The sequence below is a fragment of the Saccharothrix sp. S26 genome (genome assembly GCF_021390395.1).
In the GTDB taxonomy this organism is placed as follows: Bacteria; Actinomycetota; Actinomycetes; order Mycobacteriales; family Pseudonocardiaceae; genus Actinosynnema.
Genome location: NZ_JAJUWT010000038.1, coordinates 1 through 57,671, shown reverse-complemented (window position 1 = coordinate 57,671; position 57,671 = coordinate 1). Strand labels below are relative to the sequence as shown.

Genomic DNA, 57,671 nt, shown 5'->3' with positions numbered 1-57,671 from the left:
CGGCCTCACCAAGCGCTACGGGAAGACGGTGGCGGTGGACAACCTGTCCTTCACCGTCGAACCCGGTCGGGTGACCGGGTTCCTCGGCCCGAACGGCGCGGGCAAGTCCACCACCATGCGCATGATCCTCGGCCTCGACCGGCCGACCTCGGGTCAGGTGCTGATCGACGGCAAGCCGTACGCGCGGCTGGACCGACCGCTGCGGACGGTCGGGGCGCTGCTCGACGCCAAGTGGGTGCACCCGAACCGCTCGGCCCAGGCCCACCTGCAGTGGCTGGCCAAGTCCAACGGCCTGCCCGACCGCCGGGTGGACGAGGTGCTGGACATGGTCGGCCTGACCAAGGTCGCCAAGCGCCGCGCCGGTGGGTTCTCCCTGGGCATGTCCCAGCGCCTGGGCATCGCGGGCGCGCTGCTCGGCGACCCGAAGGTGTTGCTGTTCGACGAGCCGGTCAACGGCCTGGACCCCGAGGGCATCCTCTGGATCCGCCAGTTCATGCAGGGCCTGGCCGCCGAGGGCCGCACCGTGCTGGTGTCGAGCCACCTGCTGTCGGAGATGGCGCTCACCGCGCAGGACCTCGTGGTCATCGGCCGCGGCAAGCTCATCTCGCAGTCCAGCACCACCGAGTTCGTGGAGCGCTCCACCGAGAACACCGTGCGGGTGCGCAGCCCCCACGCGGACAAGCTGGGCGCGATGCTCGTCGACAAGGGCTTCACCGTCCGTGAGGACACCGACGGTTCGCTCACCGTGTCGGGTGCGCAAAGCGACGAGATCGGGGACATCGCGGCGGCCAGCGGCGTGGTGCTGCACGAGCTGAGCCCTCAACGCGGTTCGCTCGAACAGGCATTCATGCAGCTCACCGGCGATTCCGTCGAGTACCACGCCGAACTCGCCGAGACGGGGAAGTGACCACCGATGACTCTGCTCGCCGTTGAACGGATCAAGCTCTTCTCCACCCGCTCGCCCTGGTGGTGCATGCTGCTGGCGCTCGGGTTGACCGTCGGCATCACCGCGATCATCGCGGCGAACTGGACCGACTCGCCGATGCCCGTGCTGGGCGCGGTGTTCACCCACACGTTCGGGCTCTACGTGGTCATGGTGATGGCCGCGCTCGCGGTCACCACCGAGTACCGCTTCGGCACGATCAAGTCGACGTTCCAGGCCGTGCCGGACCGCATCTCGCCGATGGTCGCCAAGGCGGTCGTCGTGGTGCTGCTGTCCGGCCTGGTGGGCCTGGCCTCGGCGTTCGGGTCGTGGGGCCTGAGCTGGGTGCTCGCCGAGGACAACTCGGACCTGGCGCTGACCACCGCCAACGACTGGCGGCACGTCGCGGGCGTCGGCCTGGTGTACGCCGCGGGCGCGCTGCTGGCCCTGGGCGTCGGCGCGCTGGTGCGGCAGACCGCGGGCGCGGTGTCGATCATCCTGGTGTTCGCGCTGGTGGTGGAGAGCGTGGTCGGGTTCATCCCGAACATCGGCGACGACATCCAGAAGTGGATGCCGTTCACCGTGGCCAGCAAGTTCATCTTCGGCGACCCGGACCCGAGCGCCATCCCGAACGGCGCGGGGCCGCCCGCGATCGGCGAGCTGAGCCCGTGGGGCTCGTTCGGGTACTTCGCCGGGATCGCGCTGGTGATCTACATCGTCTCCCTCGTCGTGGTGAAGCGGCGGGACGCGTAACGGGGAGCCGCAGCGGATCGGCGTTCGGGCGCCGGCCCGCGGGCAGCCGGGGGAAAGGGGGAGCTCGGGTCACCTTCGGGGGGTGGCCCGAGCTCTTCTGCTCTAGGTTTCGCCACAAGCGTTAGATCGGACGGGAGATGTCATGATCGAAGCGACCGGCCTCACCAAGCACTACGGCAAGACCGTGGCCGTGGACGACCTGTCGTTCCGGGTGGAGCCGGGCCGGGTCACCGGCTTCCTCGGCCCCAACGGCGCGGGCAAGTCCACCACCATGCGGATGATCCTCGGCCTGGACAACCCCTCCGGCGGCCGGGTCACCGTGAAGGGCCGCGACTACCGGTCGCTGCGCGAGCCGCTGCGCGTGGTCGGGGCGCTGCTGGACGCCAAGTGGGTGCACCCGAACCGCTCGGCCCGCGCGCACCTGCTGTGGCTGGCCCGGTCGAACCGGATCCCGGCCGCGCGCGTGGACGAGGTGCTGGACATGGTGGGCCTCACCCAGGTCGCCAAGCGCCGCGCGGGCGGGTTCTCCCTGGGCATGTCGCAGCGCCTGGGCATCGCGGGCGCGTTGCTGGGCGACCCCGAGGTGCTGCTGTTCGACGAGCCGGTCAACGGCCTGGACCCCGAGGGCATCCTCTGGATCCGCCAGTTCATGCACCGGCTCGCCGCCGAGGGCCGCACCGTGTTCGTGTCGAGCCACCTGCTGTCGGAGATGGCCCAGACCGCGCAGGACCTGATCGTGATCGGGCGCGGCAAGCTCATCGCGCAGACCAGCACCGAGCAGTTCATCGCCGACGCCACCGAGGACACCGTGCGGGTCCGCTCGCCGCACCTGGACCGGCTGCGCGAGCTGCTGGACGGCCGCGCCCGGGTCGCCGAGGCCGCGACGCCCGACGGCGCGCTCGTGGTGCACGGGGTCCAACCCGCGTTCATCGGCGAGCTGGCCGCCTCGAACGGCATCACGTTGCACGAGTTGAGCCCGCAACTCGGTTCCCTGGAGGAAGCCTTCATGCAACTCACGAAGGAATCCGTGGAATACCACGCGGCCGACTGACCGGTGGTCCGCGCGATCGCCGGGAAAGGGATTCGGCGACCGCGCGGTGGTCAGCGCCGATCGCCCCGCCAGAAGTCGTCGGACGGCGGCGGGATTTCCGTGACGACCGGCACCGGGACGCGCCGGATTCGACTTCGCCGGGCCAGCAGCACGCTCACCACCGCCACCACGGCACCGACCGCGGTCAACCCGCCGAACGCCACCAGCAGCCTCGTGCCGCCGTCCGCGCCGGGCGCCGGCACGGCCAGGCCCTCGGTCGACGGCGAGGTCGGCGGCGGTTCGGTCGAGGACGTGCGCGGCGGCGGCGCGAGCGGGTTGCGCTCCACCCGCGGCACGTCCGCGGTCAGCGCCGCGACCGGGTCGACCTGGCCGAACCCGGTCACGTTGTCGCGGCCGGGCTCCAGCAGGTCGGTCGCGGTGGTGATGAGCCGGTTCACCACGTTGCCCGCGTCCAGGTCGGGGTAGCGGGCGCGCACCAGCGCCGCCACGCCGCTGACCAGCGCGGTCGCCGCGCTCGTGCCGTCCACCTCGGCGTAGCCGGTGTCCACCACCTTCAGCGGCACGGCGGTGACGATCCGCTTCGCGGGCGCGGCCAGCACGGTCTCCGGGCCGGTGTTGGACTCCGGCCACGGCCCGTTGCCCTCGACCGTGCCCGAGACCGCGATGACGCCCTTGATGTTGGCGGGCGCGCCCACGTGCTCGTCGCCGTCGTTGCCCGTGCCGGCGACCACCACGGCGTCGTGGTCGAACGCGTAGTTGACCGCCCGCAGCAAGTCCGGCGTGAGGGTGGCCAGCGAGGTCAGGGACAGGTTGACCACGTCCGCGCCGTGGTCGACGGCCCAGGTCACGCCCTCGGCGACGGACGCGGTGGTGAACTTGTCGCCGTCCGCGCCGACCGAGACCGGCAGGATCATCGCGCCCGGCGCCACGCCCAGCGCGCCGCCGTCCACCGCGCGGCCGGCGATCAGCGTCGCCATCGCGGTGCCGTGGCCGTCGTTGTCCTCCGTGCCGTCGGTGCCGGCGGCCGAGCCGAACCCGGCTCCCGGCAGGAGCGCACCGGTGAGGTCCGGCCGGGTGTCGTCCACGCCCGAGTCGACCACCGCGACGACCACCCCGTCACCGCGGGTCGTGGCGTGCGCGGCGTGGACCCCCAAGGCGGCCAGGTGCCACTGCTGCTCCTCGATCGTCTGCGCGCGGGCCACGCCCGGCGCCGCCAAAGCGATCAGGACGGCGGCGACCACCGCTCTCCCCGTCACCCAATTCCCCCTGTGCTCGGGATCACAGATATTCCATGTCAATCATGTTTCACAGTTCTGAATTCGGGCAACCGGAGTAAGCCATTCGTTAAGTCGTCGTGAACTCCGGCACAGCCCCATGACAAGCGCATCTGAACCGGGTCAGATGGAGAGTACGAATCGTGAGGCAGGCGCCTGCCCGCACGCGAATTCGGATACCCCCCGTCAAGGAACCCCCCGGAGGTGAACCCGTGACGGTGCTTGATCCGGACCTGAACGCCGACCACTCGGCTGCCGGGCCCCAGGAGCCGCCCGCCAGGGTGCTGCCCAGTCAACGCGACCACGCCCTTCGCGTCGAACCGACGTTGGCGTTGGAATGGTCGCACGCGATCGAGGCCGCGGGGGTGGTCGGTGTCGCCGACTCACCCGCGCAGACGCGTCGGGCCTGGATCCACAAGGCCGACGAACAGCAAGTGCTCGCCATGTTCCGCGCGGTAGGCCCGGACGCACCCGCACCGTGGTGGCTCAGGGCCTTGGACCGGGGCCGGATCGCCTCGCGCGCGGCGGCGTTCGACCTGGAGGACGAGGTGACCCGGTTGCTGGGCAGCCGACCGGGTTGGGTGTTCGTCCCCTGGACGACCGAGGGCGAGGTCGGCTACTGGGAGTTCGTGCCGTCCGAGAGCGGCGTGTACGGCCCCGCCGAGCCGACCACCGTGCAGTTCACCGACCGGCACCCCGGTTTCGTGGACCTGCTCCCCGCGCACCGGGGCCCCGGTCAGCGCCAACCCATCGAGTTCACCCCCGCCGAGCTGCGCGAGCAGATCGAGGACCTGGAGAACATCGCCTAGCGCACCACCTAGGCTGTACGCCCGTGACGTCCAGCCACCAGCGACCGCCGCACCACCGATCCGTCGTCAGCTACGTCCAACGCGGCGAACGGATGACCGTGGGGCAGCAGCGCGCATGGGACCGCCACTGGGAGCGCTTGGGCCACGAGGTCAAGGCGCTCCCGGCCGGTCCCGTGCGCTTCGACGAGTGGTTCGGGCGCGCCGCGCCGGTCGTGCTCGAGATCGGCTCCGGCATGGGCGAGACCACCTCCCAGCTCGTCGCCGCCGCGCCCGACGTCAACTACGTGGCCGTCGAGGTCTACAAGCCCGGCCTGGCGCAGCTGCTGCTGCGCGCCGAGGCGCTCGGCGTGACCAACCTGCGGGTCCTGCGCGGTGACGCGGTCGACCTGCTCACCGAGCACGTGGAACCCGGCGCGCTGGCCGAGGTCCGCATCTACTTCCCCGACCCGTGGCCGAAGAAGAAGCACCACAAGCGCAGGCTCGTGCAGCCGGAGTTCGTGCGCCTGGTCGCGACCCGCCTGCGGCCCGGCGGCGTGCTGCACCTCGCCACGGACTGGGAGGAGTACGCCGAGCAGATGCTCGAGGTGTGCTCGGCCGAGCCGCTGCTGCGCAACCGGCACGACGGCTGGGCGCCGCGCCCGCAGTGGCGGCCGGTGACGAAGTTCGAGCAGCGGGCCGTCGAGGAGGACCGGATCAGCCACGACCTGATGTTCGAGCGGGTGGAACTCACCTGACCGTGGCATAAAGTCGCCGGTCCGACGGGACGAGGCGGCGACTGCGCGTGGATTCGTCACCGGATCGGGTGCGATTTGTCGATCACCCGATGTGCCCCGTCTGGCAGTGACGTGTGACACCGTTCCGCAACTACGGTTACCGCCCGTGACCGCAGTAGACAACGAACCGATAACGTTCGACGTGGACGCGGCGGAGGGCTTCCTCCGCATGTTCCACATCGCCCACCCCGAAGCCGGGCCCGTCGGTCCCCGCCTGCACCAGGTGCGGGAGGAGATCGCGGAGACCGGCACCTACCGCCACACGACCCACGAGCTGGCCTACGGCGCGCGGATCGCGCTGCGCGACTCCGGCTGGTGCACCAGCGGCGTGCCGTGGCGCCGGCTCAAGGTCCGCGACCTGCGCGGGTTCCGCAACGCGGGCGCGGTGGCCGCCGAGTGCGTCGAGCACCTGCGCCTGGCCACCAACGGCGGCGAGATCCGCCCGCTGGTCACGGTGTTCGCGCCGGACACCCCGGGCGCGCCCGGGCCGTGCATCTGGAACGAGCAGCTCGTCCGGTACGCGGGCCACGGCGACGGCAGCGGCGACCTCCGCTACCGCGAGTTCACCGACGCCGTGCGGGGCATGGGGTGGCGGCCGCCGAACCCGACCGGCCGCTTCGACCCGCTGCCGCTGGTGGTCGAGACCGCGCACGAGGGCGTGCGGCTGTTCGACGTGCCGCCGGACGTGGTGCACGAGGTGATGCTCGAGCACCCCGACCTGCCCTGGTTCGGCCGGCTCGGCCTGCGCTGGCACGCCGTGCCCGTGATCACCAACATGCGGCTGACCATCGGCGGCGTCACCTACCCCGCCGCGCCGTTCAACTCCTGGTTCGTCGGCTCCGAGATCGGCGCCAGGAGCCTGGCCGACGAGAACGCCTACGGCGCGGCCAGGTCGGTCGCCGAGGCGCTGGGCCTGGACACCTCCACCGAGCGCTCCCTGTGGCGCGACCGCGCCGTGGTGGAGCTCAACCGGGCCGTGCTGCACTCGTTCGACCTCGCCGCGGTGACCATCACCGACCACCACGCCGAATCGCGCCACCGGCTGTCGTGGCTGCGCTCGCGGCAACGCCACTCCGGCAACCGGCCCGCGTTCCGGCTCGACCCCGCGGCGGCCCGCCGCGCCCGTGCCGGCGGACCCGCCCGCTTCACCCCCAGCCCCGTGGAGACGACCCAGCCGCAGTCGCCCGGACGCCTCGCCGAACTGCTCCGGCGGCGCGTCGAGGGCCTCGGCGGCTGAGGCCGCCCAGCCCCCGGATCAGCGCTGCGAGTCGATCAGCACGCCCGCCAACGCCATCAGCACCAGCACCAGCAGGCCGAGCACCGCGCCCGCCCACGTCGCGACCACTCCGAACATGGTGTCCCTCCCGTTCCCCGACTCACCACTCAAGAGTCACCCCGGGATTCGTCATCCGACATCGGCCACTGGTGTGTTTCGGCACGCGTTCGGGTCAGCCTGGCGGTTGACGGGCCACCCGACCGGGGTCGGACGCGCCGCGCGGCGTGACCACCTACGGTGAGATCCCGTGGAGAGCACTCACCTCGGGTGGCGGCCCCTGCTGCGCCGCCAGTGGCCGTTGGCGTGCGCCCTGCTCTTCTTCTTCGGCGGTGAAGCGCTCGGAGAGCCGGCCTGGTGGCAGCTGCCCGGCTCGGCGGTCGTGTGCGTGCTGTCGGTGCTCGCGCCGCGCCGACCGTTCGACGCCGCGCTGGCCGCCGCCACGGCGCTGGCCGCGAGCTCGGTCGTGCTGCGGGTGGCCGACGTCGCCCCGGTGGTGCCGGCGATCAGCGGTCTGGTGATCTCCGAGACCGCCGCGGTGATGGCGATCATCGCCGTGGTCGTGCGGCAGGAGCCGCTGGTGCGCGCCGCCGTGGCGGTGGTCGTGCTCGTCGCGGTGGCGGTGGGCACGGCGCCCCTGCGCCCGGACTACTGGTCGCGGTACTGGCCGGACGACTACAGCGGGCCCGGGCCGTGGCAGCAGGTCGTCGGCGGCACGGTGCTGCTGGCGCTGTCGCTGGGCACCGGGCTGTACTTCCGCGCCCGCGACCGGGAGCGCGCGACCGCCGTGCGGGCCGAGGTGGCGGCGGCGCAGCACGCCGAGCGGATGGCGCTGGCGCGCGAGCTGCACGACGTGATCGCGCACTACGTGACCGGGATGGTGGTGCACGCGCAGGCGGCGCAGGCCGTGCCGGCGGCGGCGCAGGAGGCGCTGCCGATCATCGTGCGCAGCGGCAACGAGGCGTTGACCGAGATGCGCCGCCTGGTCGGCACGTTGCGCGGCACCGAGGCCGACGCGCCGACCGCGTCCAGCGACCTGGCCGACGACGTGCGCGGGGTGGTGGAGCGGTCCGGCCAGCCCGTGCGGCTGCACGTAGACCTGCCGGTGTCCGTGCCGCCGTCGTTGGGCCGCTCGGTGCTGCGGTTGGTGCAGGAGTCGTTGACCAACGCGCGCAAGCACGCCGAGGGCGTGTCCGCTGTGGACGTCTCGGTGTCCGTTTCGGACGGTGTGGTGCACGTGCTGGTGGCCGACGACGGGCGCGCGCGCAAGGCCGCGCCCGTCGGCGGGTCCGGTGGTTACGGGTTGGTGGGCATGAGGGAGCGCGTCGAGCTGCTCGGCGGTCGGTTCAGCGCGGGCGCACGGGCCGGCGGCGGCTGGGAGGTGCGCGCCGCCCTGCCCGTGACGCGGTGACGCTCACCCCGCGGTGGGGCGTTTCGCGGGCAGTTCGACGGGCAGCGGGTAGGTGAAGGTCTGCGCCGGGTCCTCGACGGCCAGGTGCCGGTCGACGACGGGGCGGCGGCTGCGCGGGCCGCGGTCCTGGTCGGGGATCGCCGGGCGGTAGTCGCCCAGCCAGGTGGTGACGTCGCCGGAGAGCCGCGCGTTCTCCTCGTGCAGCAGGCGGACCTGGTGCTCCAGCTCGGCGATCCGCGCCTCGGCGTCGCGGTGCACCCGCACGACCGTCCACAGCATCTCGTACGCGCTCGACTCCCGGTCGCGCGGCGCGGGCACGTCGGCTGCCGGCTCCGGGTCGCCGAACGCCTGCTCCGGCACGGGCAGGCCGTGCTTCCGCGCCCAGGCCGGGCCGCCGATCATCGACGTGGTGATGTTGTCCACCGACGGGTCCAGCCAGCGCGGGCGCGGGTCGTCGGTCGCCTCACCGGTCACCAGGCCGTGCAGGTGGCGGGCGGTCGCCAGCACGGCAGGCGCTTCCGCCGGGTGCACGGCGGCGTGGACCAGGCTCGCGATCCGATCCCACGGCGGCACGCTGTCCGGCCGCGCCTGCACGCCGATCCAGCGCGTCACCTCGGCCCGGACCGCGCCCAGCGACCGGCCGTGCGCCCAGTGCCCCGGTGTTCGCGCCGCCCGCCGCAGCACCCGCCGGTAGGCGGTGCCCATCCGGCCGTTGTCGTCCACCAGGTGCACCAGCAGGAACAGCGCGAGCCAGCGGCGCTCCCGGGACAGGCCGGGCTCGGAGAAGTCAGCCTCCGATCGCAGGACCGCCGCCGCGGGCTCCCCCCTCCCGCGCCGCTCGCCGGGTTGACCACTTCCACCGTTACGAGCCACTGTCACTCCTTCGCCGGATCAGCGGGACCACCACCTCTCCCAACGTTTCGGAGATTACGTCCACCCGGCGGGTGAACACCGCCCAAGAAGGTCAAACCCACTGTTCGGGTTACGAGGCGACGCGTGCCCCGACACGTTGTGTGTCGCTCGATCGAGTGGGGCAGGATCGGGGCATGTCGCTGCGCCTGCACGCCCCAGTGGTCCTGCCCTGCGATCCCGCCTGCACCGTCCTGCGCGACGCCGTGGTCGACGTCGTGGACGGCCGGGTGGCGCACGTCGGCCCGGCCGCCGACGCGCCGGAGTTCACCGGCGAGGTCCGCCGGCTGAGCGGGATCCTGCTCCCCGGTCTGGTCAACGCGCACGCGCACAGCCCCATGGTGCTGCTGCGCGGCATGGGCGGCGACCTGCCGCTGCTGCGCTGGCTGCGCGAGGCGATGTGGCCCGCCGAGGCGAAGATGAAGCCCGCGGACATCCGGGTCGGCATGCTGCTCGGCGCGGTGGAGATGCTGCGCAACGGCGTGACCACGAGCGCGGAGATGTACTTCCACGGCGAGCAGCTCGCGGACGCGGTGCTGGCGGCCGGGTCGCGGGTGCTGTTCGGCGCGGCGATCATGGACCTGCCGGGCATGCCGTGGCGGCCGATGACCGACGAGATCACCCGGTGGATCGACGCCGACGGGCTGCGGTTCGGGCCGGACGAGCGGGTCGAGCTGAGCTACGGGCCGCACTCGGCGTACATCCTCTCGCCCGAGGCGTTGGGCGAGATCGCCGGCGAGGCGCGGGACCGGGGCGCGTTGGTGCAGGTGCACGTGGCGGAGTCGGCCGAGGAGGACGTGGCGCAGCGGCAGTCGCACGGCTCCGTGCCGCGGCTGCTGGAGCAGGCGGGCGTGCTGGGCGGGCGGGTGCTGTCGGCGCACTCCGTGCACCTCTCGCCGGAGGACGTCGCCATCTACGCCGAGCACGGCGTGGGTGTCGCGCACTGCCCCGGCTCGAACACCAAGCTGGCGTCCGGCATCGCGCCGCTGCGGTCCTACCTGGACGCCGGCATCGCGGTCGGGCTGGGCACCGACGGGCCCGCCTCCAACGACGACCTGGACCTGTTCGAGGAGGCCAGGCTGGCGGCGCTGCTGGCGCGCGTGACGTCCGGTGACGCGACGGCGATGCGTGCGGCGGACGCGTTGCTGCTGGCCACGCGGGGTGGTGCGGCGGCGTTGGGCCGTGACGACCTCGGCGCGTTGGAGCCCGGTCGGTGGGGCGACGTCGTGCACGTGGACGTGGACGACCCGGCGTTCGCCACCGGGTTGGACGCGCCGGACGAGCAGGTGCTGGCGAACCTGGTGTGGGCGTCGGGCACGCGTCGGGTCAAGGACGTGTGGGTGGCGGGCAAGCAGGTCGTGGCCGACGGCGAGACGACGGCCGTGGACCGGCGCGAGGCGCAGGCGGGCGTGCGCGAGGTGGCCGCCCGCCTGCGGTAGCGCTAGCGGGGGCGCGGGCGGACGACGATCTCGGTGAGGTGCGCGTCGTCGCCCGCGTGCACGGCGGTGGCGACCGCTCGGGCCACGGAGTCCGCGGTCAGGTAGAGGTGCGGCTGGTAGTCGCCGCTCTCCTGCTCGCGGACGCCGCGCTGCATGTCGGTGTCGACGCGTCCGGGGTGGACGGACGTGACGCGGAGGTCGTCCTCCTCGGCGCGCAGGGCGTCGGCGAAGGCCCGGAGGGCGAACTTGCTCGCCGCGTAGACGCCCCAGCCGGGGTTGGCGCGCAGGCCCGCGCCGGAGTTGATCAGCACGACGTGGCCGCGGGCGGCGCGCAGCAGGGGCAGCGCGAGCCGGGTGAGCTCGGCGACCGCGACCACGTTGACGTCGAGGGTGCGCCGCCAGGTGTCCGCGGTCGCGTCGGCGAGCGGGCCGAGCTCGGCGATGCCCGCGCTGTGCACGAGGACGTCCAGGCGGGTGAGGTCCGCGGTGGCGGCGGCCAACGCGTCGGGGTCGGTCAGTTCCACGGGCCAGGGCCGGGCGGACGGCAACGAACCGGCCAGCGCCTTGAGCGCCACCTCGTCACGACCGCCGAGCAGCAGGTCGTGCGTGGGCGCGAGCACACGTGCGACGGCCGCGCCGATCCCACGCGACGCACCGGTGACCAGGGCAACGGGTCGACTCATACCCGCACCCTAATCCGCGAGAGTCCTACGTTCGCGCCGCGAGAGTCCTACGTCCAGGACCCCCGAATTCAACACTCGCGCACCTGCCGCTCGTCGTGACCGTTCAACTCGGGGGTCGCGAACGTAGGACTCTCGGGTGCTGAACGTAGGACTCTCGAGGTGTGGAGGGCTCGGGGTGAGCGAGCCCCCCACCTCGGGTCAGCCGCAGATGCGGCCCTTGTCCTTCTTCCACACCGCGACCACGGACGGGCGGGGTTGGGAGGTGCCGCCGTCCGGCCAGTGCGACAGCGGGTTGGCGGCCGACGCGCCGTCGATCTCGCCGGGGTGCTGCACGGCCACGAGCACGAAGTCGTCCTCCACCACCGGGCCGCACGTCTCCGCGCCCCTCGGCACGGTGAGGAACTGCTTCACCCGACCGCGGTACGGGCCCTCGACCGGCACCGCGAACAGGCCGTCGTTGGACTTCAGGGCGTTGCCGTCGGTGGAGATCCACAGGTTGCCCTGGTCGTCGAACGCGAGGTTGTCCGGGCACGAGATCGGCGAGACCTGGGTCTTGTCGTACCCGCCGAAGTACGTGTCGGGCGAGGTCGGGTCGCCGCAGACCAGCAGCAGCTTCCAGGAGAACGACGTGGCGGTGTTGTCGCCGCGCCGCTCCTCCAGCTCCAGCACGTGCCCGTGCCGGTTGTTCAGCCGCGGGTTGGGCTCGGTCGCGCCTTCCTTGCCCGCCTTGCCGCGGTCGCTGTTGTTGGTCAGCGCCGCGTACACCCGGCGGTTGCGCGGGTTGGGCTCGACGTCCTCGGGGCGGTCCATCTTCGTCGGGCCGACGGCGTCCGCCGCGAGCCGGGTGAAGACGTAGACCTCCTCGGCGGTGAAGCCGGGCACGAACGAGCGGTCGCCCGCGGCCAGCGGGATCCACTCGCCGGAGCCGTCGAACTCGCCGTCGGCGGGCAGCTTGCCGGAGCCGTCGATCTCGGCGACCGGGCTGTCGCCGGTGAACTTGGCGACGTACAGCGTGCCCTTGTCGAGCAGCTTCTTGTTGTGCTCACGGGCGTGCTTGCTGTTGCCCGGCTTGTACTTCTCGTCGGAGACGAACTTGTACATGTAGTCGAAGCGCTCGTCGTCGCCCATGTACGCGACCACGCGGCCGTCGCGGGCGATGATCACGTTCGCGCCCTCGTGCTTGAAGCGGCCGAGCGCGGTGTGCTTGACCGGGGTCGAGTCCGGGTCGAGCGGGTCGATCTCGACGACCCAGCCGAACCGGTGCACCTCGTTGGGCTCCTGCGCCACGTCGAAGCGCTTGTCGAACCGCTCCCACTTGCGCGTGGACGCCGCGCCGGACAGGCCGTAGCGGGACAGCCGCGCCTTGGCGACGGGGTCGGTGACCGAGCCCGCGTTGGCGAAGTACTGGTTGAAGTTCTCCTCGCCGGACAGGATGGTGCCCCACGGCGTGACGCCGCCGGCGCAGTTGTTCAACGTCCCCAGCACCCGCGTGCCGGTCGGGTCGGCCGAGGTCTTGAGGAACTTCGAGCCCGCCGCCGGGCCGGTGACCTTGAACTCGGAGGTCGCCGTGATGCGGCGGTTGTAGCGCCGGTCCAGCTTCGGCACGAGCTTGCCGCTGCGCCGGTCGCGCTCGACCCGCACCACGGACAGGCCGTGCGCGGCCCACGCGATCTCGGTCTGCTCACGGGTGGGGTTGGCCGCGTCCCAGTTCTTGAACAGGAACTCCTCGGTGGTGTACTCGTGGTTGGCCACCAGCACCCACTCGTCGTGCCCGCCCAGCGGCACCAGGCCGAGGAAGTCGCAATTGTAGCCGAACTGCTTGGCCTGCGCCGCCGCGGTCTGCCGGTCGAAGTCGAACGCGGGCGCGCCGGGCACGACCGGGTCGCCCCAGCGCAGCACGACGCCCTGCTCGTAGCCCTCGGGCGTGACGACGCGGTCCTCGGTGTTGGGCGCGACGGCGGCGAAGTTCAGGCCGTCGCGGCGACGACCGCCGCCCAGGTCGGCGTCCCGCTCGACCTCGGGCTTCGCGGCGGCGGTACCGGCACCGACCAGCCCGACACCCGCGCCCGCGACCGCGAGCACCGCGCTGGCCTTCAGCAGGCCACGCCGACGCACGACCTCGCCGACGACGTCACCGAAGTAGGCGTTGTCGGACGTGTTGGGCGCCTCGTGCGCGCACGCGTCGCCGCAGCGGTACTTGCAGGTGATCGCCGAACGCCCGAGGGGGTGGTTGGGCAGGAGGGGCAGCAGACGCCGCCCCCGATCGGTGGATGAGGACACGCGGACCTCCGAGATCGCTCAGTGGGAACCGGGCGACCGTAAGAGGGCAAGTGCTCCACCAGCGGACTTCGAGGTGAACGCGAGGCGAACACCTCCGTCGTGGGCGAATCGGAACGCCCTGCTCGCACCCGGTGTGGTCGCCCGGTCGCGCCGGGCGACCACACCGGCGGCCTCACTCGCCGACGCGCCGACCCTCGCGCCACACCGCGACCACCGACGGCCGCGGTTGCGAGTCGCCGCCGTCCGGCCAGTGCGAGGCGGGGTTGTCCGCGCTCGCGCCGTCGACCTCGCCGGGGTGCTGCACGCACACCGTGACGACGCGTTCGCCGATCACCGGCCCGCACGTCTCCGCGCCGCGCGGCACGGTGAGGAACGCCTTGAGGTGGCCGCGGCTCGCACCGGACACCGGCACCGCGTACAGGCCGTCGTTGTTGCCGTGGAGCGCGCCCGCCGAGTCGCTGGAGATCCACAGGTTGCCGTGCCGGTCGAACGCCACGTTGTCGGGGCTGGAGATCGGCGACACGCGGCTCTTGTCGTAGCCCGCGAAGTAGGTGTCCGGCGACGCCGGGTCGCCGCACACGAGCATGAGGTTCCAGGAGAACGCGAGCGCGAGGGGGTCGCCGTCGCGTTCGGTCAGCTCGAGCACCTGGCCGTGCTTGTTGTTCACCCGCGGGTTGGGCTCGGTCGCGCCTTCCTTGCCCGCCTTGCCGCGGTCGACGTTGTTGCTGAGGGCGCAGTAGACGACGCCGGTGTGCGGGTGGGTCTGGATGTCCTCGGGGCGGTCCATCCTGGTGGCTCCGACCTTGTCGGCGGCCGACCGGGTGAAGACGTAGACCTCCTCGGCGGTCATGCCCGGCACGAACGAGCGGTCGCCCGAGGCGAGCGGCACCCACTCGCCGCGGCCGTCGAACCGGCCGTCGGAGGGCAGCCGGCCGGTGCCGTCGATCTCGGCGGGCGGGCTGTCGCCGGTGAAGCGGGCGACGTAGAGCGTGCCGTCGTCGAGCAGGGTCATGTTGTGCCTGCGGGCGGCCTTGCTGTCGCCCTTGCGGACCTTGCCGGTGGAGACGAACTTGTAGATGTACTCGAACCGCTCGTCGTCACCGGAGTAGGCGACCACTCGTCCGTCGGCGGCGAGGCGGACGTTGGCGCACTCGTGCTTGAAGCGGCCCAGCGCGGTGTGCTTGACCGGGGTGGAGTCGGGGTCGGTCGGGTCGAGCTCGACCACGTACCCGAACCGGTTGACCTCGTTGGGCTCCCGCGCGAGGTCGAACCGCTCGTCGAACCGCTCCCACTTGCGGGTGGTGGCGGTGCCCGTGACGCCGTAGCGGGTCAGGCGCGGGTCGGCGAGCGCGTCGGCGTTGGCGAAGTACTGGTTGAAGTTCTCCTCGCCGGACAGGATCGTGCCCCACGGCGTGACGCCGCCGGCGCAATTGTTCAACGTCCCCAGCACCCGGGTGCCGGTCGGGTCGGCCGAGGTCTTCAGGTACTTCGAGCCCGCCGCCGGTCCGGTGATCTTGAACGGCGTGGTGGCGGTGATGCGGCGGTTGTAGCGGGAGAACCGGGTGGTGAGGCGGCCGTCGCGGGCCTGCCGGACCTGCACGACGGACAGGCCGTGGGCCGCCCACGCGATCTCGACCTGCTCGCGGGTGGGGTTCGCCTCGTCGTAACCGCGGAACATGAACGGTTCGCCGGTGTACTCGTGGTTGGTGACCAGCAGGTTCGTGCGCCCGGCCGGGTCCAGCGGCACGAGGGCGGCGAAGTCGCAGTTGTAGCCGAACTGCCGGGCCTGGGCGGCGGCGGTCTGGCGGTCGAAGTCGAACTCCGGCGCGTCCGGGAAGAGCGGGTCGCCCCACCGGATCACGACTTCCTGGCGGTAGCCCTCGGGGACGACGACGGCGTCGAGCGTGTTGGGGGCGACGGGGTCGAAGTCGAGGCCGAGGGGGTGTCGGTCCGCCGCGTCGGGCTCGGCCGCGGCGGTGGCGGCGCCGCCCAGGACGCCACCGAGGGCTCCGACGACCACGGCGGCCTTGATCGCGGTGCGCCGGTCGAGCAGGTCGCCGAAGTACGGGTTGCCCGAGGTGTTGGGCACGTCGTGGAAGCACGCGTCACCGCAGCGGTATCGGCAGGTGACGGCCGCGCGCCCGGGGGAGTGGTCGGTCAGCAGGGGAAGGTGTCGCACCACCGGAACGCCTCCTACGGTCAGAGGGGACTCCACGGACCGTAAACCGGCGTTCACCGCTTGTTAACCCACCAGTTCCTCGCCGACCAGGATCGCTTCGGTCGGCACGGCGCGGCGGGACGTGCGGCCCACCGCCAGCAGGCCGGCCGCGAGCACGCAGCAGAGGGCGGCGACGACGAACGGCTGGGCGAGGTGGCCGACGAACGTCGCGGCCAGCGCGCCGCCGAGCCAGCGCAGGAAGTTGTAGCCGGCGCTGGCCACCGGGCGCGGCGCGGGGCTGACGCTCATCGCGGCACTGGTGAACAGCGTGTTGAGCAGACCGGACACCACCCCGCTGACGATCACCGCGACCACCAGGAGCGGCTTGTTCGGCACCGCCATGACCAGCATCAACGCCGCGAACGCGAGCACTGCCACGACGGTGGTGCGGCGGTCGCCGAAGCGGTCGGCCAGGCGTGGCGCGAGCCAGACGCTGGACACCGCGACGCACGCGCCCCAGCCGAAGAAGACGAGCCCGATCCGCACGGCGCCCCAGCCCAGCACGAACGGCGACCAGGCCAGCACGGCGAAGAACGCGGCCGTGTAGAGGGCCGAACCGATGGCCGTGCGCAGCAGGCCGGGGTGGCGCAGCGCGCGCAACGGGTCGAGCAGCCGGATCGAGTGCTGCGGCTTGTCGTTGGCGAGGAAGACCGAGCACAGCACGAACGCCACGGCCATCAGCGCGGCCGTGCCGATGAACGGGCCGCGCCACGAGAAGCTGCCCAGCAGCGCGCCGAGCAGCGGTCCGACGGACAGGCCCAGGCCGAGCGCGGCCTCGTAGAGCAGGATCGCGCCCTTCTGGCCGCCGGTGGCCGCGCCGACGATCACCGACAGCGCGGTGGCGATGAAGAACGCGTTGCCCAGGCCCCAGACGGCGCGCAGGCCCACGAGTTGACCGATGTCGCCCGCGAGCGCGCACAGGGCCGTGGCCACCACGATGAGGGCGAGGCCGCCGACCAGCGTGCGCTTCGCGCCGAAGCGGGCCGAGGCGACGCCGGTGAACAGCATGGCCACGACCTGGACGCCCAGGTAGGACGAGAACAGCAGGGTGACCTGCGACGGAGTGGCGTGCAGGCCCTCGGCGATGGAAAGCAGGATGGGGTCGACGAGGCCGATGCCCATGAACGCGATCACCGCGGCGAACGCCGTGACCCACACCTGACGGGGTTGGTCGAGGAATTTCACTTAGCCAGCCTAACCGATTTTGCTTAGCATGACGAAGTAAGTGCGCTCACACTACGGTCAGGGGTGTGGAAGCGGTGGTGTTCGACCTCGACGGCGTGCTGGTGGACTCCGAGCGGATGTGGGACGAGGTGCGCCAAGCCTTCGCCGCCCGGCACGGGGGCACGTGGCTGCCCGCCGCGACCAGGGCGATGCAGGGCATGAGCACACCCGAGTGGGCGACCTACCTGGTGACCGAGGTCGGCGTCCGGCTCACCCCGGCCGAGGCCGCGTCCGGCGTGATCGGTGAGATGGCCGAGCGCTACGCCGAGGGCCCGCCCGTGCTGCCGGGCGCGGTGGACGTCGTGCGCGAGGTGGCGTCCCGCCACCCCGTGGCCATCGCCAGCTCGTCCCCGCCGGTGCTGATCAAGTCGTTCCTCGCCGCCACCGACCTGACCGACGTGGTCCGGGTGGCGATCTCCAGCGAGCAGGCGGGCGCGGGCAAGCCGGCACCCGACGTCTACCTGCTGGCCGCCTCGAAGCTGGGCGTCGACCCGACCCGCAGCGCCGCGGTCGAGGACTCGACCAACGGCCTGCGCGCCGCCCTGGCCGCCGGCATGACCGTCTACGCCGTCCCGAACCCCCACTTCCCCCCGGACCCGGCCGTGTTGGCGCACGTCACCGTGCTGCGGGAGCTCTCCGACCTGCCCGCGGCGCTGCCCAGGCCCTAGCGTTCAGGCCATGGGACGACGAGTTGCGGTGGTCACCGGGGCGGCGCAGGGCATCGGCGCGCGGGTGGCCGAGGTGCTGCGCGGGGACGGGTACGAGGTGGTCGGGTTCGACCTGGAGGAGACCGACGGCGGGGTGGTCGGCGACGTGTCGTCGCCCCGGGACGTGGCCGAGGTCGTCGAACGGGTCGGCGACCAGGTCGACGTGCTGGTCAACAACGCGGGCATCGCGGGGATCGTGCCGTTCGAGGACACGTCCCTGGAGCAGTGGGAGCGGATGCTCGCGGTCAACCTGACCGGGCCGTTCCTGCTGACGCAGGCGCTGGGGCGGCTCATGCTGGCCCGCGGGCGGGGCTCGGTGGTCAACATCGCGTCCGTGGCCGGGTTGCGCGGTGTCGCGGACCGGGCCGCCTACAACACCACCAAGCACGGCCTGATCGGGATGACGCGCACGCTCGCGGTGGAGTGGGGCGGGCGCGGGGTGCGGGTCAACGCGGTCTGCCCGGGCTGGGTGAAGACAGAGATGGACGTCGAGTCCCAGGCGGGCGGGCACTACGGCGACGCCGACATCACCGACCACGTGCCGATGGGCCGGTTCGCGGTCCCGGACGACATCGCGCAGGCCGTCGCGTTCCTGGCCGACCCGGACCGCAGCGGGTTCGTCAACGGCGTGGCACTGCCCGTGGACGGCGGCTGGACGGCCGACGGGTCGTGGCAGTCGTTGCGGCTGTCGAAGCGCTGACGTGCGAGAAGACCCCCTGCACCGGGTGCAGGGGGTCCGTCGCGCAGATACGTCAGCGCTCCACGTCGCCGCGGATGAACGCCTCGACGGCCTCGTGCGCCTCGGAGTCCGAGTACTGCACGGGCGGGGACTTCATGAAGTAGGACGACGCCGACAGGATCGGGCCGCCGATGCCCCGGTCCAGCGCGATCTTCGCGGCGCGCACCGCGTCGATGATGATGCCCGCCGAGTTCGGCGAGTCCCACACCTCGAGCTTGTACTCCAGGTTCAGCGGCACGTCGCCGAACGCCCGGCCCTCCAGCCGCACGTACGCCCACTTGCGGTCGTCCAGCCAGGCCACGTAGTCCGACGGGCCGATGTGCACGTTGCGCTTGCCCAGGTCGCGGTCGACCTGCGAGGTCACCGCCTGCGTCTTGGAGACCTTCTTGGACTCCAGCCGCTCCAGCTCCTTCATGTTCAGGAAGTCCATGTTCCCGCCCACGTTGAGCTGCATCGTGCGGTCGAGCTGCACGCCGCGGTCCTCGAACAGCTTGGCCAGCACGCGGTGCGTGATGGTCGCGCCGACCTGCGACTTGATGTCGTCACCGACGATCGGCACGCCGGCCGCGCGGAACTTCTCCGCCCACTCCGGGTCGGAGGCGATGAACACCGGCAGCGCGTTGACGAACGCCACACCGGCGTCGATGGCGGCCTGCGCGTAGAAGCGGTCCGCCTCCTCCGAGCCGACCGGCAGGTACGACACCAGCACGTCGACCTCGGCGTCGCGCAGCGCCTGCGCCACGTCGACCGGCCGCTCGTCGGACTCCTCGATGGTCTCCCGGTAGAACCGGCCGAGACCGTCGAGCGTGTGACCGCGCTGCACGGTGACGCCGAGCGGCGGCACGTCGGCGATCTTGATCGTGTTGTTCTCGCTCGCCCCGATGGCCTCGGACAGGTCCGTGCCGACCTTCTTGGCGTCCACGTCGAACGCGGCGACGAACTCGATGTCGCGCACGTGGTAGTCGCCGAACCGGACGTGCATCAGACCGGGCACGCGCGTGCTCGGGTCGGCGTCCCGGTAGTAGTGGACGCCCTGCACCAGCGACGCCGCGCAGTTGCCGACCCCGACGATGGCCACTCGAACGCTGCGGCGGTTGTCGCCCATGCCGAGTCCTCCTTAGTTCTTCCGTGCTCGTATTCGGGGGGTTATTGGTCCCGCTCGCGCTGTTCGGCCTGTTCATGGGCGATCAGCTCGTTCAACCACCGCACTTCGCGCTCGGTGCTCTCCAGCCCGAGCCGGTGCAGCTCCCGGGTGTACCGGTCGATGCGCTCGCTGGTGGCCGATAACGAGGTGCGCAGCCCCTCGCGGCGCTCTTCGACCCGGCGCCTGCGGCCCTCCAGGATGCGCATCCTGATCTCGGCCGGGGTGCGGGAGAAGAACGCCAGGTGGACGCCGAACGAGTCGTCGTCCCACGTCTGGGGTCCGGCGTTGGCCAGCAGTTCGGCGAACCTCTCCTTGCCCTCCCCGGTGAGCTTGTAGACCTTGCGCGCCCGACGCCCCCACCGGGCCGAGTCGTCTTCGGGCACTTCCTCGACGATGAGGCCGCCGCGTTGCAGCTTGCGCAACGTGGGGTACAGCGTCCCGTAGGAGAACGCGCGGAACGCCCCCAGCAACTCGTGCAAGCGCTTGCGCAGCTCGTAGCCGTGCATGGGCGCTTCGTGCAGCAGGCCGAGGATGGCGAACTCCAGCACGTAGCACCTCCCCGCTAAGGTGAGCGCCGATGGGTGCGGTCAGTATATCGGTGCGATACATCCGCGCACGCTCATCCAGTGTCGTGTGGCACACAGCCACCCCTGCTTCCGGCCCACTGCCCTGAACGGCCCATCGGCGCGGTCGGGGCGGCACGTACTCTGGTCGTCGTGTCGACCCAACGCCAGGTCGTGGACTACGCCTTGCAGCGCCGTGCGCTGCTGGCGGAGGTCTACGCGGGCCGAGTGGGCACGATGGAGGTCTGCGACGCCAGCCCGTACCTGCTGCGAGCTGCGAAGTTCCACGGCAGGCCGAGCGAGGTGACCTGTCCGGTGTGCCGGAAGGAACCGCTCACCCTCGTGTCCTGGGTCTACGGCGACGAGCTCAAGCACGCGGCCGGGTCCGCGCGCACCGCCGACGAGCTGGCCCGCATGGCGACCCTCTTCGAGGAGTTCACCGTGTACGTGGTCGAAGTTTGCCGCACATGTAGTTGGAACCACCTGGTGCAGTCATACGTCCTGGGAACGCGTGGCCTGAACTCTGGCAAGCCGCGCAGGAGGACCGCGGCGGAGTGAACCTGCTCCGGCCACGGGCGCCGCTCCGGCGAGGAGCAGCGGCGTACGACCACCGAACCGCGTGCAACGGCACGCCGGTCTGGGAGGCCATTTCGTGAACGACCAGCATGACGACAGGCATCGTGGCGCGGAGCCGCAATGGCCGACCGGGGAGGACCCGGACGGCGGCGGTCACCCACCGCGCCGCGGAGCCGGGGATCAGCCGGAGCGTCCGAACACCCCGCCAGGTGGTTTCGCGCGCTCTCCGGTCGACGGGCCCGGCCCTCGGCACGGCACCCCACCGGGCGGGTTCGCCCGTCCCGGCACGCCCCCCGGCGGCATCCCGCAGGCCGGGGGCGTCCCCCGCGGCGGCCCACCGCCGCGCAGGCCCGCCGGACCCGGCGGTCCCGTCCCGGGCGGCAGGCCCGGCGGCCCGCCGCCACCTCCCGGCGCGCGTCCCGACGGCCCGGCCGCCGCGGGCAGCGTGCCCGGCCGGCCGAACACGCCTCCCGGCGGCCTGCGCCGACCCGGCGCACCCGGTGGCCCGGTGCCGCCCGGCGGCCGTCCCCCGGTCGCCGGACCCGGTGGCCCGCGCCGCCCCGGTGGCCCCGGCGGTCCCGGTGGCCCCCAGCGGCGTCCCGGCGAGGAGCCGACCGACCTGCTGCCGCCGGTCTACCAGAGCACGCCCCGCGAGCCCGAGCTCCTCACGCACCGCGAGGACGAGGTCGAGCTGGAGCCCTTCTACGACGACGAGTACGACGAGGAGCTGACCGAGCAGGAGGCCCGCGCCGTGCGTCGCAAGAAGATCTGGCGACGCGTGCGCCGCACCAGCTACGTGACCTTCGGCCTGATGCTGCTCGCGCCCGTCGTCGCGTTCGCGGTCGCCTACCAGGTGGTCGACGTCCCCAACCCGGAGGCCGTCGCGGCCGACCAGGGCAAGGCGATCACCATCCTCTACGCCGACGGCACGGAGATGACCAAGTACGCGCCCGGCGACGCGAACCGCACCATGGTCAAGTACGAGGACATCCCGCAATCGCTCAAGGACGCCGTGTTCGCCGCGGAGGACCCGACGTTCATGACGAACGTCGGCTTCGACCTGACCGCCATCGCCCGCGCGGGCTGGTACCAGCTCAAGGGCGAGAACAGCGGTGGCTCCGGCCTCACGCAGCAGTACGTCAAGGAGGCCACCGACCAGGCCGACCTGACCCTGACCCGCAAGTTCACCGAGGCCGTCACCGCGTACAAGATGTCGCAGCAGCAGGACAAGGAAGACATCCTGACCGCGTACCTGAACACGATCTACTTCGGTCGTGGCGGCTACGGCATCAAGACCGCGGTGAAGGCGTACTTCGGCGACGTCCAGCTCAAGGACCTCACCCACGCGCAGTCCGCCCTGCTCGCGGGCATGATCCAGAACCCGGGCCGGTCCGAGCAGCAGGCCTACCGCGAAGAGCGCTGGAACTACGTGATGGACCAGATGCTCAAGCACGGCTGGATCGACCAGGGCTACCGCCAGTCCGAACCGATGCCGGTGCCGGTGGAACTGACCGACGACTCCGGCCTGAGCGGCACCCGCCTGCACATCCGCCAGCAGGTCATCCAGGAGATGGCCAAGGTCGAGTGGGACGTGGAGAAGGCGCAGAAGGTCGGCGTCACGGTCCACACGACCATCGAGCCGCCCAAGCAGCAGGCGGCCGAGGACGCGGTGCACGAGATCATGGGCCCGCAGCCCAAGGAGCTGCGGTCGTCGCTCACCGCGATCGACCCGCAGACCGGCGCGGTCCGGGCGTACTACGCGGGCGAGGACGGCACGGGCCTGGACTACGCGACCAACACGCTGCAGGAAGCGGGCTCGTCGTTCAAGCCGTTCGACCTGGTCGCCGCGCTGCAGAAGGGCAAGGGCCTCGGCTCGACCTACGACGGCCGCACGCCGAAGACGTTCAACCTCGGCGGCACCAAGATCACCATCCGCAACGCCTCCGACCCGGGCAACACCTGCGGCGAGCAGTGCCCCATCCGCGAGGCGATGCGCATGTCGCTGAACACCGTGTTCTACGACCTGGTGATCCAGATCGGCACCCAGCCGGTCGCCGACGCCGCGCACGCCGCGGGCATCCCGAAGACCGTCGAGGTGCAGGGCGTGAAGAAGGACCTGCTGGTCAACGAGAGCGGCGGCCCGCCCAACGTCGGTATCGCGATCGGCGGCGGCGAGGCGCAGGTGCGGCCGTTCGACATGGCCTCCGCCTACGCCACCTTCGCCGCGCGCGGCATCTACCACGAGCCGTTCTTCATCTCGAAGATCACCAACGCCGAGGGCAAGGCCGTCTACCAGCACGTCGACGTGTCCCGGCAGGCGTTCGACCCGGACCAGCAGAAGAACCAGGACATCGCCGACAACGTCACCGAGTCGCTCAAGCCCGTCCTGACCTACTCGAGGATCCCGTGCGCGGGTCGCGAGTGCGCGGGCAAGACCGGCACGCACGAGCTGCCCGACGACGCCAGCCAGACCTCCAAGGCGTGGATGGTCGGCTACACGCCCTCGCTGTCGGCCTCGGTGTGGGTCGGCCGCGACGAGGGCAACGTGGCGTTGAAGGACTCCAAGGGCAACCCGATCTACGGTGGTGGTCTGCCCGGTCAGGTGTGGAAGCGGTTCATGGACAAGGCGCTGGAGGGCACCCCGCCGGAGCCGTTCCCGAAGGCGCGCAAGCTCAACCAGTTCGACAACCCGCAGCCGACCACCACCACGACCACGACGACCACCACCACGCCGAAGAAGGAAGAGGAGAACCGGTCGACGACGACCGATCCGACCTCGACCCGGCCGACCACGACGACGCCGACCCGCCCCACCCGTCCCTGCGTCGGCCTGACCTGCCCCACCGCGCCCACCACCTCGGACGAGAACCAGCCCGATCCGATCGGCGGGAACGGCCCGCGGCCGACGGGTTAGCCCGCGGTCCGCGCACGTGAAGAGGGGTCCGGCCTGGTGCCGGGCCCCTCTTCGCGTCTCGGGTGCGGGCCGGGGCCCGCGGGTTCGCGGCGACCTCACAACTTCCGTTGACCCCTGCCCGTAGCATCCGTCCCCGTGGCCAGCCCCTCGCAGCCCTCGCAGGCGAACGCCGACGACACCGACTCGCTCAGCCCCGACGAGCGGGTCAACCCCACGTGGACCGAGCCGCTCGCGCGGGCGGCGAGCAGGCCGCTGGGCGGGCCCGTCGGTCGGCACGCGTCGGTCGGCAGGCAGTGGTTCTGGACGCCCGTGCGGGTGGTGCTGCTGTTCGCGGTCGTGACGCTGGCGCTGGCGTGGTTCCAGAAGTCGCCGTGCGTGCAGCAGTACGTGGACGACAACGGCGTGGTGCAGCTGGACTGGCGGGGCAGCAAGCAGTTCACCGCGATGTGCTACTCCGACACCGTGCCGCTGTACACCGCGGAGCGGTTGGACAAGCCGGACACCTTCCCCTACAAGACGTCCTGGGTGGACGACGAGGGCAAGCCCACCGCGCACGTGCGGTACATGGAGTACCCCGTGCTGACGGGCATGTTCCAGCTCCTCAACGCGCGCATGGCGCAGGGCTGGACGGTGATCGCCTCGTCCGGGTGGCTGCCCAACCCCATGACCGTGATCGTGTACTTCAACATCACCGCGCTGTGGCTGGCGCTGGCGTGGCTGGTGACGGCCTACGCGGTGGCGCAACTGGCCAAGCGGCGGCCGTACGACGCGGTCCTGGTGGCGGTGTCGCCACTGGTGATCGTGCACGCGTTCACCAACTTCGACACGTTGGCCACGGCGTTCGCGACGGCGGGCATGCTCGCCTGGGCGCGCCGCAAACCGGTGCTGGCGGGCGTGCTGCTGGGGCTGGGCGGCGCGGCGAAGCTGTACCCGCTGTTCCTGCTCGGGCCGTTGCTGCTGCTGTGCTGGCGGGCGGGCAAGCTGCGGGCCGGCTGGACCACGTTCGGCGCGACGCTGGGCACGTGGGCGGTAGTGAACGCGCCCATCGCGTGGCTCTACCCGGCCGGCTGGCGCGAGTTCTTCCGGCTCAACACCGAGCGCGGCGTCGACCCGGACTCGATCTACAACGTGATCGCGCAGTGGACCGGGTGGCAGGGCTTCGACCCGGGACTCGCGCACGGGCAGGCGCCCGAGGTGCTCAACACGGTCAGCGCGGTGCTGTTCCTGGTGTGCTGCGCGGCGGTCGGGTTCGTGGCCCTGTCCGCACCGCGGCGGCCCCGGTTCGCGCAGCTCGCGTTCCTGGTGGTGGCCGCGTTCCTGCTGACCAACAAGGTGTGGAGCCCGCAGTACTCGCTGTGGCTCGTGCCGCTGGCGGTGCTCGCCCTGCCCCGGTGGAAGCTGCTGCTGGCGTGGATGGTCGTGGACGCGCTGGTCTGGGTGCCGCGGATGTTCTTCTACCTCGGCGTGGAGAACAAGGGCCTGCCGATCGACTGGTTCCTGGGCGCGGTCGTGGCGCGGGACGTCGCGGTGCTCCTGCTGTGCGGTCTCATCATCCGCGAGATCTACCGGCCCAGCCTGGACAAGGTCCGCCAGGCGGGCGACGACGACCCGTGCGGCGGGTTCATCGACGGCGCCCCGGACCGGTTCGCGCTGCGGCTGCGCCGGTCGGACCGGTCGAGCCGCTCCGAGCAGCCGGTGGAGGCGGGCCAACCGGCGTGACGCGCGCGGGCCGGCCCCTCACGCGGTGGCGGTACGACGCCGGCGGTCCGGATCGAGGTCGCCGAACGTGACCTCCGACTTCAGGAACACCAGGAACAACGCCACCAGCAGCGCCGCCCGGCCCCACACCCCGATCACCACGGCCTGCGCGGCGAACCCGTCGTAGATGCCGGACGGCCGGCCGAACTCGATCGCGTAGTACCAGCGGAAGATGCCGACGCCCATGGCGAGGTCGGCCGCGAAGTAGGCCACCACCCAGCCCCAGTTCACCCGCAGCAGCACGAACATCGGCACCAGCCACAGCGTGTACTGCGGCGAGTGCACCTTGTGCAGCAGCAGGAACCCGCACAGCATCGCCGCCGACACCGCCACCCACGGGTAGCTGCCCTCACGCAGGTAGCGCCGCCACCCCAGCCGGCACGCCAGCGCGAACGACGCCAGGATCGCGACCGGCGACAGCACGCCGACCAGCACCTGCATGTCCTCGTCGGGCATGAACGGCCGCAGACCCCAGAACCAGACCGAGTTCGTGGTGATGTCGACCCGCCGCAGGCCCTGGAACGCGAACGACGCCTTCCACCCCGCGGGCCCGGCCAGCACGAACGGCAGGTTCACCAGCGTCACCGTCACCACCGCCGCCGACGCCACCCTCACCGCGCCCGCGACGTCGTACCGGGCCCCGCTCGGCAGCGACCGCCCACCCGGGCCGCCGGTCAGCACGTACAGGCACAGCGGCAGCACGAAGATCGCCGGGTAGAGCTTGAACGCGAACCCGATCCCCAGCAGCACCGACGCGGCCACCGCGCGGTCGACCAGCGGCCGCTCGCGCCGCCCCCAGCCCCGGTGCGCCACGTACACCGCCGCGACCGCGCACAGCACGACCGGCAGGTCCCAGTTGTGGAACGCGTAGAGCACCACCGGCGGGCCGAGCGCCCAGATCAGCGCCCGCCACCGGCTCAGCTTGCCCAGCAGCCACCCGGTGGCCAGCCCGAACGGGGCCATCAGCAGGGCGGAGAACAGCAGGAACGCCGCGTCGTCGTGCGCCGGGATCGCGCCCAGCCAGATCATCAGCCCGGTGAGCACCGGGTACTCGACCGCGCCGCCGACCAGCACGCCCTGGCTCGTGATGCCGCCGTCGACGTACGGGAACACGTGCCGGTCGACGTCACGGCCGATCCACAGGTGCTGGATGTCGGAGTAGCAGACGTCGGCCTTGTTGCGCTTCTCGTAGTCCGGCGCGCTGCGGCCCCACTGGTCGAACTCGGGCCCGGTGCAGCGGTCCTTGTTGAGGAAGCCGACGAACATCGTGAGCCCGCACAGGAGGACGACCGCGGCGAGCGCGGCCCGGCCGAACCTCGGCGCCCGCGACCCGGCGCCCGTGCGCTCCGGCACGGACACCACCTCCCGCGCCACGCTCAGCGGCCCAGGTGCTCGCGCAGGAACGCGATGTCCGCGGCCTGGCCCTCGTCCGGCGTCTCGACCAGCACCGGCGACCCGGCCGCGGCGGCCACCGCGACGAGCTGGTCGGGGTCGATCGTGCCGGAGGCGATGTTGGCGTGCCGGTCGCGCGCGGAGCCGAACTCGTCGCGGGAGCTGTTGAGGTGCACCAGGTCGATGCGGCCGGTGATGGCCTTCACCCGGTCCACGATGCCGACCAGGTCCTCGCCGGAGGCGAACGCGTGGCAGGTGTCCAGGCAGAACCCGGCGTCGAACTCGCCGACCGCGTCCCACAGCCTGCCGAGCATGTCGAACGTGCGCGCCATGGCGTTCTCGCCGCCCGCGGTGTTCTCGATCAGGATCGGGACCGCGAAGCCGCCGCTGTCGGCCTGCCGCTGGAACATCTTCCGCCAGTTGGCGATGCCCTCGTTCGGGTCCTCGCCCTTGGTGACGTGCCCGCCGTGCACGATCAGGCCCTTGGCGCCGACCTTCGCCGCCGCCTCGGCGTGCTGGAGCACGATCTTGCGCGACGGGATGCGGATGCGGTTGTTGAGCGAGGCGACGTTGGCCAGGTAGGGCGCGTGGACGAAGACGTCCAGGTCCGAGGCCAGCAACCCGTCGGTCTGCGGGTGCGGCTTCGGGGCCTTCCAGCCCTGTGGGTCGGCCAGGAAGAACTGCACGACGTCGGCGCTGCGTTCGGCGGCGGCGCCGAGCGGGTCGTCGTCGCGGACGTGGGCCCCGATGCGCATGGGTGTGCAGGGTAGTCGGGCGCTGCAACGCATCGGCCACCGCCGCCGATAGGAAATTTGTCATCGCGGGGGATGGTCCGCGTCACTATCAGCACCTACGCTCGTTACTTGCAAGTAGGTAACGCGGAGCGCGGGCGTCACGCCAGGAGGCCAGACATGCGGATCCGGCTCATTCGACTGGTGAGCGCGGCGGCTGTCGTGTTCGCGGTCGGCACGGCCGGCGCCGCCGCGGGCTCCGGGTCGGCCGCGGCCGCCGAACCCGTCGTCGTGGGCAGCTGCGCGACCACCGTGCAGGGCGCGCCGGGCACACCGGTGGCGCTGAGCCCGGCCGCGGTGCTCGACCCGATCGTGCAGCTCATCCGGGCGATCCCGCTGCTCGGGCCGCCGCTGGCGGAGCCGTTCCGCCCGGTGTTCACGGCCCTGCCGCCGATCCCGATCGGCGCCATCCCGACCGGATCCGGCGTGATCACCGGCGGCGAGATCGCGAACAAGGTCAACGCCGAGCTGGTCAAGCTGCCGCTGCTCGGGCCGATCATCGTCACCCTGTCCAACGGCGTGCGGACCGAGCTGACGAAACTGTGCGGCGTCACCGTGCAGGGCGTGAACACCGCCGTCGCGCCCGTCCAGGACGGCTCGCGGGCGCTCGCGGACGCCTCCCAGCAGGCGGTCGAACAGCTCCCGGGGCTGCCGGGCGGCAAGCCGTCGCCCAACCCGCCGCCGCAGACCGGTCAGCCCGGCGGCACGCCCGGCACCTCCCAGCCCGGCGCCACCCCGCCCGCCGGGAATCCGGCCACCAGCCCGGTCGGCGGCGTCGGCGGGCTCGACGTGCCGCTGTACGGCTCCAACCCGTGGGGCGGCAACTTCGGCCGCGTGCCGCTGTTCAGCTACGGCGCCCTGCCGTTCGCCGTGCCCGGCCGGTACGCGCCGTCGCCCGGCGTGCGCTACGGCGGCGGCGTGAGCGGCTACCGGCCCGGTTACGGCGTGCCGGGCGCGGGTGACGACGACGGCGTGCAGACCGCGGGCCGCGCCCAGGCCCTGCCCGGCTCCGGCCGGATGGGCGGCGGCGTGGCGGCCCCCGTGCTGCTGGCCGTGCTGCTGCTGTCGTGCGTGACGGGCGCGCTCGTGCGCACCTGGGTGCTGCGCCGCGCCGTCGCCTGAGCGGCCGCGGCAAAGGCCCTGGTAAACCCGACCTCCACCACCTGTTACCCTTCTCGGGTTGCTGACGCGACGACCCTCCTGCCACGGAACGTCCGTGGCCGCCGAGTCCACAGGAGGTGAGTGGTCTTCATGCGTCATTACGAAGTGATGGTCATCCTCGACCCCAGTCTCGACGAGCGCACGATCGCGCCGTCCCTTGACACGTTCCTCAACGTCATCCGCACCACGGGTGGCAACGTGGAGAAGGTCGAGGTGTGGGGCAAGCGCCGGCTGAGCTTCGAGATCAACAAGAACTCCGAGGGCATCTACGCCGTCCTCGACCTGATCTCGACCCCCGACGCGGTGAAGGAGCTGGACCGCCAGCTGGGTCTGCAGGAGACGGTGCTCCGGACGAAGGTCATCCGGCGCGAGCCCGCCAAGGCCGCGAAGACCGCGGCGCGAATCGCCGCCAAGGCCTAGGAGCCCCCGACACATGGCAGGCGAGACGACGATCACGGTGGTCGGCAACCTGACCGCCGACCCCGAGCTCCGCTTCACCCAGTCCGGCGCCGCGGTGGCGAGCTTCACCGTGGCCTCCACCCCCCGCACGTTCGACCGGGCGAGCGGTGAGTGGAAGGACGGCGAAGCGCTGTTCCTGCGGTGCAACGTGTGGCGGCAGGTCGCGGAGAACGTGGCCGAGTCCCTCACCCGCGGTTCGCGCGTGCTCGTGACCGGGCGGCTGCGCCAGCGTTCCTTCGAGACGAAGGAAGGCGAGAAGCGCACCGTCATCGAGCTTGAGGTCGACGAGATCGGCCCCTCGCTGCGCTACGCGACCGCGAAGGTCAACAAGGTGAGCCGCGGGGACGGCGGCGGCGGCTTCGGCGGCGGCGGTCAGTCCCGCGGTGGCGGCGGCGGCGCACCGGCCGACGACCCGTGGGGCTCCGCGCCCCCGGCCGGCTCCGGTGGCTTCGCCGACGAGCCCCCCTTCTAGACCGGCACCGGTCCACTCCACACTTCACTGCGTAATACCAGGAGTTCACACATGGCCAAGCCGCCTGTGCGCAAGCCCAAGAAGAAGGTCTGCGCGTTCTGCAAGGACCGCAACGCCAACCTGATCGACTACAAGGACACCACCCTGCTCCGGAAGTACATCTCGGACCGGGGCAAGATCCGCGCCCGCCGGGTCACCGGCAACTGCTCCCAGCACCAGCGCGACGTCGCGGTCGCCGTCAAGAACGCCCGCGAGATGGCGCTGCTGCCCTACACCTCGACCGCTCGCTGAGAAAGGGGACGGCATCGTGAAGCTCATCCTCACCGCTGACGTGACCGGCCTCGGCGGCCCCGGCGACATCGTCGAGGTCAAGGACGGCTACGGCCGCAACTACCTGCTGCCCCGCGGCCTGGCGATCCTCGCCAGCAAGGGCGCGGCCAAGCAGGTGGAGGTCATCCGCCGGGCGCAGGAGACCCGCCGGGTCCGCGACCTGGACCACGCCAAGGAGATCAAGGCCACGCTCGAGGGCCTCGGCTCCGTGACGCTGAAGGCCAAGGCCGCGGCCGGCTCGAAGAAGCTGTTCGGCTCCGTCACCTCGTCCGACGTCGTGTCGGCCGTGCGTGCGGCCGGCGGCCCCACGCTGGACAAGCGGGCCGTCGAGATCGCGGGTCACATCAAGACCCTCGGCAAGCACTCGGTGAACGTCCGGCTCCACCCGGAGGTCACCGTGTCGCTCTCGGTCGAGGTCGCGAACGCGCTCTGACGATCACCGGAAGCGCCGTTCGACCAGGTGTTCTGGTCGGGCGGCGCTTTCGCACGTCCGCCTGTGGACAACTCCTGTGACACCTCGTGCGCGACACGCCGTGGCCGCGGTTGCACGCGACACGCCGAAGGTGTGACGAACGACTTTTCCACAAACTTATCCACAGGCTCTGACCTGCGTTAACTTTTGTCTGGGCCTGAGTTGTACCCAGGTTGTCCACAGCTTTCCCCAGCCCTGTGGTCAGCTCGGCCCGGCCATCCCCAAGCTGTCCACCGAGTTGTCCACAGGTGGGTTTGCCTACGCCATCCAGGTGGCTCTAGCGTCGCTGGACCACGGGCGTGGCGTGGCGGACATTGTCGGACCCACGAGGTACAACAAACCCGCACGGCAGCAGATTGGGGTGAGCTCACGGTGGCGCTGGTGGACGACCGGGGCATGGCCGAGCCCGGCTTCGAACGGCAGCCGCCGCAGGACCTCGCCGCCGAGCAGTCGGTGCTCGGCGGGATGCTGCTGAGCAAGGACGCGATCGCCGACGTGGTCGAGGTCCTCGCGCCCAACGACTTCTACCGGCCCGCGCACCAGGCCGTGTACGACTGCATCCTCGACCTGTACGGCCGGGGCGAGCCCGCCGACCCGATCACGGTGTCCGCCGAGCTCGAACGCCGGGGCGAGCTGCTGCGCGTGGGCGGCGCGCCGTACCTGCACACCCTGATCGCGACCGTGCCGACGGCCGCCAACGCCTCCTACTACGCCGAGATCGTGGCGGAGAAGGCCGTGCTGCGGCGGCTGGTCGAGGCGGGCACGCGGATCGTCCAGCTCGGCTACAACGGCGCCGAGGGCGCCGACGTGGACGAGGTCGTGGACCGGGCGCAGGCGGCGATCTACGAGGTCACCGAGCGCCGCACGACCGAGGACTACGTGGTGCTGGAGGAGCTGCTCCAGCCGACCATGGACGAGATCGACGCCATCGCCTCGCGCGGCGGCTCGTCACTGGGCATCCCCACCGGCTTCGCCGACCTGGACGAGCTGACCAACGGCCTGCACCCCGGCCAGATGATCATCGTCGCCGCCCGTCCCGGCGTGGGCAAGTCGACGCTGGGACTGGATTTCGCCAGGTCCTGCTCGGTGAAGCACGGGTTGACCAGCGCGATCTTCTCGCTGGAGATGTCGCGCACCGAGATCGTCATGCGCATGCTGTCGGCCGAGGCGCGGATCCGGCTCGGTGACATGCGCGGTGGGCGCATGAGCGACGACGACTGGACCCGGTTGGCGCGGCGGATGAGCGAGATCAGCGAGGCGCCGTTGTTCGTGGACGACTCGCCGAACCTGACCATGATGGAGATCCGGGCGAAGGCGCGGCGGTTGAAGCAGCGCCACGACCTGCGGCTGGTGGTGGTCGACTACCTCCAGCTGATGTCGTCGGGCAAGCGCAGCGAGTCGCGCCAGCAGGAGGTCTCGGAGTTCTCCCGGAACCTGAAGCTGATCGCCAAGGAGCTCGAGGTGCCGGTGATCGCGATCAGCCAGCTCAACCGAGGCCCGGAGCAGCGGACCGACAAGCGCCCGCAGCTGTCGGACCTGCGCGAGTCCGGCTCGCTGGAGCAGGACGCCGACATGGTGATCCTGATCAACCGCCCGGACGCCTGGGAGCGCGACGACCCGCGTGCCGGCGAGGCGGACCTGATCATCGCCAAGCACCGCGCCGGCCCGACGGCCACCATCACCGTGGCCCACCAGCTGCACTACAGCCGCTTCGCCGACCTCGCCCAGGGCTGACCCGGCCCCTGCGGCGCGTGGGTGGCGCGGTTCAGCGCCTCGTCTCGTACCTGGTCAGGACCGCGCCGCCAGGCATCGCCCGCGTTTCCACCAGGTCCAGGTTCACCCAGTCGTCCAGCGCGGTGAAGAACGGGGTGCCGCCACCGACCAGGACCGGGTGGGTGATCAGCAGGTACTCGTCGATCAGCCCGGCACGCATCGCCGCCGCGGCCAGCGTCGCGCCCCCGATCTCCATCGGGCCGCCCGCCTCGGCCTTCAGCCGGGTGATCTCGGCGACCGCGTCCCCGGTGACCAGGCGGGTGTTCCAGTCGACCCGGTCGAGCGTCGAGGAGAACACCACCTTCGGCGTGTCCCGCCAGTTGCGGGCGTACTCGACCTGCGCCGGGGTCGCGTCGGGCTGCTCGTCGGCGGTCGGCCAGTGGGAGCTCATCGCCTGCCACAGCTTGCGCCCGTACAGCATCAGGTCGATGCCCAGCTCCCGGTCGAGCCAGAACCCGAACAGCTCGTCGTTCGGCGGGCCGCTCCAGCCGATGTCGTCGCCGGGCGCGGCGATGTAGCCGTCCAGGGTCACGTTCATGCCGTAGACCAGTTTCCGCATGGCCAGCCTTCCGTCCGCGGGTGTCCGGCGTGTGGACCAGCGCGGTGACTCGGGCATGCCGCCTGATCTCGACGTCGCGCGGTGCGACCCTACAGCCGTCCGGTCGCACGACCGCCCCGACCGGTGTCGATCGGGGCGGGTCGTGCGGCCGCCTGCCTACGGCCTCACCTCAGGTGGCGGGTGAGGAACCGGGTGGCGTCCTCGCCCTCGAAGTCCGGGACGCCGGTGTGCCCGCCCAGGTTGGCGTGCAGCGTCTTCTCCCGCGAGCCGAAGGCGTCGAACAGGTCCAGCGCCAACTGCCGGTCGTTGCCCTCGTCGTCCCACTGGAGCAGGACCAGCAGCGGAACGGTGACCTGCCGCGCCTCCTCGACCATGGCGCGCGGCACGTAGCTGCCGGCGAACAGCACGGCGGCCGAGATGCGCGGCTCGACCACCGCCAGCCGGATGCCGACGCCGATCAACCCGCCCGAGTACCCGACCGGGCCGCCGACCTCGGGCAGCGCCAGCACGGCGTCGAGGGTGGCCTGCCACTCGGGGACCGCCTGGTCGACCAGCGGGGGCACGAGTCGTTCGACGATCTCGTCGACCGGCTCGCCCGCCTCCAGGGCCCGGCGCAGGTCGGCGCGGGCCTGGTCGGCCGCAGCGGAACGGGGTCGGTCGCCCGCGCCGGGCAGCTCGATGGTGACCGCGGCGAAGCCCTGCGCCGCGGTGTGCCGGGCCCGGGCCGCCACTCGGGGGTACATCCGGCGCAGCCCACCGGGGTGGCCGACCAGGACCAGCGGGGCGGGCGTGGGGGAGGAGGCGGGCGTCCAGAGGATGCCGGGGATCTCGCCGAGGGTGAACTCGCGTTCGAGGACGCCGTCGTCGAGGCGTTGTTCGGTGGTGAATCGCACGGTCGTGCCTTTCGGGAGTGCTCGCGGACGGCGCTCCCGGACGACCTACCGCCCGACCGTGACCCCGGAGGGGAGCACCCATGTCGACATGTGCACGGGTACCACCTCCTCGTTCTCTCGCACGGCCGCCGGAACGCTAGCAGTGCTCGCCGTCGCCCGCCAACGATTTGTGGCGGGCGGCCACGGCGACGGCGCGGTCGTGCAGGGCGACGCGCAGCCAGTGCGGTGCGAGCACCTCGGCGTTGGTGGAGAGCTGCCACAACGCCCACTCGGCGTGCCGCCGGTCCTGGAACGCGACCTCCAACCGCGGCCAGCCGCCCGGGTCGGCGGTTTCGGCGAGGACGGCCACCGCGGTGCCCACCAGGTCCTCCCGCCGGGCCGGCGCCACCCGCACCAGCGCGGTCACCTGGTCGTCACCGGCGCGGAACCGGGTGCTGCGCTCCTGCCACGCCCGGTCGAGGTCGACCCGGTCCGGTCGCTGCGCGGGTTCGTCGAGCTCCTCCGCGGCCAGGATCCGCGACAGCCGGTAGGTGCGGTCCGCGCCGGACCTCGTGGCCAGCAGGTAGCCCTGGTCCCGCACGGTGACCAGGCCGATCGGGTCGACCGTGCGCCAGCGCGGTTCCTGGCCCACCGCCGCGTAGCGGATGCGCAGCTTGTGGCCCGCGAACACCGCGCGCCGGACCTGCGCCGCCACCGGGCCGGGCACCTCGTCGACGACCTGCCGACGCGCGAGCAGGTCGGTCTCGGGGTCGATGAGCAGGCGCTCGGCCACGCCGGCCGCCGTGTCGCGTTGGCTCTCGGGCAGCGCGTCGACCACCTTGAGCACGGCCGAGGCGAGCGCCGAGCCCAGGCCGAACGCCTGCGCGCCGCGCCGTGAACCCGCGACCAGCAGGGCCAGGGCCTCGTCGTGGTTGAGCCCGGTGAGCTCGGTCCGGAAACCGGGCAGCAGCGCGAACCCGCCGTGCCGGCCGCGTTCGGCGTAGACCGGGACGCCGGCCGCGGACAGCGCCTCGACGTCGCGCAGCACGGTGCGCGTGGACACCTCCAGCTCGCGGGCCAGCGCCGTGGCCGACAGCCGGCCGTGCCGGCGCAGCAGGAGGACCAGCGAAACCAACCGGTCGGCACGCACGCGAGCACCCTAGACGTCCGGGGCACGGGAGCGATCAGGAATCGAGAAGCGCAGGTCAGACCGCCGACCTAGGCTCGGCGCATGGACCTCACGATTCACACGAGCTTCCTGCCGCACGACGACCCGGAAGCGTCCTTGACCTTCTACCGCGACGTCCTCGGCTTCGAGGTCCGCAGCGACGTCGGGCAGGGTCGGATGCGCTGGATCACGGTCGGTCCCGCCGGCCAACCGGACACGTCGATCCTCCTGGCCCCGCCCGCCGCCGACCCCAACGTCACCGAGGACGAGCGCCGCACCATCACCGAGATGATGGCCAAGGGCACCTACGGCTGGATCCTGCTGGCCACGCGCGACCTCGACGGCACGTTCGCGAAGGTGCGCGAGGCCGACGGCGAGGTGGTGCAGGAGCCGACCGTGCAGCCGTACGGCATCCGCGACTGCGCGTTCCGCGACCCGGCGGGCAACCTGGTCCGCATCCAGGAAGTCGGCTGACCGGGTGTGCCACCCCGGGTGGGCCCGCGCACGCGCCGCCGCGCGCCGGTTGGAGGACCTGAAGCGGTTGCGCCGGGTGCGTGACCGGATCGACCGCGAGCACGCGCGGCCGCTGGACGTGGTGGCGCTGGCCCGGGCCGCGAACGTGCCCGCCGGCAGCCTGAGCCGCGAGTTCCGCGCCGCCTACGGCAAGTCGCCGTACGAGTACCTGCTCGCGCGGCGAGCCGAGCGGTCGAAGGCGGCCGCCGCGCTCCGGGCCGCCGTCCCCGGCGGTTGTGGATCATTCCCGCACCGCAGAACTGCGCTTACGATCGAACGATGCCACCCGACGCGGCGCGGCGCAGCGACCGTTCGAGGCGGGCGATCCTCGTGGCCGCGCTGGAGCTGCTCGAGTCGCTCGGCTACTCCCGGTTGACCATCGAGGCGGTCGCCGCCCGGGCCGGGGTCGGCAAGCAGACGATCTACCGCTGGTGGCCGTCGAAGGGGCCGTTGCTGTTCGACGCGTTCGTCGAGTTCGGGCCGGTCGGGCCGGACGCGCTGCCCAGCGGTGTGCTGGCGGTCGACCTCAAGCGCGAGCTGCGGACCGCGGCCGAGGAGTTGGCCGAACGGCGGTTCGACCAGGTGTGCCGGGTGCTGGTGCACGAGGAGCGCACGGACCTGGTGACGTTGCTGCTGATGCCGCGCCGGATGGCGCTGGAGGACCGATTACGCGCGGCCCAACGGGTGGGTGAGGTGCGGGCCGACGTCGACGTGACGGCGGCCGTGGAGTTGTTGCTGGGCCCCGTGTACCAGCGGTGGTTCCTGCGCACGGCGCCGTTGACCGGCGAGTTCGCCGACGCGGTCGTCGATCTCGTGCTCCGCGCGCTGGCCGCGTGACCATGATCGGTACTGTCCGTCGATCATGGGGTACGCCGTGGTCGACGTGGAGACGACCGGGTTCGCCGCGCGCGGTTCGGACCGGGTGGTCGAGGTGGCCGTCGTCGGGTTGGACGACGCGGGCCGGGTGACCGACGAGTGGTGCACCCTGCTGAACCCCGGGCGCGACCTCGGGCCGCAGCACGTGCACCGCATCCGCGCGGCCGACGTGTGGCACGCGCCGACGTTCGCGCGGGCCGCGGGCGCGTTGGCGGCGCGCCTCGCCGGGCGGGTGGTCGTCGCGCACAACCTGTCCTTCGACGCCCGGTTCCTGACCGCCGAGTTCGCCCGCGCCGGGGTGGACCTGCCCGTGACGGGCCTGTGCACGATGCGCCTGGCCGACCGGTACCTGCCGAACCGGGCCGGGCGGTCGTTGGCGGCGTGCTGCGAGGCCGCGGGGGTGGTGCTCGACTCGGCGCACTCCGCGTTGCACGACGCCCGCGCCACGGCCCGGCTGTTCGCCCACTACCTGCGGTTCGGCGTGCCGCAGGCCGAGCCCGTGCCGAGCCTGCCGCTGCCCGACGACGTGGTCGAGGTGCGGCGCGGGGTGGCCGCGCCGGTGTCGCGCCGGCCGGAGCTGGTGGCGTTGGTGCGCGGTGACCGGGTGGTGTTCACCGGGCAGATGCACGCGCCGCGCGAGGAGTGGGTCGACCGGGCGGCGTCGGCTGGGCTGGTCAGCCAGGGTCACGTGACCAGGGCGACGCGGGTGGTCGTGGCCGCGGACCCGTTCACGCTGTCGACCAAGGCACAGCGGGCGCGAGCGTACCGGGTGCCGATCGTGTCCGAGGAGGACTTCGCCGGGATGCTGGACCGGCTGGGCGTTACACCTCCGGCCAAAGATCACCGGACCGGGTGGCCTCGGGGCTATTGAAAGCCCGCTGCCCGCGGGGGAGGCTCTTCACGGACAGGCCCTGCCTCAGCGGAAGGCACGAGTCCTATGAGTACCGTGGAGACAACGGCTTCCCGTGCGGTGTGGGACGAGTTCGTCTCGGACCTCCCGGTCGGGGTACTGCTGCAGGACGAGCACGGCGTGGTGCTCGCCGCGAACCCCATGGCGTCCTCGCTGCTCGGTGACGCCCGCGCCCGTGACGACTCCGGCGCGCCCCTGCCGACCTGTGCCGAGCTCGCCGCGCAGGTGCTGCGCACCGGGTCGCCGCTGACGATCCCGATGGTGCTGCCGCACGCGCAGGTCTGGGCCGAGTACTACCCGATCGTGGTGCGCGGGCAGGTGCTGGTGCTGCTGCGGCCGGTGCAGGCGGACGTGCCGCACAGCGCCGGGCTGCTCGACGCGCTGACCGGGCTGCCCGGCCGGGCGCTGCTGCTCGACCGGCTGGACCAGGCGTTGATCCGGGCCCGCACCCAGGGCACGTTGGCGAGCCTGGTGCTGGCCGACGTGCACCGCATGGCGGCGGTGAACGCGGCGCACGGCTTCAAGCGCGGCGACGAGCTGCTCACCGTGCTGGCGAAACGGTTGCGGCAGGGCCTGCGCGCCGACTACACGGTGGCCCGGTACGGCGGCGACTCGTTCGCCGTGGTCGCCGAGCACCCGAACGGCAGCGGCGAGGAGGTCGCGGCCCGGGTGCGCGAGCTGGCCGGGCGTGCGGTGCGGCTCGGTGGCGAACGGGTGCGGACCGGGGTGCGGGTGTGCTGGGTGACCAGCGACGGCGAAGCGCCGGTGCACTCGGTGATCGCGCACGTCGAGGAACTCCTGCGCCACTGACCCGTGAACGCGGGCCGGGCCCCTGGCACGTGAGGTGCCAGGGGCCCGGTCGCGGGGAGGTGGATCAGATGCGCGGCAGCACGGTCGTGTCCTCCAGGGCGTTGAACACGCTGCGCGCGTCCATCGCCGCCAGGGCCGGGGCCTGCGTCTCGGTGAACCGCGTCGGGCCGACGCCACCCTGCACCGGGTTGACGTTCATGCCGCTCAGCGCCATCGGCGGCACCAGCGGGGACTCGCTGCGCGGCTGGGCCACGCCCGGCACCGGCAGCACGAACGGCAGGCCGGCCGGAGCCGCGACGGGCAGCGACGACACCGTGCGGCCGCCGCCGGTCAGGCTGTGCAGCGGCAGGTCGTCCACCGCCGGGATGCCCTGCGTCTGCACCAGGTCGCCGACCAGCGGCAGGGTGCCGCCGAACGAGCGCTCTTCGGAGTCCGACCGCACCGACCGGGTCAGCGAGGACACGGCGGGCGCCGAGCGGAACGCGGCCCGCGCGACTTCGCCGACCTGCTCGATGCCGGCCAACCGCGGCAGCTGCTGGGTCGGCAGCTCGGCCTGGGTCAGCGCGCCGACCGGGCCGGTGACCGAGGGCGGCAGCTCCGCCTGGGACAACGCGCCGATCGGGGCCGACGGCGAGGGCAGCTCGGCCTGCGACAGCGCGCCGATCGGGGCCGTGGGCGACGGCAGCTCCGCCTGGGTCAGCGCGGCCACCGGGCCACCGGCGGACGGCTTCACGGCCTTGACCGCGTCCGCGTCGGGCCGCGGGACCGCACGGCTCAGCAGCGCGCCGCCCGGCAGCTGGGCCTGGCGCAGGCCCGCGATCGGCAGGCCGCGCAGCTCGTCCAGGCCGGGCGTGCCCAGCGGCACGGTGTACTGCGGCAGGCGGTTCACCAGGCCCAGGTCCGGCAGCTCGGTGACCTGCAACAGGCGGTCGACGCCGGCCGGGAGCTGGATGCCCCGGTTCGCCTCGGGCGCGCGGGTGTCGTCGCCCTTGTCGTCACCGGTGCGCACGTCGTTGCGGTCCTGCGCGTTCGCGGTGGCGGTGCCGACCACGTCCACCGGGATGCCGAACAGGCGGGCGAACGCCTCGGTCGGCACCTCCAGGTCGTGGGAGGTGACCGGGCCGCGGCCCTCGGTGGTGGTGACACCACCGGACTGGCTGCTCGACCGGCTCGCGGTCGCGGCGTCCGCGAGGCCGCCGACGGTCACCGCGTCACCGTGCACCGACGGCGTGACGCCGGCGGGCGCGGTGAACAGGTTGCCCGACCACGCGCTGTCCTCGGCGGAGGTCAGGTGCTCGCCGCCGGCGATCAGACCGGTCCGGTTGTCCGTCTGCGACTCGCCGTTGCCGGCCGCGGTGAGGGTGTCGCCGAACACCTGCAACGGGACCGCGGGCTGCGCGCCGATGCCGTTGCCGGAGAACGAGCCGTCGTCGCCGGAGGTCTGCACGTCGCCGCCGGAGTGCGAGCCGAACTGGTTGCGGCTCTCCGACTCGACGTTGCTGCCCGCGCCGACCGCGCTGCCGAACACCTGCGGCGAGGACGCCTCGGGCAGCGAGAGCACGTTGCCCGACAGCGAGCCCTCGTCGCCGGTGGTGATGGCGGTGCCGCCGGAGCGGGAGTCGAGCTTGCTGTCGGTGTCGGACGAGCCGTTGCCGACGGCGACGGCGGAGTCGCCGAAGACCTGGGCCGGGTTGGAGGTGGGCACGTGCACGATGTTGCCGGAGACCGAACCGTGCTTGCCGTTGGCCTTGGGCGGGTTGCCGAGGTCGATCTCGGTGTCGCTGTCGGTCTTCGACGTCGGGTTGGCGACCGCGCCGGCCGCGTTGCCGAACACCTGGCCGCCCAGGGCGGTCGGGGTGGAGATCACGTTGCTGGACACGGTGCCGTTGTCGTCCACGCTGGTCGCCACCCGGCCCGAGCGCACGTTCTTGTTCTCGGTGGCCCGGCCGGTGGGCGTGCCCGCCGCGCCGACGCCGTTGCCGAACGCCTCCGCGGGCAGGCCGACCGGCACCTGGCCGATGTTGCCGGAGCCGACCGCGTCGTTGCCGGTCGTGCCGTTGTAGCCGCCCGAGTCGACGGTGACGTCGTTGCGGCACTCGGCTTCGGCGATGCCGCCGCCGGTGAGGCCGTTGCCGCACAGGTCGGCCGCGCCGGCGGGCGGGAGGTTCGCCGCGTTGGCCGACAGCACGGACCGGTCGCCGTTGGTGTAGGTGTCGCCGCCCGCGACCGCGTCGGCCGTGTTCGCGTGCCGGGCCGCGGTGGTGCCGATGCCGGACAGCGAGTTGCCCGCGCCGGAGACCGGCAGGGCGAGCGGGGCGTCGCCGAAGTTGCCGGACAGCACCGAGTCCTGGCCGGAGGTGTAGCTGTTGCCGCCCGCTTCGGCGTCGTGCGCCATCGCGTTGGTGACGCGGGCGTTGCCGCCGCCGGCCAGCGCGTTGTCGCCCGCGGCGACGGGGCCCGCGAACGCGGGCTGGACCACGTTGCCCGCGAGGGTGGCGCCGTTGCCGGAGGTGGAGGACCACATCGGCAGGTCGGTCCGGTCACGGTTGGTGGTGCCCGCGTCGGACGACGCCCGGTTCTCGGTGACGGCCTCGGCGTTGCCCACCGCGCCGACGCCGTTGCCGGTGACCGCGACGATCGGGGCGACCGGCACGCCGAGCACGTTGCCGCCCGCGGTGCTGCGGTCGCCGGTGGTGCTCAGCGAGCCGGTGGCCTGCGCGTCGCTGGACGACGTGGCCTCGGTGTAGGAGTTGCCGCCCGCGGCGACCGCGTTGTTGGTCACCTGCGCGGGCAGCGCGCCCTGGACGGCGGCGATGTTGCCCGACAGCGAGCCGTCCTGGCCCGAGGTCTTGATGTCGTCGCCGGCGACCGCCTGCTGGTAGGAGGTGGCCCGGGACTCGGCGTTGGCCAATGCGGCGACGGCGTTGCCGTTGACCTGGGGCGCGACCGCCGCGGCGGCGTGCGCCACGTTGCCCGCCAGGGGGGCGTAGGAGCCGTCGGTCCGGATCTTGTCGGCGCTGGTGGCCGACTGCACGCAGATGCCTTCGGTGTAGGCGTTGCCGCCGGCGGCGATGGCGTTGCCGCAGGCGCTCACCGGCACGACCAGGTCCGCGTCGGCGGTGTTGCCGCGGGTCAGGCCCGAGGAGTCGACGCCGGTCAACCGCTCGTGCGCGGTGCGCACCAGCGGGTTGGCCTGCACGTCGAGGTCGCGCACGGGCCCGCTGCTCAGGCTCGGGGTGCCGATCTCCTGGTGCACGGAGGGCAGGTCGTGGTTGCCCACCGGGGTGCCCAGGTTGTTGTGGTCGACGTCGACCGGGACGCGGACCTTCGCGTCGAGCGCGTTCGGTTTCGCGTCGGGGTTGACGTTCTCCTGGGCTGAAGCGATGCCCGTGCCGAGCATCAGCAAACCACCCGTGACAAGTGCGGTCTTCAGACCGCGCTTGGCCCAGGTTTGCATGGGTTCTCCTTCTTCAATGTCCCTTGCGGGAGGTGAGGGGTGGTCGGACGCTGGAGCGCGTCGGAGACGACGACCACCCGGGTCATCTGGAGGGGGAGCGCGGCATCTCGACCGGTGTGGGAGCGCACGCGAAGCGGCGCGACGGTCGATTACCGGGCCGGCTCGACGATGAGCCGCCTCGGACCGCGCGCTGTGGTCAGTCGGGGGTGATGCCGGGCTGCTTGCCCGGCATCACGACGTTCCGCTCGGTGGCGGGGAACAGAGCCCGGGCCACCGCGGCGTCGATGTGGTCGGCGGAGACGACCGTGAACTGGCCGCTGCCGCCGTTGGCGGAACCGGAGCCGTCGCCACCGCAGGAGCAGTGGGCCGGCGCGCCGAGCGGCGCGAACGGCATCGACGGCGGTCCGGACGGGTCTCCCGGCAGGGAGGGCACCGCGTCGCCGGGCATCGTCACGACCTGGGGTCGCGGCGCGTCGAACCACGTCCGGCTGAGCTTGCCGAACACCCCGTGCACCACCGGGGTGCCGGCGGTGACCGGCACGGCGGCGGCGGCCGGGGTGGTCTCGGCGACGCCCTGCGCCACCGCACCGCCGACGACGTCGACGGCGGGCTCCAGCTCGGACGCGCGGGGCTGGAACCAGCCGCGCACGCCTCCGACGGCGTCGCGGATGTCCTCCGCGACCTGCCGCAGGCGCGGCGGGCTCGGCTCGGGCACCCGCGGGGTGCGCAGCGCCGTGTCGAGCTCTTGGACCGCCCGGCCCACCTCGCTCGCGCGGACCGGGGCCAACGCGGCCTCGACCCGGCTCTGCGCCCCGCTGGGCGACAACGACTCCTGCGCGACCTCGGCGACCTCGTCGACCGGGATCTGCGCGGACGCGGGCGCGGCCGACAGCACCCAGGCCGCGGCGGTGCCGGCCAGCGCGCCGCCGGCGACCAGCAGGGCGCGGGAGAGCAGCCGCCGAACGCGGCTCGCCCCCGTCCCCACTCGCTGGTCACCGCACGACATCGCTGGAACCTCCGCCGAAAGCACCTGGGATTCGCCGGCGAGGTGATCTGGGTGATCAAGCCGACGACGAGAGAGTGCCAGCCGCGAGGTGCCCGGCGCACTCCATCCACACCTGGTTCGCCGGATCGTGTGACGAACACTCTGTGTTTTCACCAGTGACGTTCAGTGATCAGACGCGCTTGAGCACCCGGGCCGCGCCGGCGGCGGCCGTGGACGCCAGGATCCAGCCGACCGCGATGAGCGTGCTGGAAATCCACTGCGAGGCACCGCTGAACTTCCACTTGCCGTCCTGGCCGAGGTCCACGATCGGGATCAGCAGGTCCATCGACAGCAGCCACGCGTTCCACGACGGCGACTCGTCGTCGTTGAGCTTGGGCATCTCGTGGCCCAGGAACCAGCCCGAGCCGAACAGCCAGAACGCGGCCAGCCAGGCGATCGCGAGCCACGGCCGGTAGCCGTAGCCGACCGTCCAGCGCTGGAGGAACCCCCAGACCCGGCCCGCGACGCCGAGCTCGGAGTAGCGCCGGTGCTGCTTCTCCAACTGCACGAGCTGCGCCAGCTCCTCCTCGCCGCCGTCGCGGTACACCGCGGCCAACTGCTCGTACGGCCCCGGCGCGAAGTCCGGCTGCACCTCGCGCAGCCAGCGCAGCCGGGTGCGCACGTCGACGTGCGGGGTGGAGGAGATCGAGCGGAACGTGAAGTCCTCCACGTCCACGCCGCCGGTCGCGGCCCACAGGCCCGGCCCGTCCAGCACGGTCGTCGCGCTCACCCGCGTCAGCACGACCCGGCCGACCGGGATCCGGTCCTCCGAGAGCCGCAGCACGAGCTGGCTCACCGTGAGGCCGTAGGCGTTCAGCGCGATGTCGCTGCCCGGACCGCCCAGCCGCGCACCCGCGAACGTGGCCATCTTGCCGACCTCGGCCAGCCGCAGCCGCACGCCGCCCGACGCGGTGAAGCCGTGGCTGCACAGGAAGTCCTTGCCGACGGTCGCCACGCGGGCGTCCAGCGACGGCTTCACCGTGCCGTCGGGGCGGCGGCGCGGCTGGAGCAAGGACGCGCCGGAGCAGTCGAGGGTGGAGCCGATCTCGGCGTTCTGCAGGCGCAGCGAGCCCAGGGCGCGCAGGTCGCGGAGGAACAGCGTGCCGCCGACGCGGAGCCGGTCGGCGAACAGCACATCGATGCCGGGACCGTGCAGCCGCACGCCGGAGAGCGACGCGCTGCCCCGCACGTGCGCGTCAACGAGCCGCACCTGGCCGTAGGCGCGCAGCGCCCCGTCGCGTTCGCCGTCGCCGCCGTTGACCGCGCCGCGCGCTTCGAGGTCGCCGCGCACCTGGATGCCGTCCGCGTGCAGCGCCACGGGGATGCGCTGGACGACCTCGCCGGTGTCGTCGGCAGGCTCCTCGACCGAGTCCCGGCGGCCGATCACCGCGCCGGACAGCCGCAGGTAGCCGCCGACCTCGGCGTTGGGCAGGCGGACCGTGCCGGAGGAGGTGAAGCCGTCGTCCAGCTCGACGTTGCCCTCAACCCTCATGCGGTCGGCGACGAGCGCGGCGGCCTCGTCGGCGGTGCCGCGCGGGATCACCAGGACCGGGCGGTCGACCACGCTGGCGTGCAGGCGCGCCCCGGAGAACACGACGCTGCCGCCGACCCGCGCGCCGTCGAGCAGGATGCGGCCCTCGGCGGTGAACCGGCCGCCCTCGGCGTCGCAGAACAACGTGCCCGCGATGGTGACGCCGGTGGCGTCGAGGGCGTTCTGGCCCGCGTTGAGCAGACGCGCGCCGCCCAGGTGCACGTTGCCGCCGACGTTCGCGCCGCGCAGCCGCACCTCGCCGCCCGCGCGCACCGCGATGGCCTGCAACGAGCCGGACAGGCGGATGCGGGCGGCGAGCAGGGCGTGGTCACCACCCCGGCTGCGCAGCACGGCCCCGGCCAGCCGGAACGTGCCGTCGACCGAGGCGTCGGTCAGGTCGACCACGCCGTCGCTGGTGAAGCCCGCCTCCAGCACCAGGTCGCTGCCCACGCGCAGGTTGCGGCCCCACAGCCCGGGCACCTTGCAGCCACGCATCCGCAGGCCGACCAGGCGGGCCATGCGCAGGTCCGGCGGCCGTTCGAAGGTGCAGTCCAGGAAGTCGACCACGTGGTCGACCCGCGCGCCTTCGAGCGCGAACGAGCCGACGACGTTCGCGCCGACCAGCCGCAGCGAGCCGGTCCGCCCGCCCGAGGTGAGCAGCTCCGACAGCACCTCGCCGCGGACCGTGCGCTCCCGTTGGGGCTTCTTCGGGTCGAACCGCAGCGGGCGTCCGGCGGCGAACGCGGCGCGGACGGCGTCCTCGACGGTCTGCTCGGCAGTCACGCCCGCGATCCGATCACCCGCCGGTCCCGTCGCGCGGGCGTTTGACCGAATCCGAAACGTGGGGTCCGCCATGCCGCCGGCGGTGCCCGACCGACCCGCCGGCGGGCCCGCGGCCGACTAGCGTGGTGCGCGTGACGGGGACGGAACGGAAGATCACCGACAACGTGCCGGCGCTGCTGCGCGTGTCCGCGGCGCTGAGCTGGCGGTTCGTCGCCGTGGTGGCGGCCCTCTACGTGGTGTTCCACGTGGTGGGGTTCCTGGCCACCATCGTCATCCCCGTGGGGGTGGCGCTGCTGCTGGCCGCGCTGCTGTCGCCCGCGGTGTCGCAGCTGGCCCGGGCGGGCATCCCGCGCGGGCTGTCCACGGGCGTGGTCCTGGTCGGGGGCATCGCGCTGGTCGGCGGCGTGCTGACGTTCGTGATCAACGAGTTCTCCAAGGGCCTGCCGCAGCTCCAGGTGCAGGTGGGCAAGAGCCTCGAGCAGATCCGCGACTGGCTGCGCGACGGGCCGCTGCACCTCAGCGACGTCCAGCTCCAGGAGTACCTGGACGAGATGGTGAAGACCATCCAGGACAACCAGGCCGACATCACCTCGGGCGCGCTGACCACCGCGGCGACCCTGGGCGAGATCCTGACCGGTCTCATCCTGGCGCTGTTCACGCTCATCTTCTTCCTGCACGACGGCGACGGGATCTGGCGGTTCCTGGTCCGGATCGTGCCGCGCGACGTGCGCGACCGGGCCGACGTGGCGGGGCGGCGCGGTTTCGCCTCGCTGGTGTCCTACGTGCGGGCGACCGCCCTGGTGGCCGTGGTGGACGCGGTCGGCGTGGGCATCGGCCTGTGGATCGTGGACGTGCCGCTGGTGGTGCCGCTGTCGGCGCTGGTGTTCCTCGGCGCGTTCATCCCGATCGTGGGCGCGGTGATCACCGGCGCGGTCGCGGTGCTGGTGGCGCTGGTGGCGGTGAGCCCGGTGGCGGCCCTGGTCGTCCTGGCCATCCTGATCGGCGTGATGCAGCTGGAGAGCCACGTGCTCCAGCCGCTGCTGCTGGGCCGCGCGGTGAAGCTGCACCCGCTGGCCGTGGTGCTGGCGATCACCACCGGTCTGGTGGTGAGCGGCATCGCCGGCGCGCTGCTGGCCGTGCCGCTGCTCGCGGTGCTGAACTCGGGGATCAGGTCGTTGCTGTCGGAGTCGGACCGCGACGTCGCGCCGCGCCAGGTCGACGTGCTCGAACCCCAGGAGAGCGGACCCGTGGACACCGGCGGGGACCGGGTGCAGGACATCGACGACACCGAAGGGCCGACCGCCGAGCACAGCGGCAGGAAGTAGCGGTCAGGCCATCTCGACCAGGTTGCGGCCGTAGCCCTTGGCCGCGAGCAGGGCGGCGTCGGCGGCCACCAGCAGGTCCGGCAGCTCGTAGCCGAACCGCTGGGTGGTCGCCACGCCGATGCTCACGGTCAGGCCGGTGAGCAGGTGCTCGCGGCCGTCCGTGCCGACGGTGGGCACGGCGAGTTCGGCGACGGCGTGCCGCACGCGTTGCGCCACGTTGCGGGCGACGGCCGGTTCGGCGTCGGGCAGCAGCACCACGAACTCCTCGCCGCCGAAGCGGCCGACCAGGTCGCCGCGCCGGACCGTGCCGCTGAGCAGCAGCGCGACCGCGCTGAGCGCCGAGTCGCCCGCCAGGTGGCCGACCTCGTCGTTGACCCGCTTGAAGTGGTCCAGGTCGAGCAGCATCACGGCCATGGGCCGGTCGCGCGCCCGTGCCTTGGCCAGCTCGTAGCGGGCGCGGCTGTCCCAGTGCACGGCGTTGGCCAGGCCGGTCTTGGCGTCGCGCTGGGCCGAACGCCGCCACTGCGGCAGCTGCGCGGCCCGTTCCAGCAGGGCCAGGGGCGGTCCGGCCATCAGCGCGTGCACGGGGGTGGTCGCGGCGACGAAGCCCATCAGGCCGCCGATGCTCACCGCGACGATGCCCAGCACCACGTCGATCGGCTCGCCGATGACGTCCTCGCCCTTGGCCCGCGGGCTGCGCAGCTTCAGACCCAGCGCGATCAGGCCGGCCCGCAGCACCAGCAGCACGGTCGCGCCGAGCACCATGACGCCCAGGTCGGTGTTCGGCTCGGCCCAGCCGATGGCGCACCGGGTGGTGAACACGGCCAGCGTGGTCGCGGCCAGGGTGAACACCCAGCGGTGCGACTCCGGGCGCTGGGTCAGCACGCCGTGCAGCGCGGGGCCGAACAGCAGCAGCACGAGCAGGTTGCACGGCAGGGCGACCAGGCCCGCGGTGAGGTAGCACAGGTGGGCGGCCCACGGGTTGCGGGCGGCCTCACCGACCCGGTGGCTGTGGATCGAGCTGCCGATGATCACCGCGCCCGCGGTGCCCGCGATGGCCGCGAACCGGCCGATCTGACCCGGGGTGGGCTGCGGCGACGTCACGATGGCGTACACGACGACCGCCAGCGCCAGCGCGTCCACGAGCAGCCAGTAGGCCAGCGCGGAGCGCTTGAGCGTCCACAATGGCCAGTGGCGCACGCCAGGCCCTCCCTCGCCACAGCGGTCCACGGGCGTGATCTTCACCTGCGGAGGAAATCAGACTCCACGAGATCACGCTCGGTGACTCCCGTCAGCCTTCCACAGGTGTCGGTATCGGAACAGACGGCCACCTGGGGGTTAGCTGGGCCACTCCGACACGGCAAGATTGGGGGCGAAGGGAGCACACCGTGCACACGAAGCCACCCGACCAGGGGACAACCGCCCTGGAGGACCCCGTCGCGCACCTCTGGCGGGGAACGGTAGCGCTACGCATCGTGACGTTCCTGTTCGCTCTCGGCAACGCGATCGACCAGCACGACGAGTACGAGCGCCCGTGGCTGGCGTGGGCGACGGTCGCGGCGATGGCCCTGTGGTCGGTGTTCACCGTGCAGGCCTACAGCCGGGAGCACGGCCGCCGCCCGTGGGTCGTGGTGGCCGACGTGGCGATCACCTGCGGCCTGATGTCGCTCTCGCCGCTGATCATGACCGACGCCCAGTTCCTGTTCAACGTCCCGCTGATCACCACGATCTGGGCGGCGTGCCCGCCGGTGGCGGCGGGCGCGCTCGGCGGTCAGGTCGCGGGCGCGCTGTCGGGGTTCGTGGTCGGGTTGAGCACCTACCTCAACCGGGGCGCGCTCAGCGTCGACCTGGTGCGCGACGTGGTCCTGCTGGCCGGCGCCGGGTTCGTGGTGGGCATGGCGTCGTCCACGGCGCGCCGCTCGGCGGTGCGGCTGGCGCAGGCGTTGCGGACCGAGGCGGCCACGGCCGAGCGCGAGCGGCTGGCGCGGTCCATCCACGACGGCGTGCTCCAGGTGCTGGCCCGCGTGCGCAAGCGCGGCACGGAGCTCGGCGGCGAGGCGGCGGAGCTGGCGGAGCTGGCCGGTGAGCAGGAGGTCGCGTTGCGGTCGCTGGTGGCGGCCGCGCCGACGGAGTCCACCGTGGACGGTGACGCGGACCTGCGGCCGGCGCTGCAACTGCTGGCCACGTCCCGGTTCCAGGTGTCCACGCCGGCCACTCAGGTGATGCTGCCGGCCGGCACGGCGTTCGAGCTGACCGCCGTGGTGCGCGAGGCGCTGTCCAACGTGGACAAGCACGCGGGCCCGGACGCGCGGGCGTGGGTGCTGCTGGAGGACCTCGGCGACGAGGTCGTGATCAGCGTGCGCGACGACGGCCCCGGCATCCCCGAGGGCCGGTTGGCCTCCGCCGAGGCGGAGGGGCGGATGGGCGTCGCCCAGTCGATCCGGGGCCGGGTCGAGGCCCTGCGTGGCACCCTTGAGCTGCAGACGGGGCCGGGGGAGGGCACCGAATGGGAGGTGCGGGTCTACAGATGAGCGTGTCCGTGATGGTGGTGGACGACCACCCGCTGTGGCGCGACGGCGTCGCGCGCGACCTGTCCGAGCGCGGCTTCGAGGTGGTCGCGACGGCCGGTGACGCCGCGTCGGCGGTGCGGATCGCCCGCGCGGTGCGGCCCGACGTGGTGCTGATGGACCTCAACCTCGGCGAGACGACGGGGGTCGAGGCGACGACGATGATCACCGGCTCGCTGGAGGGCACCAGGGTGCTGGTGCTGTCCGCGAGCGGCGAGCACAGCGACGTGCTGGAGGCGGTGAAGGCGGGCGCCTCGGGCTACCTGGTCAAGTCGGCGTCGGCCGAGGAGCTGGTGGAGGCGGTGAACCGGACCGCGGCGGGCGACGCGGTGTTCACTGCGGGCCTGGCGGGCCTGGTGCTGGGCGAGTACCGGCGGATGGCCGCCACGCCGGACGACGACAAGCCGCAGCTCACCGAGCGGGAGACCGAGGTGCTGCGGCTGGTGGCCAAGGGGCTGACCGCGCGGCAGATCGCGAACCGGCTGGTCATCTCGCACCGCACGGTGGAGAACCACGTGCAGTCCACCCTGCGCAAGCTGCAACTGCACAACCGCGTCGAGCTGGCGCGGTACGCGATCGAGCACGGGCTCGACGTCGAACCGGAGGGCTGAGTTATGACCGACCCGAGGGACTTCCGGGTGTCCGACGCCGAACGCGAGCACGTCGTCGGCCTGTTGCAGAAGGCGATCGGCCGCGGGCTGATCACGCTGGACGAGTTCACCGAGCGCACCGACACCGCGCTGGCCGCCCGCACCCGCGGCGAGCTCAACGCGGTGCTGCTGGACCTGCCGGGCATGGTGCACAACGAGCAGGTGCTCGCCCTGCCCGCGGACCGGCAGGAGCTCAAGGCCACCATGTCCACGGTCAACCGCAAGGGCAACTGGTCGGTGCCGCGGCAGCTCGTCGTGCGCAGCCGGATGGGGTCGACGGACCTGGACTTCCGCGAGGCGTCCATCCCGCACGCGGTGGTGGACATCGAGCTGGACGTGACCGCCGGGTCGGTGAAGCTGGTGCTGCCGGAGGGGGCGACGGTCAACGCCGACGGCGTCGAGCTGGCCGCGAGCAACCTCAAGGACAAGGTGGGCTCGGGCGTGAACGGCCGGCCGCACTTCGTGGTGCACGGGCACGTGCGCGCGGGCAACGTGGAGATCAAGAAGAAGACCCGCTGGTTCCGGCACGCGTGACGCCGTCGTGCGCACCGGCCCGCGCCCGGTGAGGATCGAGGCGTGCACTGCCTCGTCACCGGCGCGACCGGCTACCTCGGCGGACGGCTCGTGCCCCGGCTGCTCGCCGCGGGCCACCGGGTCCGGTGCCTCGTGCGCGACCCGCGCAAGCTGCGGGACGTGCCGTGGGCCGGGCGGGTGGAGGTCGTGCGCGGCGACGTGCTCGACCCGGCTTCGCTGGTCGCGGCGATGCGCGAGGTCGACGTGGTGCACTACCTCGTCCACTCGTTGAGCGACCCCGGCTTCGCCGACGCGGACCGGCGCGCGGCGGAGAACACCGCCCGGGCGGCGGCGGGCGCGGGCGTGCGGCGGATCGTCTACCTGGGCGGGCTGCACCCGCCGGGGGTGGCGCTGTCACCGCACCTGGCCTCGCGCGCGGAGGTCGGGGACGTGTTCCTGCGCGGCCCGGTGCCCGCGGTGGTGCTCCAGGCGGCGGTGGTCATCGGGTCCGGGTCGGCGAGCTTCGAGATGCTGCGCTACCTCACCGAGCGGCTGCCGGTCATGGTGACGCCGCGCTGGGTGCGCAACCGGGTCCAGCCGATCGCGGTGCGGGACGTGCTGCGGTACCTGGTCGACGTCGTGGGGCTGCCGGCGGAGGTGAACCGGTCGTTCGACATCGGCGGCCCGGACGTGCTCACCTACCTGGAGATGATGCTGCGCTACGCGCGGGTGGCCGGGCTGCGGCGCCGGCGCGTCCTGCCGGTGCCCGTGCTCACGCCGCGCCTGTCCGCGCACTGGGTCAACCTGGTCACGCCGGTGCCGCGCTCGATCGCGTCGCCGTTGATCGAGTCGCTGGTGCACGAGGTGGTGTGCCGGGAGCACGACATCGAGACCCTCCTGCCGGGGGAGAACCTCGGTTACGACCGCGCGGTGGCCCTGGCGCTGGCGAGGGTGCGTGACGCGGACGTGGAGACCCGCTGGTCGGGCGCGTCGGTGCCGGGCGCGCCCGCCGACCCGTTGCCCACCGACCCCGACTGGTCCGGCGGCTCCTCGTACGTCGACGTGCGGGAACGGCGGACCGCCGCGTCACCGGACCGGCTGTGGCAGGTCGTGGAGGGCATCGGCGGCGAGCACGGCTGGTACTCGTTCCCGCTCGCCTGGGCGGTGCGCGGGTGGCTGGACCGGCTGGTCGGCGGGGTGGGCCTGCGGCGCGGGCGGCGTGACCCGAGGCGGTTGCACGTGGGCGAAGCGCTGGACTTCTGGCGGGTCGAGGAGCTCGACCGGGGCCGGCTGCTGCGGCTGCGCGCGGAGATGCGGGTGCCCGGTTTGGCCTGGTTGGAGCTGCGGGTGGCGGCGGCCGAGGGCGGCGGGTCGACCTACCGGCAACGGGCGGTGTTCGTGCCGCGCGGGTTGGCCGGGCACGTGTACTGGTGGCTGGTGTGGCCGTTCCACGGGATCGTGTTCGGCGGCATGGCGCGCAACATCGCCTATGAAGCTGAACTTACGAGTGAATTCAGAAAGTCCTGATGGACTGCACAAAGGGGCGGGGGCACACTCGCCCGCATGAAGGCACTGGTCAAGGCGACCGCCGGGCCGGGGCTGTCGTTGACCGACGTCCCGGACCCCACCCCCGGCCCCGGTGACGTCGTGGTCCGCGTGCTGCGGACCGGCATCTGCGGCACGGACCTGCACATCGACTCGTGGGACGAGTGGGCCGCGCACAACATCCACGCCCCGCTCGTGCTCGGGCACGAGTTCGTCGGCGAGGTGGTCGAGACCGGGCCCGCGGTGACCGGCGTGAAGGTCGGCGACCTGGTCAGCGGCGAGGGCCACCTGGTGTGCGGCTCGTGCCGCAACTGCAAGGCGGGCCGGCGGCACCTGTGCGCCCACACGCGCGGCCTGGGCGTGCACAGCGACGGCGCGTTCGCGCAGTACGTGGTGCTGCCCGAGGAGAACGCCTGGGTGCACCGCGCGCCCGTCGACCTGGACGTGGCGGCGATCTTCGACCCCTTCGGCAACGCCGTGCACACCGCGCTGTCGTTCCCGGTCATCGGCGAGGACGTGCTGATCACGGGCGCGGGCCCGATCGGGATCATGGCGGCGGCCGTGGCCAAGCACGCGGGCGCGCGCAACGTCGTGATCACCGACGTCAGCGAGCACCGGCTGGAGCTGGCCCGCCGGGTGGGCGTGGACCTCGCGCTCGACGTCACCGAGCGCACGATCGCCGAGGCGCAGGCCGAGCTGGGCATGACCGAGGGCTTCGACGTCGGCATGGAGATGTCCGGCAAGCCGGTCGCGTTGCAGGAGATGATCGGCAACATGGCCCACGGCGGCCGGATCGCCATGCTCGGGCTGCCCGCCGAGCAGTTCGCGGTCGACTGGAGCAGCGTGGTGCTGAAGATGCTCCACATCAAGGGCATCTACGGGCGGGAGATGTTCGAGACCTGGTACTCGATGTCCGTGCTGCTGCAACGCGGCCTCGACCTGACGCCGGTGATCACGCACCGGTTCGACTACACGGCGTTCGACGAGGCGTTCGCGACGGCGCGCGAGGGCAAGTGCGGCAAGGTCATCCTCGACTGGACGGGAGCTCACTGATGTACGGCGCGATGCGCGAGGACCTGCGGGCCGGGCTGGACGAGATCCGCGAGGCCGGGCTCTACAAGGCGGAACGGGTGATCGGCACGCCGCAGAGCGCCGCGGTCCGGGTCGGGTCCGGCGCCGAGGTGCTGAACTTCTGCGCCAACAACTACCTGGGCCTGGCCGACCACCCGAAGCTGGTCCAGGCCGCGCACGAGGCGTTGGACCGGTGGGGCTTCGGCATGGCGTCGGTGCGGTTCATCTGCGGTACGCAGGAACCGCACAAGGAGCTGGAACGGCGGCTCTCGGAGTTCCTGGGCACCGACGACACGATCCTGTACAGCTCGTGCTTCGACGCCAACGGCGGCCTGTTCGAGACGCTGCTGGGCGCGCAGGACGCGATCATCTCCGACGAGCTGAACCACGCGTCGATCATCGACGGGGTGCGGCTGTCGAAGGCTCGCCGCCACCGCTACCGCAACCGGGACATGGACGACCTGGAACGGCAGCTCAAGGACACCGCCGACGCCCGCTACCGGCTCATCGCCACCGACGGCGTGTTCTCCATGGACGGCTACCTCGCGCCGCTGGACGACATCTGCGACCTGGCCGAGCGGTACGACGCGCTGGTCATGGTGGACGACTCGCACGCGGTGGGCTTCACCGGGCCGAACGGTCGCGGCACGCCCGAGCTGTTCGGCGTGCGGGACCGGGTGGACATCGTCACCGGCACGCTGGGCAAGGCGCTGGGCGGCGCGTCCGGCGGCTACACCTCCGGGCGGGCGGAGATCGTGGAGATGCTGCGGCAGCGGTCGCGGCCGTACCTGTTCTCCAACTCCCTGGCCCCGTCGATCACCGCGGCCGCGATCGCCGCGCTGGACCTGCTCAGCTCGTCCGGCGAGCTGCTGACCAGGCTGCGCGAGAACACCGCGCTGTTCCGCTCCCGGATGACCGAGGCGGGCTTCGACCTGCTGCCGGGGGAGCACCCGATCATCCCGGTGATGATCGGCGACGCGGCGCGCGCGTCCCGCATGGCCGACCTGCTGCTGGAGCAGGGCATCTACGTGATCGGCTTCTCGTACCCGGTCGTGCCGCACGGCAAGGCGCGCATCCGCACGCAGATGTCGGCGGCCCACTCGACCGACGACGTCAACCGCGCGGTGGACGCGTTCATCGCCGCCCGCGACCGGATGTGAGCTGGCGCTTGCGCATCCCGACGAGCACCGGCAGGACGGCGGGCACGAGGAGCGACAGCGCCACCACCGTGCCGTTCACCGCGAACCCGCCCGCCCGGGCACTGGGCACGACGAAGCCGAACACGACCAGGACGAGCAGGCCGAGTCCCGCGATGACCAGGCCGGGGACGCCGTCGGAACGCATGCCACTCGGTACCCCACCGGTGCCTGCCGCGCACCCGGGCGGTGGGTCGGGGTGATCGACCCCCGCCGGCTGCGGGTGCTGCGCGCGCTGGCCGACCACGGCACCGTCACGGCGGCGGCCCGGGCGCTGCACCTGACGCCGTCCGCGGTGTCGCAGCAACTCGCCGCCCTGGAGTCGGAGGTGGGCCACGAGCTGCTGCGGCGGCGCGGCCGGCGGGTGTCGTTGACCGCGGCGGGCGAGCTGCTGGTCCGGCACGCCAACGCGGTGGCCGCCGAGCTGGAGCGGGCGCAGGCGACGCTGGCGGCGTTCACCTCGGGCACCACCGGTCGGGTCGAGGTCGGCAGCTTCGCCTCCGCGATCACGCAGGTCGTCGCGCCCGCGCTGGCCGCGCTGCGGGTGTCCGCGCCGGACGTGACGCTGCGGGTGCGCGACGTGGAGGGGCACGCCAGCGTGCCGTTGCTGCTCGACGGCGAGATCGACCTGGCGATCACCGAGGAGTACCGGCTGCGCACCGACGACCGCCGGCTGACCCGGTTCCCGCTCTACACCGAGCCGTTCGACGTGGTGCTGCCGCCGGAGCACCCGTTGGCCGGTCGGGCGGAGGTCGACCTGGCCGACCTGGCGGACGACGACTGGGTCGTGACGCTGCCGGGCAACCCGGTGCGCGACGTCGTGCAACTGGCCTGCGAGCACGCCGGCTTCGCGCCGCGGATCACGCACACGTCCGACGACTTCCGGGCCATCGGCGCTCTGGTGCGGGCGGGCGCGGGCGTGGCCCTGGTGCCGCGCAACGCCGTGCGCGGTGTGCCGGTCCGCGGCACGGCCCCGTTGCGACGCGTGGTCGCGGCGGTCCGCCGGGGCAGCGAGGACCACCCCCTGATCGAGCTGGTGCGCGACGCCTTGCTGGACGCCGTCGGTCAGTGAGGGGCGCGGGCCGCGAGCTTCGCCGCCGCCGGGTCCGCCGCCGCCACCGCGCCCCGGGCCGCCAGTTGGCACAGGTCGAAGCTGGTCGAGGCGAGCTTCGCGCCGACACCCGCCAACGCCGTGTGGTTCATCGACAGGCTCGTCACACCCAACCCGGTCAGCACGCACGCCAGCAGCGGGTCGGCGGCGGCCTCACCGCACACGCCCACCGGCTTGCCCGCGGCCGTGCCCGCGTCACCGATTAGCTTGATCAGCCGCAGCAGCGCGGGCTGCCACGGGTCGTTGAGCGCGGCCACCGCCCCGACCTGCCGGTCCGCCGCGAACACGTACTGGGCCAGGTCGTTGGTGCCGATGGAGACGAAGTCGACCACGGCCAGCACCTCGGCCGCGGCCAGGGCCGCCGCCGGGATCTCGATCATCACACCCGCCCGCCGGATGCCGGCCGCCCGCGCCCGTTCCACGAACCACGCGGCCTCGGCGGCGGTGGCCACCATCGGCGCCATCACCGACACCTCGGCGTCGGTGTCCGCGGCGGCCAGGGCGATCGCTTCGAGCTGGCGTTCCAGCACCTCGGGCCGGTCGAAGGCGACCCGCAGGCCGCGCACGCCCAGCGCCGGGTTCGGCTCGGGCTCGGGCGCGAGGAACGGCAACGGCTTGTCCGCACCCGCGTCCAACGTGCGGACCACCACGGGCTTGCCCGCGAACGGCGCGAGCACCGCCGCGTAAGCCTCCCGCTGCTCCGCCACGGACGGCTCGCTCCCGGCCGACAGGAAGCAGAACTCGGTGCGGAACAACCCGACGCCCTCCGCCCCAGCGGCCGCCGCCGCGACCGCGTCGGCGGGCGACCCGACGTTGCCGAGCACCTTCACCCGGTACCCGTCCCGCAACACGCCGACCCCGTTCCACTCCACCCGCCCTGCCACGTGCGCCGCGCGCACGGTGCCGTCGGAGGCTTCCACCACGCCGGTGTCACCGTCCACGAGCAGGGCGGCCACGTCGAGGTCGAGGACGCCCCGGCACGCCACCACGGCGGGGATGCCGAGCGACCGGGCCAGGATCGCGGTGTGCGAGGTGGGCCCACCCTCCTCGGTGACCAGCGCCAACACCTTGGCGGGGTCGAGCCCCGCGGTGTCGGCCGGCGCGAGGTCGCGCGCCACGAGCACGGCCGGCGACGCCAACGACGGCACACCGGGCGCGGGCACCCCGAGCAGCTCGGCGACCAACCGATCACGGACGTCCCGCACGTCCCGCGCCCGTTCGGCCATGTACCCACCAGCCGCTTCCAGCGCGGTGATGAACCCCGCCGCCGCCTGGTGCACCGCCCGCGCCGCCGGCAACCCCTCGGCCGCCACCAACTTCTCCGCCTGGGACAACAACGCCGGGTCCGCCGCCATCGCCGCCGTCGTCTCCAACACGTCCTTCGCATCCCCGCCGGCCGCCGCCGCGCGCTCCTGCAACCGGCCGACCACGACCTCCGCCGCCGGCCTGATGCGCGCCGCCTCGGCCGCGGGATCCGTCGGCGCGGGTCCGACGGGCGGCTCCCCCAGGGCCTCGGCCACCCGGACCACCGGCCCGGAAGCCCGCCCGGAACTGACCCCGACACCACTCAGCCGCGCACTCGACATGGTCTAGACCATACCCTCAGTTCGACGGGACGTGGAAGCCAAGCCAACGCCACCGGCCAACTTCGCGCCACCCCGACCGCACGTGCCAAGGGGGCGCCTCCACCGCTCCTACTCCGCCCGCACCCGGTCCAGCGTCGGGTAGGAGGGCTGCGCCCCCGCCGACGTCACCGACAACGCGGCCACCCGAGCGGCGAACCGGGCAGCGTCGACCAACGACGAGCCGCCCGCCAACCCGACCGCCAACGCACCGGCGAACGCGTCCCCAGCACCCGTCGTGTCCACGACGGACACCTCCGGCGCACCGACCTCCACCACACCGCCCGGCGTGACCACGGCCGCCCCGCGCGCCCCCAACGTGACCACCGCCGACTTCGGGCCCAACGCCAGCAGCCCGTCGAACGACGGGGCCAGCGACGCCGCCTCGTGCTCGTTCACGATCAACGGGTCCAGCGACGCCAGCGTCGGCGCGGGCACCTCCACCACCGGCGACAGGTTCAGCACCGGCCGCACCCCGCGCGCCGCCGCCGTCCGCACCGCGTGCACCACCGTCGGCACCGGCACCTCCAGCGAGCAGACCAGCACCGAGACGCCGTCCCACCGCACCGCGTCCACATCGGACGCGCCCAGGTCCGAGTTGGCTCCGGGTGACACGACGATCGAGTTCTCGCCGTCCGGCGTCACGGTGATGTACGCCAAGCCCGTGGGCCGCGCCGACGTGCGGACGAAGTCGGTGCGCACACCCGACGACGTCAACGAGCCGCGCAGCAGCTCCCCGTACTCGTCACCGCCCACCGCCCCGACGAACGCCACCTCGGCCCCGAGCCGGGCGGCGGCGACGGCGGTGTTCGCGCCCTTGCCGCCGGGCAGGACGTCGACGTCCCCTCCGAGGACCGTCTCACCGCCGGCGGGACGGCGAGGCACCGCCACGACGAGGTCCGCGTTGGCCGAACCGAGCACCAGAACAGTCACGGTGGAACTCTGCCAGGTCCGGGCGGGACCGGGATGAGTAGTGGTACGGATGCCGGATACACCGATCCGGGGCGACCCTTGTCACATGACCGGTACCGGGCAGGATCCCCTGACAAGGCTCGCAGACGAACTCGGGCACCTGGGCCGCCGCTTGGAGCAGGTGGGCCGGGAACTCGCGCTGTCAGCACAGTCCGCGCCCGGCACCGCGACCGCCGGTGAACCGAGCGCACGCACCCCGGCACCGCAGTCACAACAGCCCTCCACCCCGCACCCCCCGCTGCCCTCCCACCCCTCACCTCCCATCACCCCACCCCGAATCACCCCACCTCCGATCACCCCTCCCC

The 57,671-nt window shown here is 72.6% G+C and carries 51 protein-coding genes and 1 pseudogene (1 of these 52 running past the window's edge); 32 read left to right on the top strand and 20 right to left on the bottom strand.

All coding sequences use genetic code 11. The features are described from left to right. From LZG04_RS40450 to LZG04_RS40440, 3 genes are all read left to right on the top strand, one after another. Window positions 1-907, top strand: partial view of an ABC transporter ATP-binding protein gene (locus tag LZG04_RS40450; protein ID WP_233827251.1) — the 3' portion only. 14 nt of this gene lie to the left of the window's left edge; the window shows 907 of its 921 coding nt (coding positions 15-921); its start codon lies beyond the left edge, outside the window; its stop codon occupies window positions 905-907. 6 nt (window positions 908-913) lie between these two features. Then, window positions 914-1,675, top strand: coding sequence for a hypothetical protein (locus tag LZG04_RS40445; protein WP_233827250.1), 762 nt, complete (start codon window positions 914-916; stop codon window positions 1,673-1,675). 142 nt (window positions 1,676-1,817) lie between these two features. Then, complete coding sequence (locus tag LZG04_RS40440; RefSeq protein WP_233827249.1) at window positions 1,818-2,726, top strand: ABC transporter ATP-binding protein; 909 nt, start codon at window positions 1,818-1,820, stop codon at window positions 2,724-2,726. A gap of 50 nt (window positions 2,727-2,776) precedes the next feature. On the opposite strand, the gene LZG04_RS40435 is transcribed toward LZG04_RS40440, so the two are convergent. Then, window positions 2,777-3,982 (bottom strand): S8 family serine peptidase, encoded by a 1,206-nt coding sequence (locus tag LZG04_RS40435; protein ID WP_233827248.1) that lies wholly within the window; start codon window positions 3,980-3,982, stop codon window positions 2,777-2,779. Between the two features lie 230 nt (window positions 3,983-4,212). On the opposite strand from LZG04_RS40435, the gene LZG04_RS40430 reads away from it, so the two are divergent. The 4 genes from LZG04_RS40430 (at window position 4,213) to LZG04_RS40415 (ending at window position 8,266) form a co-directional block, all read left to right on the top strand. Next, window positions 4,213-4,809, top strand: a complete 597-nt coding sequence (locus LZG04_RS40430) for a hypothetical protein (protein WP_233827247.1) — start codon at window positions 4,213-4,215, stop codon at window positions 4,807-4,809. A gap of 92 nt (window positions 4,810-4,901) precedes the next feature. Continuing rightward, the gene (trmB, locus tag LZG04_RS40425; protein ID WP_233827257.1) at window positions 4,902-5,543 is read left to right on the top strand and encodes a tRNA (guanosine(46)-N7)-methyltransferase TrmB; all 642 of its coding nucleotides are present in this window, start codon (window positions 4,902-4,904) and stop codon (window positions 5,541-5,543) included. Between the two features lie 145 nt (window positions 5,544-5,688). After that, window positions 5,689-6,819, top strand: coding sequence for a nitric oxide synthase oxygenase (locus LZG04_RS40420; RefSeq protein WP_308199688.1), 1,131 nt, complete (start codon window positions 5,689-5,691; stop codon window positions 6,817-6,819). A 286-nt stretch (window positions 6,820-7,105) separates the two neighbouring features. After that, complete coding sequence (locus tag LZG04_RS40415; protein WP_233827246.1) at window positions 7,106-8,266, top strand: histidine kinase; 1,161 nt, start codon at window positions 7,106-7,108, stop codon at window positions 8,264-8,266. 3 nt (window positions 8,267-8,269) lie between these two features. Here the strand turns inward: LZG04_RS40415 and LZG04_RS40410 are convergent, their stop codons facing one another. After that, window positions 8,270-9,139 carry a hypothetical protein gene (locus LZG04_RS40410; RefSeq protein WP_233827245.1) on the bottom strand — a complete coding sequence of 290 codons (870 nt, stop codon included), beginning with the start codon at window positions 9,137-9,139 and terminating at the stop codon, window positions 8,270-8,272. A gap of 173 nt (window positions 9,140-9,312) precedes the next feature. Between LZG04_RS40410 and LZG04_RS40405 the strand changes: the two genes are divergently transcribed. Further along, complete coding sequence (locus LZG04_RS40405) at window positions 9,313-10,614, top strand: amidohydrolase family protein (RefSeq protein WP_233827244.1); 1,302 nt, start codon at window positions 9,313-9,315, stop codon at window positions 10,612-10,614. Between the two features lie 2 nt (window positions 10,615-10,616). Here the strand turns inward: LZG04_RS40405 and LZG04_RS40400 are convergent, their stop codons facing one another. From LZG04_RS40400 to LZG04_RS40385, 4 genes are all read right to left on the bottom strand, one after another. Further along, a complete protein-coding gene (locus tag LZG04_RS40400; protein ID WP_233827243.1) occupies window positions 10,617-11,297 on the bottom strand; it encodes an SDR family oxidoreductase in 681 nt (226 codons plus the stop codon). Between the two features lie 198 nt (window positions 11,298-11,495). Further along, window positions 11,496-13,577, bottom strand: coding sequence for a PhoX family phosphatase (locus LZG04_RS40395; protein ID WP_233827242.1), 2,082 nt, complete (start codon window positions 13,575-13,577; stop codon window positions 11,496-11,498). Window positions 13,578-13,749: 172 nt separating this feature from the next. Then, window positions 13,750-15,756, bottom strand: a complete 2,007-nt coding sequence (locus tag LZG04_RS40390) for a PhoX family phosphatase (protein WP_233827241.1) — start codon at window positions 15,754-15,756, stop codon at window positions 13,750-13,752. Window positions 15,757-15,819: 63 nt separating this feature from the next. After that, window positions 15,820-16,980 (bottom strand): MFS transporter, encoded by a 1,161-nt coding sequence (locus tag LZG04_RS40385; RefSeq protein ID WP_233827240.1) that lies wholly within the window; start codon window positions 16,978-16,980, stop codon window positions 15,820-15,822. A 65-nt stretch (window positions 16,981-17,045) separates the two neighbouring features. Here LZG04_RS40385 and LZG04_RS40380 point away from each other — a divergent pair, with 65 nt between their 5' ends. Then, window positions 17,046-17,687, top strand: a complete 642-nt coding sequence (locus LZG04_RS40380) for an HAD family phosphatase (RefSeq protein WP_233827239.1) — start codon at window positions 17,046-17,048, stop codon at window positions 17,685-17,687. A gap of 10 nt (window positions 17,688-17,697) precedes the next feature. Then, window positions 17,698-18,426: an SDR family NAD(P)-dependent oxidoreductase gene (locus tag LZG04_RS40375; protein ID WP_233827238.1), complete on the top strand. Its 729-nt coding sequence runs from the start codon at window positions 17,698-17,700 to the stop codon at window positions 18,424-18,426. 52 nt (window positions 18,427-18,478) lie between these two features. Here the strand turns inward: LZG04_RS40375 and LZG04_RS40370 are convergent, their stop codons facing one another. Then, window positions 18,479-19,570 (bottom strand): inositol-3-phosphate synthase, encoded by a 1,092-nt coding sequence (locus LZG04_RS40370; protein WP_233827237.1) that lies wholly within the window; start codon window positions 19,568-19,570, stop codon window positions 18,479-18,481. A gap of 41 nt (window positions 19,571-19,611) precedes the next feature. After that, on the bottom strand, window positions 19,612-20,157 hold the full coding sequence (locus LZG04_RS40365; protein ID WP_233827236.1) for a PadR family transcriptional regulator: 546 nt from the start codon (window positions 20,155-20,157) through the stop codon (window positions 19,612-19,614). Between the two features lie 168 nt (window positions 20,158-20,325). Here LZG04_RS40365 and LZG04_RS40360 point away from each other — a divergent pair, with 168 nt between their 5' ends. The 3 genes from LZG04_RS40360 to LZG04_RS40345 all read left to right on the top strand — a co-directional run bounded on the left by LZG04_RS40360 (window position 20,326) and on the right by LZG04_RS40345 (window position 25,381). Continuing rightward, entirely contained in the window at window positions 20,326-20,730 is a 405-nt protein-coding gene (locus tag LZG04_RS40360) for a DUF5318 domain-containing protein (protein ID WP_233827235.1), read from the top strand. 94 nt (window positions 20,731-20,824) lie between these two features. Next, on the top strand, window positions 20,825-23,662 hold the full coding sequence (locus LZG04_RS40350; protein WP_308199687.1) for a transglycosylase domain-containing protein: 2,838 nt from the start codon (window positions 20,825-20,827) through the stop codon (window positions 23,660-23,662). A 135-nt stretch (window positions 23,663-23,797) separates the two neighbouring features. Then, window positions 23,798-25,381 (top strand): glycosyltransferase family 87 protein, encoded by a 1,584-nt coding sequence (locus LZG04_RS40345; protein WP_233827234.1) that lies wholly within the window; start codon window positions 23,798-23,800, stop codon window positions 25,379-25,381. 18 nt (window positions 25,382-25,399) lie between these two features. On the opposite strand, the gene LZG04_RS40340 is transcribed toward LZG04_RS40345, so the two are convergent. Both LZG04_RS40340 and LZG04_RS40335 read right to left on the bottom strand, forming a co-directional pair. Next, on the bottom strand, window positions 25,400-26,800 hold the full coding sequence (locus LZG04_RS40340; protein ID WP_374202991.1) for a glycosyltransferase family 87 protein: 1,401 nt from the start codon (window positions 26,798-26,800) through the stop codon (window positions 25,400-25,402). Then, a complete protein-coding gene (locus tag LZG04_RS40335) occupies window positions 26,797-27,567 on the bottom strand; it encodes a deoxyribonuclease IV (protein ID WP_233827233.1) in 771 nt (256 codons plus the stop codon). The genes LZG04_RS40340 and LZG04_RS40335 overlap by 4 nt, the downstream gene beginning before the upstream one ends. 156 nt (window positions 27,568-27,723) lie before the next feature. Here LZG04_RS40335 and LZG04_RS40330 point away from each other — a divergent pair, with 156 nt between their 5' ends. The 6 genes from LZG04_RS40330 to dnaB all read left to right on the top strand — a co-directional run bounded on the left by LZG04_RS40330 (window position 27,724) and on the right by dnaB (window position 32,231). Further along, complete coding sequence (locus LZG04_RS40330) at window positions 27,724-28,725, top strand: hypothetical protein (protein ID WP_233827232.1); 1,002 nt, start codon at window positions 27,724-27,726, stop codon at window positions 28,723-28,725. 129 nt (window positions 28,726-28,854) lie between these two features. Further along, complete coding sequence (rpsF, locus tag LZG04_RS40325) at window positions 28,855-29,184, top strand: 30S ribosomal protein S6 (protein WP_233827231.1); 330 nt, start codon at window positions 28,855-28,857, stop codon at window positions 29,182-29,184. A gap of 13 nt (window positions 29,185-29,197) precedes the next feature. Further along, window positions 29,198-29,695, top strand: a complete 498-nt coding sequence (locus tag LZG04_RS40320) for a single-stranded DNA-binding protein (protein WP_141979896.1) — start codon at window positions 29,198-29,200, stop codon at window positions 29,693-29,695. Window positions 29,696-29,746: 51 nt separating this feature from the next. Further along, the gene (rpsR, locus tag LZG04_RS40315; RefSeq protein WP_033428226.1) at window positions 29,747-29,986 is read left to right on the top strand and encodes a 30S ribosomal protein S18; all 240 of its coding nucleotides are present in this window, start codon (window positions 29,747-29,749) and stop codon (window positions 29,984-29,986) included. 13 nt (window positions 29,987-29,999) lie between these two features. Beyond that, window positions 30,000-30,458 (top strand): 50S ribosomal protein L9, encoded by a 459-nt coding sequence (gene rplI, locus LZG04_RS40310; protein ID WP_233827253.1) that lies wholly within the window; start codon window positions 30,000-30,002, stop codon window positions 30,456-30,458. 411 nt (window positions 30,459-30,869) lie between these two features. Continuing rightward, on the top strand, window positions 30,870-32,231 hold the full coding sequence (gene dnaB, locus LZG04_RS40305; protein ID WP_374202988.1) for a replicative DNA helicase: 1,362 nt from the start codon (window positions 30,870-30,872) through the stop codon (window positions 32,229-32,231). 31 nt (window positions 32,232-32,262) lie between these two features. Here dnaB and LZG04_RS40300 read toward each other — a convergent pair whose 3' ends face one another. The 3 genes from LZG04_RS40300 to LZG04_RS40290 all read right to left on the bottom strand — a co-directional run bounded on the left by LZG04_RS40300 (window position 32,263) and on the right by LZG04_RS40290 (window position 34,851). Further along, entirely contained in the window at window positions 32,263-32,829 is a 567-nt protein-coding gene (locus LZG04_RS40300; protein WP_233827230.1) for a dihydrofolate reductase family protein, read from the bottom strand. Between the two features lie 164 nt (window positions 32,830-32,993). Continuing rightward, entirely contained in the window at window positions 32,994-33,722 is a 729-nt protein-coding gene (locus LZG04_RS40295; RefSeq protein ID WP_233827229.1) for a dienelactone hydrolase family protein, read from the bottom strand. A gap of 136 nt (window positions 33,723-33,858) precedes the next feature. Further along, window positions 33,859-34,851 carry a YafY family protein gene (locus LZG04_RS40290; RefSeq protein WP_233827228.1) on the bottom strand — a complete coding sequence of 331 codons (993 nt, stop codon included), beginning with the start codon at window positions 34,849-34,851 and terminating at the stop codon, window positions 33,859-33,861. Window positions 34,852-34,932: 81 nt separating this feature from the next. On the opposite strand from LZG04_RS40290, the gene LZG04_RS40285 reads away from it, so the two are divergent. The 5 genes and pseudogenes from LZG04_RS40285 (at window position 34,933) to LZG04_RS40265 (ending at window position 37,978) form a co-directional block, all read left to right on the top strand. Beyond that, a complete protein-coding gene (locus LZG04_RS40285; protein WP_233827227.1) occupies window positions 34,933-35,343 on the top strand; it encodes a VOC family protein in 411 nt (136 codons plus the stop codon). Window positions 35,344-35,347: 4 nt separating this feature from the next. Then, a pseudogene (locus tag LZG04_RS40280) lies at window positions 35,348-35,584 on the top strand (AraC family transcriptional regulator); the annotation flags it as partial. Between the two features lie 77 nt (window positions 35,585-35,661). Then, window positions 35,662-36,219, top strand: coding sequence for a TetR/AcrR family transcriptional regulator (locus LZG04_RS40275; RefSeq protein ID WP_233827226.1), 558 nt, complete (start codon window positions 35,662-35,664; stop codon window positions 36,217-36,219). Between the two features lie 25 nt (window positions 36,220-36,244). After that, window positions 36,245-37,129 (top strand): exonuclease domain-containing protein, encoded by an 885-nt coding sequence (locus LZG04_RS40270; RefSeq protein WP_233827225.1) that lies wholly within the window; start codon window positions 36,245-36,247, stop codon window positions 37,127-37,129. A 66-nt stretch (window positions 37,130-37,195) separates the two neighbouring features. Then, entirely contained in the window at window positions 37,196-37,978 is a 783-nt protein-coding gene (locus LZG04_RS40265; RefSeq protein ID WP_233827224.1) for a GGDEF domain-containing protein, read from the top strand. A gap of 64 nt (window positions 37,979-38,042) precedes the next feature. Here LZG04_RS40265 and LZG04_RS40260 read toward each other — a convergent pair whose 3' ends face one another. From LZG04_RS40260 to LZG04_RS40250, 3 genes are all read right to left on the bottom strand, one after another. Beyond that, a complete protein-coding gene (locus tag LZG04_RS40260) occupies window positions 38,043-41,435 on the bottom strand; it encodes a hypothetical protein (RefSeq protein WP_233827223.1) in 3,393 nt (1,130 codons plus the stop codon). 196 nt (window positions 41,436-41,631) lie between these two features. Continuing rightward, window positions 41,632-42,420 carry a hypothetical protein gene (locus LZG04_RS40255; protein ID WP_233827222.1) on the bottom strand — a complete coding sequence of 263 codons (789 nt, stop codon included), beginning with the start codon at window positions 42,418-42,420 and terminating at the stop codon, window positions 41,632-41,634. A gap of 190 nt (window positions 42,421-42,610) precedes the next feature. Next, window positions 42,611-44,794 (bottom strand): hypothetical protein, encoded by a 2,184-nt coding sequence (locus LZG04_RS40250; RefSeq protein WP_233827221.1) that lies wholly within the window; start codon window positions 44,792-44,794, stop codon window positions 42,611-42,613. Between the two features lie 131 nt (window positions 44,795-44,925). Here LZG04_RS40250 and LZG04_RS40245 point away from each other — a divergent pair, with 131 nt between their 5' ends. Continuing rightward, on the top strand, window positions 44,926-46,119 hold the full coding sequence (locus LZG04_RS40245) for an AI-2E family transporter (protein ID WP_233827220.1): 1,194 nt from the start codon (window positions 44,926-44,928) through the stop codon (window positions 46,117-46,119). Window positions 46,120-46,122: 3 nt separating this feature from the next. Here the strand turns inward: LZG04_RS40245 and LZG04_RS40240 are convergent, their stop codons facing one another. Then, a complete protein-coding gene (locus LZG04_RS40240; protein ID WP_233827219.1) occupies window positions 46,123-47,319 on the bottom strand; it encodes a GGDEF domain-containing protein in 1,197 nt (398 codons plus the stop codon). Between the two features lie 188 nt (window positions 47,320-47,507). Here LZG04_RS40240 and macS point away from each other — a divergent pair, with 188 nt between their 5' ends. From macS to LZG04_RS40210, 6 genes are read left to right on the top strand one after another with little or no spacing between them, the layout of a single operon-like run. Further along, window positions 47,508-48,650 (top strand): MacS family sensor histidine kinase, encoded by a 1,143-nt coding sequence (macS, locus tag LZG04_RS40235; RefSeq protein ID WP_308199685.1) that lies wholly within the window; start codon window positions 47,508-47,510, stop codon window positions 48,648-48,650. Beyond that, window positions 48,647-49,297 carry a response regulator transcription factor gene (locus tag LZG04_RS40230; RefSeq protein WP_073897864.1) on the top strand — a complete coding sequence of 217 codons (651 nt, stop codon included), beginning with the start codon at window positions 48,647-48,649 and terminating at the stop codon, window positions 49,295-49,297. The genes macS and LZG04_RS40230 overlap by 4 nt, the downstream gene beginning before the upstream one ends. A 3-nt stretch (window positions 49,298-49,300) precedes the next feature. Next, complete coding sequence (locus LZG04_RS40225) at window positions 49,301-49,870, top strand: DUF1707 domain-containing protein (RefSeq protein WP_233827217.1); 570 nt, start codon at window positions 49,301-49,303, stop codon at window positions 49,868-49,870. A 42-nt stretch (window positions 49,871-49,912) separates the two neighbouring features. Next, on the top strand, window positions 49,913-51,376 hold the full coding sequence (locus tag LZG04_RS40220) for an SDR family oxidoreductase (protein ID WP_233827216.1): 1,464 nt from the start codon (window positions 49,913-49,915) through the stop codon (window positions 51,374-51,376). 36 nt (window positions 51,377-51,412) lie between these two features. Continuing rightward, window positions 51,413-52,447, top strand: coding sequence for an L-threonine 3-dehydrogenase (gene tdh / locus LZG04_RS40215; protein ID WP_233827215.1), 1,035 nt, complete (start codon window positions 51,413-51,415; stop codon window positions 52,445-52,447). Further along, window positions 52,447-53,625, top strand: a complete 1,179-nt coding sequence (locus LZG04_RS40210; protein ID WP_233827214.1) for a glycine C-acetyltransferase — start codon at window positions 52,447-52,449, stop codon at window positions 53,623-53,625. Before tdh ends, LZG04_RS40210 begins: the two co-directional genes overlap by 1 nt. Here LZG04_RS40210 and LZG04_RS40205 read toward each other — a convergent pair. Continuing rightward, a complete protein-coding gene (locus LZG04_RS40205) occupies window positions 53,600-53,809 on the bottom strand; it encodes a hypothetical protein (RefSeq protein WP_233827213.1) in 210 nt (69 codons plus the stop codon). The genes LZG04_RS40210 and LZG04_RS40205 overlap by 26 nt on opposite strands. 51 nt (window positions 53,810-53,860) lie before the next feature. Between LZG04_RS40205 and LZG04_RS40200 the strand changes: the two genes are divergently transcribed. Continuing rightward, the gene (locus tag LZG04_RS40200) at window positions 53,861-54,733 is read left to right on the top strand and encodes a LysR family transcriptional regulator (RefSeq protein WP_233827212.1); all 873 of its coding nucleotides are present in this window, start codon (window positions 53,861-53,863) and stop codon (window positions 54,731-54,733) included. Here LZG04_RS40200 and ptsP read toward each other — a convergent pair. Further along, the gene (gene ptsP, locus LZG04_RS40195) at window positions 54,727-56,358 is read right to left on the bottom strand and encodes a phosphoenolpyruvate--protein phosphotransferase (RefSeq protein WP_233827211.1); all 1,632 of its coding nucleotides are present in this window, start codon (window positions 56,356-56,358) and stop codon (window positions 54,727-54,729) included. The genes LZG04_RS40200 and ptsP overlap by 7 nt on opposite strands. A gap of 108 nt (window positions 56,359-56,466) precedes the next feature. After that, window positions 56,467-57,327 (bottom strand): ribokinase, encoded by an 861-nt coding sequence (locus LZG04_RS40190; protein ID WP_233827210.1) that lies wholly within the window; start codon window positions 57,325-57,327, stop codon window positions 56,467-56,469. Window positions 57,328-57,671 lie beyond the last annotated feature (344 nt).

What these genes read in the sequence shown, in the direction of transcription:
- LZG04_RS40405 (WP_233827244.1), top strand. Translation starts at nt 9,313, where the DNA reads ATGTCGCTGCGCCTGCACGCCCCAGTGGTCCTGCCCTGCGATCCCGCC.
- LZG04_RS40375 (WP_233827238.1), top strand. Translation starts at nt 17,698, where the DNA reads ATGGGACGACGAGTTGCGGTGGTCACCGGGGCGGCGCAGGGCATCGGC.
- LZG04_RS40205 (WP_233827213.1), bottom strand. Translation starts at nt 53,809, where the DNA reads ATGCGTTCCGACGGCGTCCCCGGCCTGGTCATCGCGGGACTCGGCCTG.
- LZG04_RS40400 (WP_233827243.1), bottom strand. Translation starts at nt 11,297, where the DNA reads ATGAGTCGACCCGTTGCCCTGGTCACCGGTGCGTCGCGTGGGATCGGC.
- LZG04_RS40285 (WP_233827227.1), top strand. Translation starts at nt 34,933, where the DNA reads ATGGACCTCACGATTCACACGAGCTTCCTGCCGCACGACGACCCGGAA.
- rpsR (WP_033428226.1), top strand. Translation starts at nt 29,747, where the DNA reads ATGGCCAAGCCGCCTGTGCGCAAGCCCAAGAAGAAGGTCTGCGCGTTC.
- LZG04_RS40225 (WP_233827217.1), top strand. Translation starts at nt 49,301, where the DNA reads ATGACCGACCCGAGGGACTTCCGGGTGTCCGACGCCGAACGCGAGCAC.
- trmB (WP_233827257.1), top strand. Translation starts at nt 4,902, where the DNA reads ATGACCGTGGGGCAGCAGCGCGCATGGGACCGCCACTGGGAGCGCTTG.
- LZG04_RS40330 (WP_233827232.1), top strand. Translation starts at nt 27,724, where the DNA reads ATGCGGATCCGGCTCATTCGACTGGTGAGCGCGGCGGCTGTCGTGTTC.
- LZG04_RS40300 (WP_233827230.1), bottom strand. Translation starts at nt 32,829, where the DNA reads ATGCGGAAACTGGTCTACGGCATGAACGTGACCCTGGACGGCTACATC.
- LZG04_RS40260 (WP_233827223.1), bottom strand. Translation starts at nt 41,435, where the DNA reads ATGCAAACCTGGGCCAAGCGCGGTCTGAAGACCGCACTTGTCACGGGT.
- LZG04_RS40275 (WP_233827226.1), top strand. Translation starts at nt 35,662, where the DNA reads ATGCCACCCGACGCGGCGCGGCGCAGCGACCGTTCGAGGCGGGCGATC.
- LZG04_RS40270 (WP_233827225.1), top strand. Translation starts at nt 36,245, where the DNA reads ATGGGGTACGCCGTGGTCGACGTGGAGACGACCGGGTTCGCCGCGCGC.
- LZG04_RS40265 (WP_233827224.1), top strand. Translation starts at nt 37,196, where the DNA reads ATGAGTACCGTGGAGACAACGGCTTCCCGTGCGGTGTGGGACGAGTTC.
- LZG04_RS40440 (WP_233827249.1), top strand. Translation starts at nt 1,818, where the DNA reads ATGATCGAAGCGACCGGCCTCACCAAGCACTACGGCAAGACCGTGGCC.
- LZG04_RS40335 (WP_233827233.1), bottom strand. Translation starts at nt 27,567, where the DNA reads ATGCGCATCGGGGCCCACGTCCGCGACGACGACCCGCTCGGCGCCGCC.
- tdh (WP_233827215.1), top strand. Translation starts at nt 51,413, where the DNA reads ATGAAGGCACTGGTCAAGGCGACCGCCGGGCCGGGGCTGTCGTTGACC.
- LZG04_RS40445 (WP_233827250.1), top strand. Translation starts at nt 914, where the DNA reads ATGACTCTGCTCGCCGTTGAACGGATCAAGCTCTTCTCCACCCGCTCG.
- rpsF (WP_233827231.1), top strand. Translation starts at nt 28,855, where the DNA reads ATGCGTCATTACGAAGTGATGGTCATCCTCGACCCCAGTCTCGACGAG.
- LZG04_RS40320 (WP_141979896.1), top strand. Translation starts at nt 29,198, where the DNA reads ATGGCAGGCGAGACGACGATCACGGTGGTCGGCAACCTGACCGCCGAC.
- LZG04_RS40370 (WP_233827237.1), bottom strand. Translation starts at nt 19,570, where the DNA reads ATGGGCGACAACCGCCGCAGCGTTCGAGTGGCCATCGTCGGGGTCGGC.
- LZG04_RS40210 (WP_233827214.1), top strand. Translation starts at nt 52,447, where the DNA reads ATGTACGGCGCGATGCGCGAGGACCTGCGGGCCGGGCTGGACGAGATC.
- ptsP (WP_233827211.1), bottom strand. Translation starts at nt 56,358, where the DNA reads ATGTCGAGTGCGCGGCTGAGTGGTGTCGGGGTCAGTTCCGGGCGGGCT.
- LZG04_RS40230 (WP_073897864.1), top strand. Translation starts at nt 48,647, where the DNA reads ATGAGCGTGTCCGTGATGGTGGTGGACGACCACCCGCTGTGGCGCGAC.